64 protein-coding genes and 2 tRNA genes (2 of these 66 cut by a window edge) are annotated in these 54,279 nt (G+C 61.5%); 38 read left to right on the top strand and 28 right to left on the bottom strand.

The genetic code is table 11. From position 1 onward, the window contains the following. The 4 genes in view from CWB41_RS04760 to CWB41_RS04745 are tightly spaced (at most 9 nt apart) and all read left to right on the top strand, a layout consistent with a single transcriptional unit that may run on beyond the window. Positions 1-249, top strand: partial view of a hydrogenase-4 component E gene (locus CWB41_RS04760; protein ID WP_115835339.1) — the end only. The gene continues 417 nt to the left of window position 1, outside the view; only the last 249 of its 666 coding nucleotides appear in the window; its start codon lies beyond the left edge, outside the window; its stop codon occupies positions 247-249. Beyond that, positions 246-1,694: a hydrogenase 4 subunit F gene (locus CWB41_RS04755; protein ID WP_115835340.1), complete on the top strand. Its 1,449-nt coding sequence runs from the start codon at positions 246-248 to the stop codon at positions 1,692-1,694. The genes CWB41_RS04760 and CWB41_RS04755 overlap by 4 nt, the downstream gene beginning before the upstream one ends. Beyond that, the gene (locus CWB41_RS04750; protein WP_115835341.1) at positions 1,691-3,223 is read left to right on the top strand and encodes a hydrogenase large subunit; all 1,533 of its coding nucleotides are present in this window, start codon (positions 1,691-1,693) and stop codon (positions 3,221-3,223) included. Before CWB41_RS04755 ends, CWB41_RS04750 begins: the two co-directional genes overlap by 4 nt. A 9-nt stretch (positions 3,224-3,232) precedes the next feature. Further along, complete coding sequence (locus CWB41_RS04745) at positions 3,233-3,742, top strand: NADH-quinone oxidoreductase subunit B family protein (RefSeq protein WP_115835342.1); 510 nt, start codon at positions 3,233-3,235, stop codon at positions 3,740-3,742. Positions 3,743-4,177: 435 nt separating this feature from the next. Here CWB41_RS04745 and CWB41_RS04740 read toward each other — a convergent pair whose 3' ends face one another. Further along, complete coding sequence (locus CWB41_RS04740; RefSeq protein WP_115835343.1) at positions 4,178-4,438, bottom strand: GlsB/YeaQ/YmgE family stress response membrane protein; 261 nt, start codon at positions 4,436-4,438, stop codon at positions 4,178-4,180. 106 nt (positions 4,439-4,544) lie between these two features. Beyond that, entirely contained in the window at positions 4,545-4,778 is a 234-nt protein-coding gene (locus tag CWB41_RS04735) for a hypothetical protein (protein ID WP_115835522.1), read from the bottom strand. Between the two features lie 708 nt (positions 4,779-5,486). Here CWB41_RS04735 and CWB41_RS04730 point away from each other — a divergent pair. Continuing rightward, on the top strand, positions 5,487-5,891 hold the full coding sequence (locus CWB41_RS04730) for a DUF930 domain-containing protein (RefSeq protein WP_245411147.1): 405 nt from the start codon (positions 5,487-5,489) through the stop codon (positions 5,889-5,891). 145 nt (positions 5,892-6,036) lie between these two features. On the opposite strand, the gene CWB41_RS04725 is transcribed toward CWB41_RS04730, so the two are convergent. The 9 genes from CWB41_RS04725 to CWB41_RS04685 form a co-directional block, all read right to left on the bottom strand. Further along, a complete protein-coding gene (locus CWB41_RS04725) occupies positions 6,037-6,723 on the bottom strand; it encodes an outer membrane protein (protein WP_245411148.1) in 687 nt (228 codons plus the stop codon). Between the two features lie 264 nt (positions 6,724-6,987). Next, positions 6,988-7,063 (bottom strand) — tRNA-Thr (locus CWB41_RS04720). Positions 7,064-7,254: 191 nt separating this feature from the next. Next, complete coding sequence (locus CWB41_RS04715; protein WP_115835345.1) at positions 7,255-8,868, bottom strand: heme biosynthesis protein HemY; 1,614 nt, start codon at positions 8,866-8,868, stop codon at positions 7,255-7,257. A gap of 101 nt (positions 8,869-8,969) precedes the next feature. Then, positions 8,970-10,292 carry a COG4223 family protein gene (locus CWB41_RS04710; RefSeq protein ID WP_129396402.1) on the bottom strand — a complete coding sequence of 441 codons (1,323 nt, stop codon included), beginning with the start codon at positions 10,290-10,292 and terminating at the stop codon, positions 8,970-8,972. A 139-nt stretch (positions 10,293-10,431) separates the two neighbouring features. Continuing rightward, complete coding sequence (locus CWB41_RS04705) at positions 10,432-10,899, bottom strand: YeeE/YedE family protein (RefSeq protein WP_115835347.1); 468 nt, start codon at positions 10,897-10,899, stop codon at positions 10,432-10,434. 3 nt (positions 10,900-10,902) lie between these two features. Then, positions 10,903-11,325 (bottom strand): YeeE/YedE family protein, encoded by a 423-nt coding sequence (locus tag CWB41_RS04700; protein WP_115835348.1) that lies wholly within the window; start codon positions 11,323-11,325, stop codon positions 10,903-10,905. A gap of 122 nt (positions 11,326-11,447) precedes the next feature. Next, complete coding sequence (locus tag CWB41_RS04695; protein WP_115835349.1) at positions 11,448-12,419, bottom strand: HpcH/HpaI aldolase/citrate lyase family protein; 972 nt, start codon at positions 12,417-12,419, stop codon at positions 11,448-11,450. Positions 12,420-12,496: 77 nt separating this feature from the next. After that, a complete protein-coding gene (sucD, locus tag CWB41_RS04690) occupies positions 12,497-13,408 on the bottom strand; it encodes a succinate--CoA ligase subunit alpha (RefSeq protein ID WP_115835524.1) in 912 nt (303 codons plus the stop codon). A 10-nt stretch (positions 13,409-13,418) separates the two neighbouring features. After that, the gene (locus CWB41_RS04685) at positions 13,419-14,609 is read right to left on the bottom strand and encodes a malate--CoA ligase subunit beta (protein WP_115835350.1); all 1,191 of its coding nucleotides are present in this window, start codon (positions 14,607-14,609) and stop codon (positions 13,419-13,421) included. 344 nt (positions 14,610-14,953) lie between these two features. On the opposite strand from CWB41_RS04685, the gene CWB41_RS04680 reads away from it, so the two are divergent. The 3 genes from CWB41_RS04680 (at position 14,954) to CWB41_RS04670 (ending at position 16,939) form a co-directional block, all read left to right on the top strand. Further along, entirely contained in the window at positions 14,954-15,664 is a 711-nt protein-coding gene (locus CWB41_RS04680; protein WP_115835351.1) for a carbonic anhydrase, read from the top strand. A 7-nt stretch (positions 15,665-15,671) separates the two neighbouring features. Beyond that, a complete protein-coding gene (locus CWB41_RS04675; protein ID WP_115835352.1) occupies positions 15,672-16,103 on the top strand; it encodes a DUF1810 domain-containing protein in 432 nt (143 codons plus the stop codon). Positions 16,104-16,264: 161 nt separating this feature from the next. Beyond that, positions 16,265-16,939: a hypothetical protein gene (locus tag CWB41_RS04670; RefSeq protein WP_115835353.1), complete on the top strand. Its 675-nt coding sequence runs from the start codon at positions 16,265-16,267 to the stop codon at positions 16,937-16,939. A gap of 163 nt (positions 16,940-17,102) precedes the next feature. Here the strand turns inward: CWB41_RS04670 and CWB41_RS04665 are convergent, their stop codons facing one another. After that, positions 17,103-18,356, bottom strand: coding sequence for a tyrosine-type recombinase/integrase (locus CWB41_RS04665; protein WP_115835354.1), 1,254 nt, complete (start codon positions 18,354-18,356; stop codon positions 17,103-17,105). Between the two features lie 185 nt (positions 18,357-18,541). Here CWB41_RS04665 and CWB41_RS04660 point away from each other — a divergent pair, with 185 nt between their 5' ends. The 14 genes from CWB41_RS04660 to CWB41_RS04600 all read left to right on the top strand — a co-directional run bounded on the left by CWB41_RS04660 (position 18,542) and on the right by CWB41_RS04600 (position 30,155). Continuing rightward, positions 18,542-18,760: a MerR family transcriptional regulator gene (locus CWB41_RS04660; protein WP_115835355.1), complete on the top strand. Its 219-nt coding sequence runs from the start codon at positions 18,542-18,544 to the stop codon at positions 18,758-18,760. Beyond that, complete coding sequence (locus CWB41_RS04655; protein ID WP_115835356.1) at positions 18,757-19,650, top strand: hypothetical protein; 894 nt, start codon at positions 18,757-18,759, stop codon at positions 19,648-19,650. The genes CWB41_RS04660 and CWB41_RS04655 overlap by 4 nt, the downstream gene beginning before the upstream one ends. A gap of 173 nt (positions 19,651-19,823) precedes the next feature. Continuing rightward, positions 19,824-20,012, top strand: a complete 189-nt coding sequence (locus CWB41_RS04650; protein WP_129396401.1) for a hypothetical protein — start codon at positions 19,824-19,826, stop codon at positions 20,010-20,012. Between the two features lie 11 nt (positions 20,013-20,023). Beyond that, positions 20,024-20,299: a hypothetical protein gene (locus tag CWB41_RS04645; RefSeq protein ID WP_129396400.1), complete on the top strand. Its 276-nt coding sequence runs from the start codon at positions 20,024-20,026 to the stop codon at positions 20,297-20,299. After that, positions 20,277-21,566, top strand: a complete 1,290-nt coding sequence (locus CWB41_RS04640; protein WP_115835357.1) for an AAA family ATPase — start codon at positions 20,277-20,279, stop codon at positions 21,564-21,566. The genes CWB41_RS04645 and CWB41_RS04640 overlap by 23 nt, the downstream gene beginning before the upstream one ends. A gap of 290 nt (positions 21,567-21,856) precedes the next feature. After that, the gene (locus CWB41_RS04635) at positions 21,857-22,810 is read left to right on the top strand and encodes a hypothetical protein (protein WP_115835358.1); all 954 of its coding nucleotides are present in this window, start codon (positions 21,857-21,859) and stop codon (positions 22,808-22,810) included. Between the two features lie 270 nt (positions 22,811-23,080). Beyond that, entirely contained in the window at positions 23,081-23,578 is a 498-nt protein-coding gene (locus CWB41_RS04630; RefSeq protein ID WP_115835359.1) for a MerR family transcriptional regulator, read from the top strand. A 295-nt stretch (positions 23,579-23,873) separates the two neighbouring features. Next, complete coding sequence (locus tag CWB41_RS04625; RefSeq protein WP_115835360.1) at positions 23,874-24,323, top strand: Terminase small subunit (DNA packaging protein Nu1); 450 nt, start codon at positions 23,874-23,876, stop codon at positions 24,321-24,323. Next, the gene (locus CWB41_RS16130; protein WP_165204000.1) at positions 24,316-24,462 is read left to right on the top strand and encodes a hypothetical protein; all 147 of its coding nucleotides are present in this window, start codon (positions 24,316-24,318) and stop codon (positions 24,460-24,462) included. The genes CWB41_RS04625 and CWB41_RS16130 overlap by 8 nt, the downstream gene beginning before the upstream one ends. A 138-nt stretch (positions 24,463-24,600) precedes the next feature. Next, entirely contained in the window at positions 24,601-25,329 is a 729-nt protein-coding gene (locus CWB41_RS04620) for a hypothetical protein (RefSeq protein WP_115835361.1), read from the top strand. Between the two features lie 11 nt (positions 25,330-25,340). After that, positions 25,341-26,078: an HK97 family phage prohead protease gene (locus tag CWB41_RS04615; protein WP_115835362.1), complete on the top strand. Its 738-nt coding sequence runs from the start codon at positions 25,341-25,343 to the stop codon at positions 26,076-26,078. 203 nt (positions 26,079-26,281) lie between these two features. After that, positions 26,282-28,213 carry a hypothetical protein gene (locus CWB41_RS04610; protein ID WP_115835363.1) on the top strand — a complete coding sequence of 644 codons (1,932 nt, stop codon included), beginning with the start codon at positions 26,282-26,284 and terminating at the stop codon, positions 28,211-28,213. Positions 28,214-28,351: 138 nt separating this feature from the next. Then, positions 28,352-28,888 (top strand): hypothetical protein, encoded by a 537-nt coding sequence (locus CWB41_RS04605; protein ID WP_115835364.1) that lies wholly within the window; start codon positions 28,352-28,354, stop codon positions 28,886-28,888. Beyond that, a complete protein-coding gene (locus CWB41_RS04600) occupies positions 28,848-30,155 on the top strand; it encodes an HD domain-containing protein (protein ID WP_115835365.1) in 1,308 nt (435 codons plus the stop codon). Before CWB41_RS04605 ends, CWB41_RS04600 begins: the two co-directional genes overlap by 41 nt. Positions 30,156-30,261: 106 nt before the next feature. Here CWB41_RS04600 and CWB41_RS04590 read toward each other — a convergent pair whose 3' ends face one another. Further along, positions 30,262-31,212: a hypothetical protein gene (locus CWB41_RS04590; protein ID WP_115835366.1), complete on the bottom strand. Its 951-nt coding sequence runs from the start codon at positions 31,210-31,212 to the stop codon at positions 30,262-30,264. Between the two features lie 130 nt (positions 31,213-31,342). Here CWB41_RS04590 and CWB41_RS04585 point away from each other — a divergent pair, with 130 nt between their 5' ends. Further along, positions 31,343-31,549 (top strand): hypothetical protein, encoded by a 207-nt coding sequence (locus CWB41_RS04585; protein ID WP_115835367.1) that lies wholly within the window; start codon positions 31,343-31,345, stop codon positions 31,547-31,549. A gap of 457 nt (positions 31,550-32,006) precedes the next feature. Here CWB41_RS04585 and CWB41_RS04580 read toward each other — a convergent pair whose 3' ends face one another. Further along, the gene (locus tag CWB41_RS04580; protein WP_115835369.1) at positions 32,007-32,252 is read right to left on the bottom strand and encodes a DUF3761 domain-containing protein; all 246 of its coding nucleotides are present in this window, start codon (positions 32,250-32,252) and stop codon (positions 32,007-32,009) included. Positions 32,253-32,333: 81 nt separating this feature from the next. Between CWB41_RS04580 and CWB41_RS04575 the strand changes: the two genes are divergently transcribed. The 3 genes from CWB41_RS04575 to CWB41_RS04570 all read left to right on the top strand — a co-directional run bounded on the left by CWB41_RS04575 (position 32,334) and on the right by CWB41_RS04570 (position 33,690). Then, positions 32,334-32,915 carry a methyltransferase domain-containing protein gene (locus CWB41_RS04575; RefSeq protein ID WP_115835370.1) on the top strand — a complete coding sequence of 194 codons (582 nt, stop codon included), beginning with the start codon at positions 32,334-32,336 and terminating at the stop codon, positions 32,913-32,915. Then, on the top strand, positions 32,912-33,073 hold the full coding sequence (locus CWB41_RS16125) for a hypothetical protein (RefSeq protein WP_165203997.1): 162 nt from the start codon (positions 32,912-32,914) through the stop codon (positions 33,071-33,073). Before CWB41_RS04575 ends, CWB41_RS16125 begins: the two co-directional genes overlap by 4 nt. Before the next feature lie 167 nt (positions 33,074-33,240). Further along, on the top strand, positions 33,241-33,690 hold the full coding sequence (locus tag CWB41_RS04570; RefSeq protein ID WP_165203994.1) for a tetratricopeptide repeat protein: 450 nt from the start codon (positions 33,241-33,243) through the stop codon (positions 33,688-33,690). Between the two features lie 523 nt (positions 33,691-34,213). On the opposite strand, the gene CWB41_RS16460 is transcribed toward CWB41_RS04570, so the two are convergent. The 4 genes from CWB41_RS16460 to CWB41_RS04550 all read right to left on the bottom strand — a co-directional run bounded on the left by CWB41_RS16460 (position 34,214) and on the right by CWB41_RS04550 (position 35,427). Beyond that, complete coding sequence (locus CWB41_RS16460; RefSeq protein ID WP_281024137.1) at positions 34,214-34,342, bottom strand: hypothetical protein; 129 nt, start codon at positions 34,340-34,342, stop codon at positions 34,214-34,216. A 55-nt stretch (positions 34,343-34,397) separates the two neighbouring features. Beyond that, on the bottom strand, positions 34,398-34,634 hold the full coding sequence (locus tag CWB41_RS04560) for a hypothetical protein (RefSeq protein ID WP_129396399.1): 237 nt from the start codon (positions 34,632-34,634) through the stop codon (positions 34,398-34,400). Positions 34,635-34,645: 11 nt separating this feature from the next. Next, entirely contained in the window at positions 34,646-34,909 is a 264-nt protein-coding gene (locus CWB41_RS04555) for a type II toxin-antitoxin system HicB family antitoxin (RefSeq protein ID WP_115835373.1), read from the bottom strand. A 278-nt stretch (positions 34,910-35,187) separates the two neighbouring features. Then, positions 35,188-35,427 (bottom strand): helix-turn-helix transcriptional regulator, encoded by a 240-nt coding sequence (locus CWB41_RS04550; protein WP_115835375.1) that lies wholly within the window; start codon positions 35,425-35,427, stop codon positions 35,188-35,190. 299 nt (positions 35,428-35,726) lie between these two features. Here CWB41_RS04550 and CWB41_RS04545 point away from each other — a divergent pair, with 299 nt between their 5' ends. Then, entirely contained in the window at positions 35,727-36,227 is a 501-nt protein-coding gene (locus CWB41_RS04545; protein ID WP_129396398.1) for a hypothetical protein, read from the top strand. A gap of 222 nt (positions 36,228-36,449) precedes the next feature. On the opposite strand, the gene CWB41_RS04540 is transcribed toward CWB41_RS04545, so the two are convergent. Continuing rightward, positions 36,450-36,526, bottom strand: a tRNA-Arg gene (locus CWB41_RS04540). Between the two features lie 44 nt (positions 36,527-36,570). Between CWB41_RS04540 and CWB41_RS04535 the strand changes: the two genes are divergently transcribed. The 3 genes from CWB41_RS04535 (at position 36,571) to CWB41_RS04525 (ending at position 40,034) form a co-directional block, all read left to right on the top strand. After that, positions 36,571-37,521: a hypothetical protein gene (locus tag CWB41_RS04535; RefSeq protein WP_115835377.1), complete on the top strand. Its 951-nt coding sequence runs from the start codon at positions 36,571-36,573 to the stop codon at positions 37,519-37,521. A 13-nt stretch (positions 37,522-37,534) separates the two neighbouring features. After that, positions 37,535-39,028 carry a M48 family metalloprotease gene (locus CWB41_RS04530; protein ID WP_115835378.1) on the top strand — a complete coding sequence of 498 codons (1,494 nt, stop codon included), beginning with the start codon at positions 37,535-37,537 and terminating at the stop codon, positions 39,026-39,028. A 106-nt stretch (positions 39,029-39,134) separates the two neighbouring features. Next, positions 39,135-40,034: an RNA polymerase factor sigma-32 gene (locus tag CWB41_RS04525; protein ID WP_115835379.1), complete on the top strand. Its 900-nt coding sequence runs from the start codon at positions 39,135-39,137 to the stop codon at positions 40,032-40,034. Positions 40,035-40,136: 102 nt separating this feature from the next. Here CWB41_RS04525 and CWB41_RS16325 read toward each other — a convergent pair whose 3' ends face one another. Further along, positions 40,137-40,889 (bottom strand): CarD family transcriptional regulator, encoded by a 753-nt coding sequence (locus CWB41_RS16325; protein ID WP_245411149.1) that lies wholly within the window; start codon positions 40,887-40,889, stop codon positions 40,137-40,139. A 292-nt stretch (positions 40,890-41,181) separates the two neighbouring features. On the opposite strand from CWB41_RS16325, the gene CWB41_RS16320 reads away from it, so the two are divergent. Beyond that, complete coding sequence (locus tag CWB41_RS16320) at positions 41,182-41,694, top strand: hypothetical protein (RefSeq protein ID WP_245441067.1); 513 nt, start codon at positions 41,182-41,184, stop codon at positions 41,692-41,694. 199 nt (positions 41,695-41,893) lie between these two features. Here the strand turns inward: CWB41_RS16320 and fdxA are convergent, their stop codons facing one another. From fdxA to CWB41_RS04505, 3 genes are all read right to left on the bottom strand, one after another. After that, the gene (gene fdxA / locus CWB41_RS04515; protein ID WP_115835380.1) at positions 41,894-42,232 is read right to left on the bottom strand and encodes a ferredoxin FdxA; all 339 of its coding nucleotides are present in this window, start codon (positions 42,230-42,232) and stop codon (positions 41,894-41,896) included. A gap of 123 nt (positions 42,233-42,355) precedes the next feature. Beyond that, positions 42,356-42,682: an RNA-binding S4 domain-containing protein gene (locus CWB41_RS04510; protein ID WP_115835381.1), complete on the bottom strand. Its 327-nt coding sequence runs from the start codon at positions 42,680-42,682 to the stop codon at positions 42,356-42,358. 51 nt (positions 42,683-42,733) lie between these two features. After that, positions 42,734-43,951 carry a GNAT family N-acetyltransferase gene (locus tag CWB41_RS04505; RefSeq protein WP_115835382.1) on the bottom strand — a complete coding sequence of 406 codons (1,218 nt, stop codon included), beginning with the start codon at positions 43,949-43,951 and terminating at the stop codon, positions 42,734-42,736. Positions 43,952-44,069: 118 nt separating this feature from the next. Here CWB41_RS04505 and CWB41_RS04500 point away from each other — a divergent pair, with 118 nt between their 5' ends. After that, on the top strand, positions 44,070-45,680 hold the full coding sequence (locus tag CWB41_RS04500) for a phytoene desaturase family protein (protein WP_115835383.1): 1,611 nt from the start codon (positions 44,070-44,072) through the stop codon (positions 45,678-45,680). Between the two features lie 102 nt (positions 45,681-45,782). Beyond that, positions 45,783-46,703: a DUF4339 domain-containing protein gene (locus CWB41_RS04495; protein ID WP_115835384.1), complete on the top strand. Its 921-nt coding sequence runs from the start codon at positions 45,783-45,785 to the stop codon at positions 46,701-46,703. Between the two features lie 6 nt (positions 46,704-46,709). Here the strand turns inward: CWB41_RS04495 and CWB41_RS04490 are convergent, their stop codons facing one another. The 5 genes from CWB41_RS04490 to petA form a co-directional block, all read right to left on the bottom strand. Beyond that, a complete protein-coding gene (locus CWB41_RS04490) occupies positions 46,710-47,237 on the bottom strand; it encodes an adenine phosphoribosyltransferase (protein WP_115835385.1) in 528 nt (175 codons plus the stop codon). Continuing rightward, positions 47,234-48,109, bottom strand: a complete 876-nt coding sequence (locus CWB41_RS04485; RefSeq protein ID WP_115835386.1) for an S-methyl-5'-thioadenosine phosphorylase — start codon at positions 48,107-48,109, stop codon at positions 47,234-47,236. The genes CWB41_RS04490 and CWB41_RS04485 overlap by 4 nt, the downstream gene beginning before the upstream one ends. A gap of 97 nt (positions 48,110-48,206) precedes the next feature. Next, the gene (locus tag CWB41_RS04480) at positions 48,207-49,052 is read right to left on the bottom strand and encodes a cytochrome c1 (protein ID WP_245411151.1); all 846 of its coding nucleotides are present in this window, start codon (positions 49,050-49,052) and stop codon (positions 48,207-48,209) included. Between the two features lie 28 nt (positions 49,053-49,080). Then, positions 49,081-50,319, bottom strand: a complete 1,239-nt coding sequence (locus CWB41_RS04475; protein ID WP_115835388.1) for a cytochrome b — start codon at positions 50,317-50,319, stop codon at positions 49,081-49,083. 39 nt (positions 50,320-50,358) lie between these two features. Then, positions 50,359-50,880, bottom strand: a complete 522-nt coding sequence (gene petA, locus CWB41_RS04470; protein WP_115835389.1) for a ubiquinol-cytochrome c reductase iron-sulfur subunit — start codon at positions 50,878-50,880, stop codon at positions 50,359-50,361. 133 nt (positions 50,881-51,013) lie between these two features. Between petA and CWB41_RS04465 the strand changes: the two genes are divergently transcribed. The 5 genes from CWB41_RS04465 to CWB41_RS04445 form a co-directional block, all read left to right on the top strand. Then, positions 51,014-51,511 carry a tRNA (cytidine(34)-2'-O)-methyltransferase gene (locus tag CWB41_RS04465; protein WP_115835390.1) on the top strand — a complete coding sequence of 166 codons (498 nt, stop codon included), beginning with the start codon at positions 51,014-51,016 and terminating at the stop codon, positions 51,509-51,511. 3 nt (positions 51,512-51,514) lie between these two features. Beyond that, a complete protein-coding gene (gene hemF / locus CWB41_RS04460; protein WP_115835391.1) occupies positions 51,515-52,414 on the top strand; it encodes an oxygen-dependent coproporphyrinogen oxidase in 900 nt (299 codons plus the stop codon). A gap of 154 nt (positions 52,415-52,568) precedes the next feature. After that, complete coding sequence (locus tag CWB41_RS04455) at positions 52,569-53,054, top strand: DUF992 domain-containing protein (protein ID WP_115835392.1); 486 nt, start codon at positions 52,569-52,571, stop codon at positions 53,052-53,054. A gap of 208 nt (positions 53,055-53,262) precedes the next feature. Further along, positions 53,263-54,234, top strand: coding sequence for a thioredoxin-disulfide reductase (gene trxB / locus CWB41_RS04450; protein ID WP_115835393.1), 972 nt, complete (start codon positions 53,263-53,265; stop codon positions 54,232-54,234). Positions 54,235-54,257: 23 nt separating this feature from the next. Next, positions 54,258-54,279, top strand: the 5' portion of a protein-coding gene (locus tag CWB41_RS04445; protein WP_115835394.1) for a LysR family transcriptional regulator. 869 nt of this gene lie beyond the right edge of the window; 22 of the gene's 891 nt are visible here — the first part of the coding sequence; its start codon is at positions 54,258-54,260; its stop codon lies off the right edge, out of view.

Here is a 54,279-nt window from a genome sequence, read left to right as displayed (position 1 = left end):
CTCGGGCTGTTGATGATGGTGACGCGGCGCAATGCCATCAGTCAGGTGATCGGCTTCATGTCGCTGGAGAACGGCCTGATCCTCGCCGGAACCGGCGCGCGGGGTATGCCCCTCGTCGTCGAGATTTCCGTCGCCTTTTCGGTTCTCATCGCCTTCATCGTCATCGGCATCTTCCTGTTCCGCATCCGCGAACGTTTCGACACCGTGGATTTGCAGGCACTCGACAATATCCGCGAGGCGCGCCGATGATCTTTTCTGCGCTCAATCCCGTGCTGGCTTTGCTCGCCACTTCGCTGATCGGCGCGGCGGTGCTGGCTTTGATCCCGGATTATCGCCTCTCGGCACGGCTCAACATTCTCTTCAGCGGCGCGGTTCTCGCCTTCGCGGTGACGTTGTTCTACTATCGCCCGCCAACCAACAATTTTCTGCTGACCGACGATCTCAATGTCGTCTTCATCGTGCTCAACGCGCTCGTCGGCTTCACCACCAGCATTTTCAGCGCGAGCTATATCGGCCACGAGATCGAGACCGGGCGGCTGACGCCCGGCTATCTGCGCTTCTATCATGCCATCTATCAGCTCATGATGTTCGGCATGGACCTGGCGCTGACGGCCAACAACATCGGCCTCATGTGGGTCGCGGTCGAACTCGCCACGCTCTCGACCGTGGTAATGGTCGGCATCTATCGCACCAATGACGCGCTCGAAGCCGCGTGGAAATATTTCATCCTCGGCAGCGTCGGCATTGCTCTCGCGCTCTTCGGCACGATCCTCGTCTATCTTGCCGCCGTCTCGGCGCTGGGCGAGGGCATGGATTCGATGGCCTGGACCAATCTGCTGCATAGGGCGAGCCGGCTCGATCCCTCGCTCCTCAATGTCGCCTTCGTCTTTCTGCTGCTCGGCTACGGCACCAAGGTGGGCCTTGCGCCGATGCACGCCTGGCTGCCGGACGCACATGCGGAAGGCCCGACGCCGGTTTCGGCCGTGCTCTCCGGCCTTCTGCTCAATGTCGCGCTCTATGCTCTCCTGCGCTTCAAGATGATCATGTCTGCCAATGCGGCGACGATCCCCGTCGGACCGCTGATGATCACGCTCGGCATCGGCTCGCTGATCTTCGCCGCCTTCATGCTCTACCGGCGGCGCGACATCAAACGCCTGTTCGCCTATTCCTCGATCGAGCATATGGGCATCATCGTCTTCGCCTTCGGCATGGGCGGCCCGCTCGCCAATTTCGCCGGGCTTTTGCAGATGACCATGCACAGCCTGACCAAATCGGCGATCTTCTTCTCGGTCGGCCATATCGCGCAGGTGAAGGGCACGCAGCGCATCGCCGACATCCGCGGATTGACCGCCAGCCATCCGGTGCTCGGCTGGACGCTCGTCGCGGGCGTTGTCGCGATCGCCGGCCTGCCGCCCTTCGGCGTCTTCATGAGCGAATTTCTGGTGCTGACCTCCGCCTTCGCGCGCGCGCCGCTCCTTGCCGCGCTCGTCGTCTTCGGCCTGCTCGTCGCCTTCGGCGCGCTGCTCTGGCGGCTCGGCGGGCTTGCCTTCGGTGAACCGCGGGGGCCAACGACGCCGGTCACAGCCTCCTATCTACCGATCTTCGCACATCTGGCGCTGGTGTTCGTCGCCGGCTTCTACATGCCGGGGCCGATGGTCGCCTGGTTTCAGAACGTGGCGGGCCTCCTCAAATGATCGACCCGCGCCAGACCGATCCCTTCTATGGCCTTACCGGCGAGCCCGTCGCGCGGCATCAGCCCTGGCCGCGCCTTGTTGTGCGGGGCGAAGTCTGGGTCGAGGCCAGCGAGCGCTTGCGGAGCGGCGCCCTGACGCTGATCGATCTGTGGGGCGAGCCGCAGATCGTGCATATGGCGCTTGCGCCTAGCGCCGAACCGGGCCGCATGCTGGTGCTCAGCATGCCATGCCCGGACGGGCGCTATCCCTCCGTCGGACAGGCGCATCCTCCGGCGATCCGGCTGGAGCGTGCCGCAGCGGATCTCTTCGGCCTCATCCCCGCCGGCCTGCCGGACCGGCGCCCCTGGCTCGACCACGGCGCCTGGGGCATCACCGCGCCGCTTGGCGCGCGTCATCCCGCGCTGGAACCGGCGACGGGCTATCCCTTCCTGCCGGTGGAAGGACAGAACATTCACGAGATCGCCGTCGGCCCGGTCCATGCCGGCATCATCGAGCCCGGGCATTTCCGCTTCAGCGCCGACGGCGAGACCGTCGTGCGGCTCGAGGAGCGGCTCGGCTATGTCCACAAAGGCACCGAGGGTCTCATCCAGGGCGCCGACCTCGAAGCGGCGGCGCGGCTCGCGGGCCGCTGCTCGGGTGATGCAACCGTGGCCTATGCCTGCGCTTTTTCCCGCGCCGTCGAGGCGGCGCTTGGCTGGGCAGTGCCGCCCCGCGCCATATGGCTGCGCGCGCTGATGGCAGAACTCGAACGGCTCGCCAATCATCTCGGCGATGTCGGCGCCGTCTGCAACGATGCGGCTTTTGCGATCGTGCTCGCGCATTGCTCGGCACTGCGCGAAGATGTGCTGCGGCAAAACGATAAAAGCTTCGGCCACCGGCTGATCATGGACCGCGTCGTGCCCGGCGGCGTGAAAAACGATCTCGATGCGCCGGGCATCGCCCAGCTCAGCCGCTTGGTTCTCGAAATCGATCGACGTTTCCAGCCCCTCGCCGAACTCTATGACAAGACCGCATCGTTGCAGGACCGCACGGTCGGCACCGGCGTATTGCGGCCGCAGCTCGCCGCGCAATTTGGCGCCGGGGGATTCATCGGCCGCGCCTCGGGCCGCACTTGCGATGCGCGGCGCTGGCCGGGCTACGCGCCCTACGACAGGCTCGATTTCGAGATCCCGGTGCTGAACGATGGCGACGTGAACGCGCGCATCTGGATTCGCATCCGCGAGATCACCCAATCGCTCCGGCTGATCGAGCAGATTCTGGCGGACCTGCCCGCCGGCGCCATCTACGCGCCGCCGCCATTGCGCGCCGCCGAAGCCGCGGAGGGCGCCGCCTTCGCGGAATCATTCCGCGGTGATGTTTTCGTCTGGACGCGGATCGAGGCGGATGGCCGCGTTGGGCGCTGCCGTTTGCGCGATCCTTCCTGGTTCCAATGGCCGCTGCTCGAAGCCGTCATCGAGAACAACATCGTCGCCGATTTCCCGCTCTGCAACAAATCCTTCAACTGCTCCTATTCGGGGCATGACCTGTGAGCCGGGCCGATGCGTAAGACTCTCTTCGACGCGCTGTTGCGGCCGCCCTTTACCGAACCGCCGGGCACGCCCGGCGATGCCGGAATCGCCCGCGCCGCGGCGGCGCTCGACAAGGCGGCGCAGAAACATCTCGGCCGCAGTCTCGCGATCCGTGTGGTCGATGCAGGCTCGTGCAACGCCTGCGAACTTGAACTCAATGCCTTGAGCAATCCCTATTATGATCTCGAACGGTTTGGCCTGCGGTTTGTCGCCTCGCCACGTCATGCCGATGTCCTCGTCGTCACCGGCCCTGTCACCAAGAACATGCACGAAGCTCTGCTGCGAACCTATGCGGCGATGCCTTCGCCGAAATGGGTGGTGGCGGTTGGCGATTGCGCCGCCTGCGGCGGCGACTTCGCCAGGAGCTATGCGTGCCTTGATGGCGTCGCATCCGTGCTGTCGGTCGATCTACACATCGGCGGCTGCCCGCCGACGCCGACGCATCTCATCGAAGGTCTGCGCGCGCTGCTTGCCGTTTGAACGCGATGGGGTTGGACAGATTGTCCAATACAAAATTTCACGCGCTGCGGCAGACATCTCGAGTTGACCGGTATCAATTCAACTTCACCGTCATTCCCAGTAATTTCCGCGACGATGTTTTTAAGGCTGCCTCGGTCGTTGGCGGATCAGCTCGACGTTGTTTCGACCGGGGAAAGTGCGCTGGATCGGCGCTATCCGTTGAAGGCTCACGCCTTGCCTCATTCGCCGCCAATTCTAAAAGATAAACGAGCATTGCGAGCCGATCTGCCTTAAGGATCGTTCGAAATAGCCCGTGCGCTCGTTCGGCTGCGCGGCATGCGCGGCTTTAGGCTTTGCGGCCGGTGGTGCCGAGCGGGGGAAGGTAGCGGTGCTACCCGCGAGCAGCGACGATTAAACGATGCGTCGAGGCCGCGGGCAGCTTAGTCAGATCATCCTTTAGACACCGCGCCCACGAACGAGACGCCAAAGGGCGATGAGGATGCAGGCGCCGATGAATCCTGCGATCAGATAACCGAGCCACCCGCCCAGGCCGACGCCAAACAGCCCAAGCAACCAACTGGCCACCACGGCGCCGATGATGCCAAGAATAATGTTCACGATAATGCCGGTGCCGGATCCCATAAACATTTCGGCAAACCAACCCGCCAGGCCGCCGACGATAATCGCTCCGATCCAGCCAATCTGCGCATCATGCATTGCACGCTCCTTTAGTTAGGACGATTTGTGACGCACCATCGCATATGCCACCAAGGCGAGATGTGCGTGAAATGACTTTATTGTAAGCGGTGCGTCATAGTCGGCTCTATGCCGATTGCCAGAACGCTGAGCGCCAATGCCCAGGTACTTTCTTATCATTTTGGTGTCGGACGCGGGCGACAAGCGGGTGATGGCCACCCGCCTTCGCCCATTCAATGGCTTCCTTTTGCGTTTTAAAACTCGCTAGCACGCCGTGTTCAGTATCCTCGATAACATAATCGTCGATATGCGTCCCCTCGGGGCGTCCTTTCGGACGCGCCTCGACATAAACATTGTTCATGACGTTTCTCTCCCGTTGCGCTCTATCGGCGCTGACGAGACAGTACAGCATCGGTTAACTTAGAGAGCAAGCCCGGGGCGTCCCTGCGGGCTGCCGCTTCCAAAACAACCGCTGCGCTGCTGCGGTGCGAACATGGCCGGCGTGGCGACGCGAGAAGCTATGAAATCCGTGCAGTGTGTCGGCGAACGCGATCGATGGCGTCAGCAGAACAGCAGATAGGAGCGCAGCCCATAAAAGGCGCATGGCGTTTCCTCATTGTTGACGAGAAATAACACCCGGCCTAGGCTTTCTAGCAATGGGCTACCGAAGCCAAAACCGCTACGACGCCGCGGAGCGCGAGGCGTGGAAGCGGCCGCCATTGCGCCGCCGATATGATTGGCGTTTGATTGCGGTCGGCCTTGTCGTTGTCTTCGCTGCTGGGCTGGTGGCACGACTTTACGTGGCAAGAACTCCCGTCCCTGTCCCAACATGTGGCGCAGCGAGTACGCCGATCCTGCCGGCGGGGACTCCGTTCAACAAGCCGCCGCGCCCAAGCTGCTAAAGGGCGGGCTACCGCGCCTCGATGCGGCAGTTCTAGCCAGAGCCGCGGCGTTTGCTGCGGGGCTCGTGGTGCGGCTTGACACCCAATAGCGAACGCATTTGAAACTACCGTTCCGATTCATCGTGCTTTAATGCTCTGAACTGTGCGGATAGTAGCGGAGGCTATTCTTGATTTGGACGACAATCAGGTTTGTTGCGCTTATTGCGGTCAGCGCTTGGATGAATTCGTCCGCTATGGCGTTGAACGACGAGAGGCTCAATCGCGAGCTACTGCGCTTGGATCCTGAGACTCGGCTAGAGCAGACCTGCGATACCGAAGTTATGTTTCAGATCAATCGCAATCAGCCGCGCTTTGAAGCTGATAAAGTCATTGCTTATACGTTTGGAGATCCGACCTTCGGCGAAAACTCCATAGCGGCGCCCGGCGGAGTGTTTCGTAGCAGAGGAAATTGGTACCATATCTCATATAATTGCATGACCGGCCCAAAGCACCTCGATGCTCACTCGCTCCATTATGAAATTGGGCCTGAGATTCCAAAGTCGCTCTGGACGAAGTATTCTTTATATAACTGAACGCGTCCGAGACATTCGGCGAAAGGGAACCGTTCCCGATTTGAGTCCCAAGGCCCTCTATCTTCTTCTCGCAGCGCCCAGCATGCTGGAAGCGGCAGAAAAAACGGCGCTCCGAAGCCGCCGTTTAAATCGCTATACCGAGTGATCAGTATTTGGCGACGACCGGCGTCGGCGGCGCGAACAGACTGAAGTGATAATCGACGCCGGCCTTCACGCTATCGAACCGGACGGCTGTCGTGGGTATCGGCTCGTCGGTGCCGAAACCGAAACGGCCAAAATCGGCGTGGAGATATTCCAGCTTCGCCGACCAGGAAGGCGCAAAGAGCCATTCAACGCCAGCACCTGCGGTCCATCCGGAACGCGTCGAAGTCCCCGTAAAATCGGGAGCCGTCTCAATCGCGGTGTGAATATTGGCATATGCATAGCCGCCGGTGCCGTAGATCAGTACATTGTTAAAGGCATAGCCGACGCGGCCGCGCGCCGTTCCGAACCAGTTTATTCTGGTTTCGCAAGGCCCCGACCCGCAACCATAACCGTTATACCGACCGATCGGCAAAGAACCGACGATGTCTCCGCCAGAGAAATCCGTTTCAAGCCCAAGCACGAATTGCGAGAACTGCCAATTGTAGCCGACCGTGCCGCCACCAAAACCGCCGCGCGGATGGTAGGTGTCCGTTGTGGCGCCATCTTGGGATTGATAGCTTTCGCCCCATGCATAGCCGCCTTCGGCGCCGACATAGAACCCCGTCCAGCTAAGGACCGGCGGTGGCGGGACATAGGCCGGCGCTTCTTTAATGCTGGGCAGGTCGGCAGCCGACGCAGAAGCGATCATTGAGGCGAGCGTGGCTGAGGAAATCATTAGTTTGCGAAGCATGTCGCCCCCAGTGAATGAAATTAAATATTTCCAACCCTATGCGCGCAGAGGTTGAGCGCCTAGTCGGCAGGGGATCGGAAAAGTAGATTTTGTCGGCCCGTGACGTAGCGGCAACAGAGGGTTATTTGCTCGGCTTCCCCGCCTTCGGCCGCCGGGTTTCGTCATCGCATTAGCTTTTCGAGCAGATGCTGCTTGCGGGCGTTCGCGCGGATTAGATATTTCTGGTGCCGCAAGAGGGATTCGAACCCCCGACCCCCTCATTACGAATGAGGTGCTCTACCAGCTGAGCTATTGCGGCGTTCCAGAACGTCCGCAGAAAAGCTGAACGGCTTTTCCGATAAGGCGGCGCTCCAAATATCTTACCTGGCGGCCGGAAACCCGCCGCGCGCTTCTCTTATGCCGGTTGCCGGCGATTTGGCAACCGCGCGGGCGTCAGCCGGTGCCGATTCCTCTTCCCCGATGCAAGCGAGACGGCCGGCGGCGTGGCGGTCAGGGCAGCCCGATCCTGTCGCCGGCCGCGGGCGCTTCGGGTTCCTCGGCAAGGCCGGGATCGTCCGGCGCGCCGGGCATGGGGAAAATCACCTTCTGGCTCGCCGGTGCGCCATTGGCCCGGAAGCTTGGCCTCTCCGCTTTGGGCGGGGCGATGATCTCGGGCGGCGCGGACGTCTGGGCCTCAGAAGTCTCGGCCGGAGGCGGGAGGACTTCGGGCGCCGCGACGACAAGACGGGGAGGCTCAGGGGGCTCGGCCGCTGGCGGTTCGAGGGCGGCCGTCCCGGCCTGGGCGATCCAGGAATCGGCCTCGATCGCGGTGCCCAGCCGGTCGGCCGGGGTCTGCCAGACGAAAGCGTCGAGCCGGCCGGTTGCGGGCGAGATCGGCGCCCATTTGGAGGCGGCGATGCCATCCGCCATCCACACCGGGTCGCGCGGCGCGCGGGCGCTGCGGGCCAGCCATTCGCGCACCTTGCCTTCGTCGCCTGTCTCGCGGTCTTCGAGTTCGGCCATGATGAGGCACATGCGCTGCGTTGGCCGCTTGTCTTCGTCGATCAGCGGCGCCATCGCGGCGCGCGCGGCCGGGAAATCGCGCGCGGCCAGCGCGGCGCGGGCGACGATGATATGGCTTTCGGGATCGCCCGGCCGGATTCTGGCAAGCGTGCGCGCCTTGGCCAGCCGGTCGGCATTGGAATCGCCCGGCCGCAGATCGAGATAGACCTCGGCGAGTTCGGGATGCGGCTGGCGGTCCCAGGCGGTCTCGACGATTTTCGCGGCTTTGCGCAATTCTCCCCGGCGGGTGAGGATCTGCGCCAACGCGACGCTGGCGGGAATGAGGTCCGGCGCCCGGCTCAGGGCTTTGCGCGCCAACACGAGCGCCTGTTCCCATTCGCCCTGCGATTCTTTCTCCTGCGCCAGCGCCGTTTCGAGCACGGCGCGCTGGCGCTCGCCCGTTTCCTTGTCGATGAGCTTGGCGGAAATCTGCCGGTCGAGCACATCGAGCGCGGTCTCCCAGCGGCCTTGTGCGGCGCGATGGTCGAGGACTGCCTTGCTCGACCAGGCGAGCGGGGCGATCTTGTGTGCCTCCTCGGCGAAATGCAGCGCCGCGTCCTGGTCGCCACGCCGCTGCGCCTCGACATGCAGGCCGCGCAGGCCGAGCAGCCGGGTCGTCGAATCCTGCGTCAGCTTCTGGAAGGCGGCTTCGGCGCCGGCGCGGTCGCCGGAGAGCTGCGCCGCCTGCGCCCCGAGCAGGAGGGTCAGCGGCTCCTGTTCGAGATGTTTGCGGGCCTCGGCGGCGGAGCGGCGGGCAAGCTGTGCATCGCCGGCGCCGATCGCGATCATGCCGCGCGAAAGGGCGGCATAGCCCTTCTCCTTGCGGCGGCGCTTCGCCCGCTGCGATAGATGCACCGGCAGGTTCCAGAGATAGCCGAAAAGGCCGAAGACGAGCGCCAGGATCAGCGCGATCGCGGCGATGATGCCGGACGCGACCGCGACCGTCGTCTGGATATTATAGCCCTGCCAGGTCAGCGAGATCTCGCCGGGATGGTTGGCGAGCCAGGAAATGCCAAGCGCCCCGGCGGCGAGCAGCAAAAGGAAAATCAGAACGCGGATCATCGGCAAACTCGTCCTACTGGCCGGCGCCCCGGCGGGAGCCTAGCACAGGTTCATGCGTACGAAAGCGCCACGATGGCTGGCGCTTGCTGGTGGGTGGTGTCTCAAGATTTCGCCTTACCGAGGTTGGCGAGCGCCGAAGCCTCGATCGCGCGCGCCGCGGCGATCGTATCGAGCCGGTGTTTCGCCGCCGTGCCGAAATCCCGCGATGCCTGCTGCGCGGGCGCGGGCAGTGCGGTCCATTGCTGATAGGCGGTTTCGACCGCGCCGGCGTCGAGCGCCTTCTGGATGCGCGCCACATGCGCGGCAAGGCTGTCGCCGCTTGTGTCACCGATCTTGCGGATACGCACCAGGCCTTCGGCATCCTTCAGCAGGCGATCGAGAAAGCCTTTGGCATGCGGCGCGGGCGCGGTGGCGAGGATGGCGGGGCTCTCGGCCGCGAATTGCGCGGCGAGTGTGGCGCTGGCCGGAACGCCGCTGCGTGCCGCTGGCTCGAGGCTGGCGAGCGCAGCCTTGTCGGCGCCATGCGCCGCCAGTGCCGAAAGGTCATCCGCAAAGGGCAGACCGGCTTCCGCCTTGCGCAGCAGGCTGCCGGCGATGAGCGCGACGGCGGTATCGTCGGCATGGGCCGCCGCGCTTTGCGCGACGAGATTCTGCGTGGCGGTGACCTGGCTTTTTTGCGCCGCGAGGCTGCCGGAGAGGCCGCCGACCTGCGTCGTCAGTGCGGTCAATTTGTCTTGCAGGTCCGTGACCTGTTGCGTCAGCGGGCCGAGGTCCGGCGCCGCTCCGGCCACCGCCGCGACGGGCTTGCGCGCGGCCAGTTTTGCGACCTCGCCGCGCAAGGCGGTCAGGGCGTCAGCATTGGCGTTGACCGCGGCCTCGGTCGTCGCCAGACGCTTACCGAAATCGCTCTGCGCGTTGGCGAGCGCCTCGGTCTGCGCGTTCTGCCGGGCGACGTCAGGCTGCTGCATTTCCAGATGCGCGAGTTGCACGCGCAGCGCATTGATTTCGGCATCCGAATTGTCGAGATAGCGCAGCCCGTAGGCGCCGCCGAAACCCGCCGCGCCGCCGATGATGAGCGATAGGAGCGCCGGGGCCAGAACGCCGCCGCGGCGGGGCCTGGTTTCGCCCGCGCGAGGCGGCGTTTCAGGGGAAGACGGTTCCGAGGGGGCCTCCTCTGGAGCCGGCTCCGGCGATTCGCTTGCGTCTTCGACGGGGGTCGTTTCGCTTTCGCTGAGGGGGAGCGCGGTGTGGGCGACGGGTTCCGATACGTCCGCCGTCTCTTGCGATTCCTGATGCGAGTCTTGCGGCGTCAGATCTTCGGCCGTGCCGTCGATGACAGCCGTGTCGCGCCGCAAGGCATTGGCAGAAAAATCGGGCTTGGGCGGGACTGTCCCCGTGTCTTCGCCCGGTTCGGGATCGGCCATGAAGCCTCCTCGCTTGCTGCCCCGCTTCCAGCGCGGGATGCGAAGACGTGTATAGCGCTTTTTTTCGCAAATCGCGCCCAACTCATGCAAATGGGCGGCGCCATCTGGATTTAGGTTGATCGAAGCTAAACGCGCGCGGTCAGCGGGGACGCGAGACTGCGGCGATACCTCCGGGATCAGGGCTGTCCGATGGCAGGATCGGGCGCAGGACGCGGTCGTAGAGCACCATTCCGATAGCCATGGCGGCGATGAAGAGCACGGCCTCCCATCCATCGACGCCGAGCGCGACGATGGCCGGGCCGGGGCAGAGGCCGACGAGGCCCCAGCCGATTCCGAAGAGCGCCGCGCCACTGACGAGCCGGGCATCGATCGGCAAGGTCCGCGGCGCTTCGAAAGGCCGGCCGGTGAGCGAAACGGGCGCACGCCCCACGAGCCGGTAGCCGAGGAAAGTGACGATCACCGCGCCGCCCATCACGAAGGCGAGGCTTGGGTCCCAATGTCCGGCGATGTCGAGGAAGTTGAGCACTTTCGACGGGTTGGACATCTGAGCGACGACGAGGCCAAAGCCGAAGATGAGTCCGCAGAGGAAGGCCGCGAATTTCGTCATCGCTCAGCCTCCGAGCAAATGGCGGACGACGAAGACGGTGCCGATTCCGGTCGCCATGAAAGTGAGCGTCGCGGCGAGCGAGCGCGGCGAAAGGCGGGCGAGGCCGCAGACGCCATGCCCGCTGGTGCAGCCGTTGCCCATGCGCGTGCCGATGCCGACCAAGAGGCCGCCGGCGATCAGCAAGGGCGCGGCAGGGGTGATCGCGAAGGGGATTTGGCCGCCGAAGCCGCGATAGAGCAGCGGTGCCGCGATCAGCCCGGCGATGAAGGCGAGGCGCCAGAGAGTCTCGCCGGGGCGCAGGGCGAGAAAGCCGCCGAAGATGCCGCTGATGCCGGCGATCCGCCCGTTGAAGAGCATCAGCAGAACGGCGGACAGGCCGATCAACGTGCCGCCAAGAAAGGCGGAATAGGGCGTGAAACTTGTCATGCCGCCATTATGGCGTGCCAGAGCATCGCGCGCAAAAGTGCTTCGCGGTTTGCGTGTTGAGCGATGCTTACTTTATTGAATCAGGACCGGCGGGGCGGGCAACTCGCCCGCCCGTCCTATATTTAGCCGGTGACGGTCTTCGCCTTGGCGAGCAGCGCCTCGGCCATGCGGATCGAGGCGATGTCGATCAGCCGTCCGTCGAGCGAGACGGCGCCTTTGCCTTCCTTCGCCGCCTGCTGCATGGCTTCGACCACGCGACGGGCCTTGGTGACTTCCGCCTCGGAGGGCGTGAAGACCTCGTTGGCGAGATCAATCTGCGAAGGATGGATCGCCCACTTGCCCTCATAGCCGAGGACGGCGGCGCGCTTGGCCGCGGCGCGATAGCCGTCAGGGTCGGAGAAGTCGCCGAACGGGCCGTCGATCGGGCGCAGCCCATAGGCGCGGCAGGCGACCAGCATGCGCGTCTGCGCCGCGTGCCATTGGTCGGCCCAGAAATATTGACGGTTGCCCTCGGCATCCTTGTCGGAGAGCACGCCGTAATCGGGATTGACGCCTCCGATGACGGTGGTGCGGGCGCGGGTCGAGGCAGCATAATCGGCGACGCCGAAGCTCATCGCCTCGAGCCGTTTGCTCGATTGCGCGATCGCCTCGACATTGGCCATGCCGAGCGCCGTCTCGATCAGCACTTCGAAGCCGATGCGCTTCTCGCGCTTCTTGGCCGCCTCGATCTGGGTGACGAGCATGTCGACGGCGTAGACGTCGGCCGGGACGCCGACCTTGGGGATCAGGATCATGTCCAGCCGCGGACAGGCTTCGACGATATCGACCACGTCGCGATACATGTAATGCGTGTCGAGGCCGTTGATGCGCAGCATCAGCGTCTTGGTGCCCCAGTCGATCTCATTGAGGCCGGCGATGATGTTCTTGCGCGCCTGTTCCTTGTCGTCGGGCGCGACGGCGTCTTCGCAATCGAGGAAGATGATGTCGGCTTTCGATTTCGCCGCCTTCTCGAACATGCCGGGGTTGGAGCCGGGCACCGCCAATTCCGAACGCTGCAGGCGCGCGCGCGCCTGCTCCACCAACGTGAAGCTCATGACTCGTCCCCTTTAAATTGACTAAAGCAGAGAGCCGGACGGTCTATTCCATCCGGCTCTCTGCGAATGAAATGCGTTCAGGCCGATACGCGGTGCGAAGCCTGGGTCTTGGCCAGAACCTGCGCCATCGTGGCGCCGAATTCGCTCGGGCTCGGCGCAACCGTCAGGCCGAAGGCGCGCATGATCTCGGCCTTCTCGGCGGCGCTGTCGCCCGCGGCGGAGATGATGGCGCCGGCATGGCCCATGCGGCGCCCCTTCGGCGCCGTGAGACCGGCAACGAAGCCGACGACGGGCTTCGACATATTGTCCTTCACCCAGGCCGCGGCTTCGGCTTCTTGCGGACCGCCGATTTCGCCGATGATCAGCACGGCTTCCGTCTCGTCGTCGTTGTTGAAGAGCGTGAGGTGGTCGAGGAAGGAGCTGCCGTTGATCGGATCGCCGCCGATGCCGACGCTGGTGGTGATGCCGATGCCGAGCGCCTTCATCTGCGCGGCTGCTTCATAACCGAGCGTGCCGGAGCGGGAGATGACGCCGACCGAGCCGCGCATGTAGATATGTGGTGGCATGATGCCGAGCATGGCCTTGCCGGGGCTGATGATGCCGGCGCAGTTCGGGCCGACCAGCATCGTGCGCTTGTCCTTCGGATAGCGCATCAGGTAGCGCTTGATGCGCATCATATCCTGCGCCGGGATGCCATCGGTGATCGAGCAGACGAGCTTCAGGCCCGCATCGGCACATTCCATGATCGCGTCGGCGGCGAAGGACGGCGCGACGAAGGTGATCGAGGCTTCGGCGCCGACTTCGCGCACCGCGTCCTTCACCGTGTTGAAGACGGGAAGGCCGATATGGGTGCGGCCGCCCTTGCCGGGCACCACGCCGCCGACGATGTTGCTGCCGGCGGAGATCATATCCTTGGCGTGGAAGGTCGCCTTTTCGCTGGTCAGACCTTGCACGATGATGCGGGTTTTCTCGTCGATCAGAATGCTCATGGTGCGTTCCTTATTGTGCAGCGGCGAGAGAGGCTTTGTGGTCGCGGCAGGCGGCGACGGCCTTGGCCGCCGCTTCACCCAGGGTTTCCGCGCTGATGATCGGAATTCCGCTCTCCCGGATGATCTTGCGGCCGGCCTCGACATTGGTGCCGGCGAGGCGGACGACGAGCGGCACCTTGATCTCGGTTTCCTTCACGGCCTGGACGACGCCTTCGGCGACCCAGTCGCAGCGATTGATGCCGGCGAAAATATTGACCAGCACGCTTTTCACGTTCTCGTCGGAGAGGACGAGGCGGAAGGCGGTCGCGACACGCTCGGGCGAGGCGCCGCCGCCGACATCGAGGAAGTTCGCCGGGCTGCCGCCGGCGTGCTTGATCATGTCCATCGTCGCCATGGCGAGGCCGGCACCGTTGACGATGCAGCCAATCTCGCCGTCGAGGCCGATATAGTTGAGGTTATGCTCGGCGGCCTGGGCCTCGCGCGGGTCCTGCTGCGAGGCATCGTGCATGGCCGCGATATTGGGACGGCGGAACAGGGCGTTGTCGTCGAACGACATTTTCGCGTCGAGGGCGAGGATATTGTCATCCGCTGTCAGCACCAGCGGGTTGATTTCGAGCATCAGCGCATCGCAATCGCGGAAGGCGCGATAGGCGCCGAGGATCGTCGTCGTCGCGCGCGCGACCTGCTTGATATTGAGACCGAGCTGGAAGGCGATTTCGCGCGCCTGGAAGGCCTGGAGGCCGACCGCGGGCTCGACGACGGTCTGGATCACCGCGTTGGGATCGGTTTTGACGATCTCCTCGATCTCCATGCCGCCGTGCTTGGAGGCGATGACGCGGACACGCTCGGCTTTGCGGTCGAGCACGAAGCCGAGGTAGAATTCCTTCTCGTAGGGCGTGGCGACTTCGATATAGACGCGCTGTATCGGCTGGCCGTCGGGCGCGTTCTGCGTGGTAACGAGCCGCTTGCCGATGAGATCCTGCGCTGCCTGGCGTACCTCTTTATAATGCGAGCACAGCTTGATGCCGCCGGCCTTGCCGCGCGCGCCGGAATGAATCTGCGCCTTCACCGCCCAGCGCGAACCGCCAAGTTCGGTTGCGACATAGACGGCCTGCTCGGGCGTGAACGCAACCGCGCCGGGCGCAACGGCGACGCCAAACTGCGCCAACAATTGCTTGGCCTGATACTCATGGATATCCATTGCCGACAAACTCCTTCGCGGGCGCCATCTGAAAAGCTGGTTAGCCGAGTTTGTCGAGCTTCGCCAGATAGCAAAGCGCCGCCATGGCGCGAAGCTATTGTCGCAGGGCGCTTTTTTCGCGTTGCGGTATCGTTTTGCGAGCTTGCGGTTCCGCCCGTTTTCTGCACGGATCACATGACAAATCAGCGCCGCTGCGGTTTCGCGTCACGCTGCAAACCCGACGGAAACTGCGCTAACGTGCCGCAACTTTTTTGCAGTGCCGTATAAAGCTCAGCTTGCCGCGCGGCGCGACAATTTCGCAGAAGCTGCAATAAAACCGTCAAACCACGGGCCGGGAGAACGCAATGGATGAGATAAGCGCCAGAAACGAGGGCGACCTTCTGCCGGCTCGGTTGATCGACGGCTACGAGGTCTTCCTGCGTGGCCGCTTTCGCCGCGAGCAGGATCGCTATCGCGAACTCGCCGACCACGGCCAGAACCCGAAGGTTCTGCTCATCGGCTGCTGCGATTCGCGGGTTTCGCCGGAGGTGATCTTCGACGCCGACCCAGGCGAAATCTTCGTCGTGCGCAATATTGCCAATCTGATTCCGCCCTACGCGCCGGACGGCGAGCGCCATGGCACGTCGGCGGCGCTCGAATATGCGGTGAAGATCTTGAAGGTCGCCCATATCGTCGTGATGGGTCACGCGATGTGCGGCGGCGTGCGCGCCTATGTCGAGACCCACACTGGCGAGGACGTCAAACTCGCGCCGGGCGATTTCATCGGCCAATGGATTTCGCTGCTTGGCGCGGCCGCTGACAAGATCGGCCCGCGCCAAGGGCCGATCGCCCCCTATGCCGAAGAACTCGGGCGTGCCGCGATCATCGAATCTCTCGCCAATCTGCGCACCTTTCCGGATGTGCGCGGGGCCGAGGCGGCGGGGGAACTTGCCTTGCACGGCGCCTATTTCGGCGTCTCCGACGGGCGGCTGTTTGGGCTCGACGCGGCTTCGGGGACGTTTCTGCCGCTGGCGGAAAGGGCGCATGCGGCGGCCTTTACGACGCCGCGGTTCTGAAGGCCGAATGTCCGATCCCTTCAACCTCCAGCGTTTTGTCGATGCACAGGCGTCTCTCTATGGGGAGATCTGCGCGGAACTGCGCGCCGGACGCAAGGCGACACATTGGATGTGGTTCGTCTTCCCGCAGATCGCCGGGCTTGGTCATAGTGCGGCTGCGCAGTTTTATGCGATCGGTTCCACCGCGGAGGCACGCGCCTATCTCGCGCACCCGCTACTCGGCCCGCGGCTTCGCGAATGCACCGATCTGGTGCTCCGGACCGACGGCCATTCGGCGCACGAGATTTTCGGTAGCCCGGATGATCTCAAATTCCGCTCGTCCGTGACTCTCTTTGGCGCGGTGGCGGACGATCCGGCGCTTTTCGAAGCGGCGCTGCAAAAATATTTTTCCGGGCGCGGCGACCCTCGCACCCGCGACAGCCTTCTCCGCGGCGCCTGATCGGGGCGAAGACAACCGCCCCGGATTTATGAAAATGTCATGCGCGAATGCGATCGCGCCATGCTGCTGGTGCTGTCGCAAAAGCTCTACTAAGCTTTGGTCCGGACATTGTCTGGCTGCATCGGCAGTCTCGAAAGTGCCTTGGCGTGTAGGAGATATTCATGTTGAAATTCGTTTCCAACGGAATGCGGATGGCGCGTGTCTTTCAAGCTGTCGCGGCGTTTCTGGTTTTGTCGACGGCGGCCTATGCCGATTGCGCGAGCTTGCAAAAAGGCAAGGAGATTTTCGCCGACACCTTCACCGATAATACCGGCGGCTGGCCGACCGATCCGGATGCCTCGCTCGGCAAGACCGGCCTGACCCTGAAGCTCTATACGCCCAACAGCTCGTGGGTCTATCTGAACAACACGTTCAACGCGACGGATGGCGACTATTGCCTCGAGGGCACGCTCCCCGCTTCGCCGGCCCCAAAAAACCTCGCCTATATCGGCCTCGTCTTCCTCGCCAAGGACGCAAAGACCTTTATCGTCCTTCAGGTCGACAGTTCGGGGGGTGTCCAGCTTTATCGGAAGGTCTCCGGCAACTGGACGCAGATCAACGGCACCCTCAACAGCGCCGCCCTCGGCCTCAAGCTGGGCTCACCCGTGGTCTTGCGGGCGGTCGTCAAGGGCTCGCTGCTCTCGGTCTCGGTCAATGGGACCGATCTGCAGAAGATCCGCGTGCAAGTGCCCGACGGCCCGCTGCAATTCGGCGCCTATGTGCAGACGGATAGCAATGTCGCCAAGCCCGGCGTCAGCTTCGAGTTCTCGAAGTATCGCGTCACGGCCGGCGAATAAAAGCTTCGGCCTGCCGAAGCATTGGCGTCCCGGAAGGGAGTCGAACCCCTGACCTGCGGTTTAGGAAACCGTAGATTCTCGCTTATTTTCGTTGATTCTAAAGGAGTTTCTATCGTTTTATGTCGCGTTTTGTCGCGTTCGTAACCGGAGGTAACACGCGGAATCAATTGAAAAGCGCCGCCGAAGCCGCCGCGAATTCTGCGTGGTCGTCGACGCGCGGGAACAAGTGCGAGTACGTGTCGAGCGTCATCGCAATGGTCGAGTGGCCGAGGCGCTCTTGAACGATCTTGGCCGGCAATTCGAGGCCGCCGTCAACCTTGCGATTGATGCACCAGGACGCAAAAAAGTGTCGCAGGCTATGCAAGCCGGAATATTTCGCAGTGACGATTGGCTTGCCGTTTTCGTCCTTCGCCGACTTCCCTTTTTCATCCAGCACGGGCACCGTAACGCCGGCCGCGATCCAAGCTGGGATCAGGCCGCGCTTTACAATGTTGCCATGATATTCTGCGGCGCCCGTTCCGGTTGCGAAGACGATGGCGTGGTCGGCGCGCCTGGCGGGCGGAAGGGTTGCCTTATGCTCACGCAGCGCATTGGCAAGTTCTGGCGGAATAGGCACCGTGCGCTCGCCCGCAGCGGATTTTGGCGGCCCGGCGGAATTCTTGAAGTCCACCCGCTGCCGGACGTGGATCTCGCCGCGTTTCAAATCGACGTCACACCAGCGTAAGCCGCGCAGTTCCGAGGCCCGCAGGCCCGTGAAAACGGCTGTCATAAGGATCGGCCTATAGGTGCCCGTGAGGGCCGCTAGAAACGCCCTAATCTCGTTGAGCGATGGAATGTCGGTGCCAATCTTCAACTTGCCCCTGTGGCGCTCGGTGTGGCGTTTCTCTGCGCCGCGCCGCCGCAGTTTCCGAACGTCGCGCACGACATTACGCGCGACCAAACCACGTTCCTGGGCATCTGAGATAAGCGCGCCGAGATTGGTTATTGTCCGCCTGACCATCACGGCCGAGCGAGGGTGGCCTTTTTCTTCGCCGGGTGCTGGATCACCGCGGCGAAGGCGGTCCTCAAGTTCGCGAATTGCCGGTGCGGTTAAGCCCGAGAGTTTCGCGCGCCCAATGTAAGGCTTTATGTGAAGGCGGCAATGCTGCTCATACGCGGCGATCGTCGCGGCCTCAAGGCCAGCTTGGCGGCAGGACTCCAGCCAAAGGTCGGCGGCCTCTGAGATCGATACGCTGCTGCTGGCCGCGGTATGGGTACCTTCGGCTATTTCGACGCTTGCCCTTGCGAGGAAGGCTTCCGCATCTTTTTTGCGTTCAAAGGTTTTGATATGTCGACGGCCGCTTTGGTCGACGTAATCGGAAATCCAGGCTTCTTTCGCGCCTTTCGCCGTTGCCCACGTCCGCTTTCTGATGGCCATAAAAATCCCGCCTGATTAGAGCGGGATTATGTTGCAACAAAAACCGTAGGTCCGCAACAGACGAAATAAATGTGAATTAATTTGCTTTTGGGGAATAAATATAGTATAAAATGCAAATCAGCCCATTGAACCGAGATTCGCACGAATCTCAAAACCTGTCAAGCGCTATTTTCTGAGGGGGACCGATGCAACCCGCCAACGATGACGTGCCACTTGCCGAGGACATTTTGAGAGGCGCTGCGGCTATCGCCGAGCACATGGGATTTGAGCGGCGCGTCATCTACCACCTGGCTTCGAAGGGCGCCCTGCCCGTCTTCCGCATGGGCGACATCGTATGCGCGCGCAAGAGCACGCTGCTTGCATGGGTCAAGCAGCAAGAAGCTGCCGGCAAGGTGGCGGCGTGACCGTCCTCGGCCGCGCGACTCTATCGCAATCACGCGCGCTTAAGATCCGCGACCAGCACGACGAGACTGGCGCCCTGCTCGCAACGTTGGAGCCGCTCGGGACGGAGATACGGTCGCGCCTCGACCTCGCCGAGAAGGCATTAGGTAAGGCGGAAGACCATTATAAAGCAGCGGGTCTTCAACTGATTGAAGTCAAGAAGCGCATTGCGGCCGGCGGACCAGACGGTGACGGCGCTTCGACATTCGAGGCATTCCTGAAACAGCACGCCATAGGCCGTTCGCGCGCCTATGACATGATTGCGATTGCGGATGGCCGAAAGACGCTTGAGGGCATCCGGGCGAAGACCGCGCAACGTGTCGCCGCTCACGCGGACCGAAGCAGAACCGCACTGGCGTCCGTTAGTAACGGACAGAGTGCGAAGCTCAGAAAGAAAGCCGAGCGGGGGGCGGAGCTAGCTTCTCGTGAGGAACGCGACAGTGTGGAACGACAGCGTGATATGCAAGCGGATGAACTCGCTGCCAGACTTGCGATGCTTCTGTTGTCTTCAACGACACCAGAAGCTCTGCGACAGATTCGAGACGTACTCCAAAGCGAGAGCATAGCCGAGATTCATGAATTGCGATATCACTGTGGCATTAAGTACAGTCCGATCCTCAAGGCCATAGATCGCGCTTTAGCCGACGTTGATACGGGGCCGGGCGACCTGCTAGCCGCTTTTGATCGCTCACGTCACGGTGAGATTTTTAATCTGTTATTCAGCGCCCCTGCTGGCGTCACCGACAAGCCGCTCGAAGCCGCCCTTGGCGCTTATGATGCGCTAGGGCTTGAGGACCGGCTTTGCTTTCACGACCTGCGTCCTGAGCCGCTTTTGCGGCTTGCAGCCGCCTAACCCAGAGTTTCCGCTGCCGCGCCATTTCGCATCTGTCACCCTTAGAGCGGGTGCGCGGCGGCGGGATTCCTCCCAGAGAAAACCGCGCGTTTTTTGAAGTTTTTTATGAGTTTTCGCGTATGCGGAACCAACGGCGCGCATTGCGGCGCGCAATCCCTAAATTGGAGTCGAACATGGGCAATCGCAGTCGACGTCGCGCATGGGAAATCAGTGTGCTTGCCGATCCGCGTTTGAACGAAACTGACAAGCGCGTTGCGCTAGCGGTCGCCGAAATGGATCGGCGTGGCTTTGTCCTGTGCGAGCGAGACGACGACTTTTATTTCGAACGAAAAGATCAATGGCAAGCCAAGTTGGCCGCCTGACAGGAACTAAAATGAAGCTTTTATCTATCGAGCGCGCGCGAGGCGGAAGCGCCGGAGTGCGCGATATTGCTAAATTTAGCGTTCAAATAACCGACGATTTGCGACTCGTCGGCGTGCGACTTGTCGAAACCGATTCGGGCCGACGCCTTGTCTATGCGCCATCGGCTGGCGGTAGCCGGTGTGCCACTTTCAGTACCGAGCTTGCCAAGGCGCTCACTGCCTTAGCTTCTGAATCCCTCAACAATCTTATGGACCGCCAAGTCAATGCATACAGCAACGCATCCTGAGACCAAAGAACCCTCGCCGATTCGAGCAACCCCATTTGAATGGATCGATCCGTCCGATATCCCCTTGCGCGGTGAAGATCTGGACTTCGAAAGCGAGTTCCCGGAATACGAGAAAACAGACGAGGATCGCGGGCCGGCGAACGACAATAATCCGCAACCTGAATCTTCTGCCGGCCCTCAGCCCGAACCGCTGTTGGTCATCAATCCAACCGACTGGCAGGGCCAGCCCGTTCCCGAGCGCCAGTGGCTTCTTCCGGGCCTGATACCAAGCCGTACTGTGACGCTGCTGTCTGGCGACGGCGGCACAGGCAAGACGCTTCTCGCCCTGCAGATAGGCATGGCCACCGCGCTTGATTGCGCCGCGTGGGGTGACACGAAGCCCAGCGCCGGCCGGTGTCTCTACATCGGCGCCGAGGACGAGCCCGATGAATTTCACCGCCGCATGGTGGCGATCCTGGAAGGCTTTGGTCGTTCTTTTTCCGAACTATCAGAGTTTCGTTTGATGTCTCTGGCGGATCGCGACGCCTTGCTCATGGCCGAGCACCGGGGCAAATTAACAGAGACACCGTTGCTGCAGCCGGTGATCGACGAGATTTGCGCATTCATGCCCGCGCTTGTCGTTCTTGATACCAGCGTGGACTTCTTCGGCGGCGACGAGGTGAAGCGAGTCCAGGTCAAGCAATTCGTCGGTGCCTTGCATCGCCTCGCGATGACGCTTGATTGCGCGGTACTTCTCTTGAGTCATCCCTCGGTGCAAGGCATGACGACCGGCACCGGCCTTTCCGGCTCTACGGCGTGGAACGGGGCGGTGCGCAGCCGCCTGTACCTGACGGCCGCAGCCGAGAAGGACGCCGACCCTGACGCCCGCGTGCTCACGACCATGAAGGCCAACTTCGGCCCGAAAGGCGGAAAGATAGCGCTGCGCTGGGATCGTGGCCGCTTCGTCGCGGACGATGGCACCCAGACCAATCCAGCCCGCGCGATACTCGACAAGCGCACTGACGGGATTTTCCTAGAGTTGCTGTCAAAGCTCACTCGGCAAGGACGGTGCCTCAGTCCAAGCCCAAGTCAATTATATGCGCCCACCGTTATGGCGAAGCATCCCGACGCGAAGGGCGTGTCGAAGAGTGATCTAACGGGCGCATTGCAGCGGCTTCTCGACGCCGAGAAGATCCAGATCGTGAAGGAAGGACCACCTTCGAAGCTTCGGAGCAGACTGATCGTTGCATCGGAGAATTTTGGGCCGGATCGCGTGCCTTCCAACTAACGCTTCCAACGCCCTTCCAACGCCCTTCCAACGCTTCCAACGGGGGGTGTGCTCCAACCCCCTTATACCCCCGGTTGGGTTGGAACACCCCAACGCCGTTGGAGGCGCTGGAAGTTCCAGCCCAGAAAGCAAGAACGAAACCTTGCCGAGTGCGAAGGCCGGCACGCTTCAGCAACCGGGCTTCAACCTGGCCGGCCACCACATGGGCGACTCGCCCAGAGGCGCCGCTCACCGGGCCAAAGGCCCTGCCGCATTAGCCGCTAATTTGTCTAGACGAGGAGATTTAAACGATGGCGCAATTGCGCACGCCGCGCGACCACGCGGATGACACAGCAAAAATTATGAAGGCGCTGCCCAAAAACGACTCCGATATCACGCCGGCACCGAGGCACGTTGAGCGACCGCGCCACCGCGACCTCGCTGACGAACTGCGGCCACTGCTCGATTGGCGGCGGCTGTCAAATCCCGACTCGTCGGCATGGTGCGCGCCCGATAACGACAATGAACGTCATGTCGACGAAGACGGCGTCGCGCTCAACGTTCGCGACGTTGAGGCAGAATGGGAAATCCGGCCCACCGTCAATGAGATCATGAATGCGGTTGAGGAAGGCGGTACCAAAGCCGCCCTGAAGCTCTGGAAAAAAGACGATTACGGCACGCCGTATGGCGCCGAGCAGGAACGCGACGAGGATCGGAAGGTCGCAATCGCGGCGCTGAAGTATCTGCTCGCGTATGTGCAAGGAACACCTGTCGCGCCCGCTGAGCGGCATGATCCGCGCTTTACGCCACCGGGCATTGGCGCCCCGGAAAGCCCTAGGCGGCGTGCTCTGCGCGATTTGGCGGCGAGTCTCGGCGTTACCCGCGACGTGCCTCTTGATGAGGCCCGCAAACGCTGGAACTTGCCGCCTGTCGCCAACGATAACGAACCAGCATTTCCTTGGCGGCCTGCGGATCCCCGCGAGATCTTTTATACCGGGCGCGTGCGCAGCAACCCAGATGCAAGGCAAGCTGGCCCTGAGAATGACGGAATTTCTCGTCGACAGGGGGCGTTGCAAGAAGCGGCGCATCTTCGAGGGAAGCTCAGCAGGCACACGGTTAAAGCTCTCGACATAGCGATCGAGGCCCAGAACTTCGCCGAGGTTGGCGCGGCGTTCGGCTTTCTAGGCAAGAACGCCGAGCGCCGGGGGAAGCAGCTAGTCCTTGAGTCTTGTGCTGAATTGAAGGCGGCGCTCGCTAAAGGGTAGCGCGTCCCTTCTTGCAGTCTCGCAACGTATATATATGAGGCCGTTTTCTTCTTCCTCGTCGACGGCCTCGATGGTTGCAGTTGCGGCGGCGAAATCACGAGCGTCGCCGCGACTCCCTGACATTGCGCCGTCTAACGCGGCGCTGGCCGACTCCGGATGAACGAGCGGCCACCTTTCCTCGCGCGGCTTTTTTAACCTTTTCTGTCGCGCGCAACTGCCGATCCTTCGGGATCGGCGCTTTTATTCGCCTAAATAAAACTGGAAACGCCAATGTCCTATAAGCTTGCACAAACCGCCGATGCTGTCGGAATGAACGCGCGAACGCTCAGCGATTGGCTCGATCGCGGAATTATTCCTGCTCCGCGTAGCGGTAAGGGCAATCACCGAGCCTTCGGCATTCGGGATGTGGACCGCATCGCTATCGTTCACGAGTTGACGCGCATCGGCTTGCCCGTCGCCGAAGCCGCGAAGGCCGCGTCCGTATTTTCAGATGAGCGCTCCAAGTACCGGCCGCGTGCGCAGCTTCACCAAGAGGGCAAAACATTCCTTGTGATCGACAGCGATTGCGCGCGAGTCGTCAACGCTCACACGCGCGAAGAATTCGAGTCGTTGATGGCCGGAATGTTTTCCAGAGATCACGGGGTGGTGGCGTTGAACGTCAATACCGTCGTTGCTCAGGTTGATGCTGCGCTTGCGTCTGGTGGGTCGGCGCCAAAGCTGCCAGCGGGCGCGCTCTATCGCAATGGCAAGAAACTGCACGTTGGCTAGTGGCTACCCCCCCCCCCGGCCTTCCTGGTTCCCCCTCAGGGCCGGTACCACCCCGGGCGACGCACCACCTCGATTGGCATCTGTTGCACAGAAATTTTTTGTGAATACAGCATCAACATATCCAACTCATTGATCAGGAATATTTTTCTTCGAAAGGAGATGCCGCATTCCTACGCATAGTCTGATTCAGACCGCCGCTCTTCTCGGCGTAAATCGAAGCACCGTTTCAAACTGGATTTCGCGCGGTTGCCCGGTTGTCTCTCGTGCCGACCGCAGCACCAAAAAAGAGTGGCAGTTGTCGCTTCCGGACGTTGTCGCGTGGCGGATTGCGCGCGCCGTCGACGATGCGGTTTCTGGCCTTTTGTCGCCGGATGGCAAGATTTCCAAAGACGAGGCCGACCGCCGCAAATCCGTCGCCCAGGCGAGAATGGCCGAAGTCGATCTTGATGAGCGCTTGCGGGCGGTCGTCCTCGTCGCCGACGCGAACGAAAATATGTCCGATTTCGCTCAGGCCCTGCGAGCAGGACTCAACAATGTCGCTGTCAAATGCGCCGGCCGCGCTTCGCTGATGAACAGCCCACACGACATTCGCCAACTCATCGAGGACGAAATCAATCGCGCCATGCGGGTCGCGCAGCAGCTTCTGAATGAGAAATGGGCAATGACTTGCCGCGGCGAGCCGCCCGATGACGACGCGGGTGCCGAGGCCGACATTGGAGAGGAACAGCTTGAAACAGATGAATAATCAAAAGCGCTACACCGAGGCCGAGCAGGCCGCCATCCGCGAAGAGGCTCGCGCCGCCATTGAGGCTGCGAAGCGAAAGAACCTTGAAAAGCTTCGCCGCGCCGTAATCGCCCGGCTGGTCGAGGCCGGCACGAAGTAGCGCCCACTAATTAGGGGCAACCTTTCGGACGGCGCCGCAGGTCCGCCGAACAACGGGAATCTGGCCTCCGTGCCCCTGACATACGTTTTGCGGACAAGGCCCGAACGACCTGCACCCTTTCCCATTCACGAGGAACGAATGACAAAACTCAAACCCGCGCCAGCCGCTGAGCCGAGCGTCGCCGACGCCGAGCGCGCCGTTAGCGAAGCCGCTTTAGAGTTTGCGGACATTAAAGCCAGGATCGCCAGCGCCGAAGCGGCGCTACCCAGGCTGGCGCTCGATCCGGACGACTCCAAGTTCGAGGAAGCCTCCCTTCAAATAGATCGATTGAAGCGCTCGAAGCTGCGCGCCCAGGCTCGTCTTGAGCAGGCGAAAGCCGCCCTTATCGCCGCCAATGCAAGGGCGAAGGAAAGCCGTCGCAAAGCCCTTTATGATGCCGGCCTCGCCGCTGAGGCGGAAATCAAGAAGCTCGTTGATGAATACGGCCGCCGAGCCGCAGCCGTTGTCGAGGTGTTGCGCGAAATTGCGACGCACGCCGATGCCATCAATGTGGCAAGCGAAAACCGGCCACTGTATTCGCCCTTATTTGACGTTCGCGGCCTCTATATAGGCGGCTGCGTCGTTCTGCCCAGCGCGCATGATGAACATGGTTATATCTGGTCGCGCGGCGAGCCCGAGCCGGAAGATGCCGAGACGACGCCCACACCAGCCACGCCGTTCATGCCTCGCGCGCGACCCCTTGCTGGCGAAAAGCTTAGCGGACGCACGCTGCCGGATGGAACGCGGCGGATCACGTTGCCACCGAGTGATTGGGGCACGCCGCGCGAGTATACGGAAGTGCACTCGCACAACCTCGAAGCGAATTGAGAAAGTACAAAATGAAAAATACGAAATTTAGCCCCGCAAAGATAAGGTCGGCGAGTTACGACGCCGATGCCAACACGATCGATATCACGTGGAGCGTCGGCGCGGACGTTTTACGCGAAGACTATGAGGGGCCTTTCATTGAAAGGCTTTTGATGGGCGAAGGCAACGTCCGCCTAGACCGACTCAACAGCGGCGCGCCGTTTCTAGGCGTTCACAAATCAGACAGTCTTGACGACGTTATTGGCGTTGTTGTCGCAGGCTCGGCTCGGATTGAAGATGGCAAAGGGTTGGCGACCATCAAGCTGTCCTCTGCTGCGGGCGACAGCGACACGATTTCTAAAATTCGAGAAGGCGTGATCAAGAATATCAGTGTCGGCTATCTCATTCACAGCAGCACGCGCATCGAAGGTGAGAACGGCGAGCCGGACGTGGTCGAAATCAGCGATTGGGAACCGCTTGAGGTTAGCGCGGTGCCAATTCCTGCGGATGCCGGCGCACAGATCAGGTCGGCTGGCCGCAAGCGACCCTCGCAACGTTTGTCGCCAATGCAGCGTGGTGCGGCCGAGGCGACGCGCCTTCTTCAAGCGACGCGCACTAGCGCCGAAGCGAAGGGCGCATCCGAAGCACGCGCGGTGCTCGGGTCGATAGGCCGCATGACGCCGGTTCCCAAAGTCGGAAAAATCGACAAGCGCGAGGTCGAGGCCGGCGCGCGCGAGGCGCGGGCGTTGCTCAAAGGCAGACGGGCATGAGCGCGCCTATTGGCTACTCGACGCCGACAATAAGCCGGCGCTTCACCAGACCGTTGTATGCGAGGCGCGACGATGTACGCGCGGCGGCAAACGCCGTCTTCAAAGACAGTGTTCACGATGAGAAACAGCCGACTACTGACAACGAACATTATATCCGATTGAGCGACGATCCGCACGACATACTTGAATCGAGACGCAAATAAATGGCCGACGAAAAACTGAGGTTGCAGGCCGAGGTTCAGGACAACATGAGTCCTGCACTTCGAAAAATTCGCGACCAGCTTAATTCAATTCGCGTCAGCCCAGGCATGGAAGCGGCGACCGACCAAATGAAGAAGCTCGGCGACGGGGCCAAGGACTTCGCGACAAAAGGCGCGTCAGTCGCTGGCATGATGGATGCCCTTGGGGTTGGTGGTCTAGCTACGGCGGGCGGCCTAGCTGCAGTCGTCGCGCAAATGCGCGAGCTTGGGCAGCGTTCGCTCGACATGAAGGAATTCGCGCGCGAGACGGGCGTAAGCGTCGATTGGCTGAACGCCTGGAGTCATGCCGGCCAGCATTTTGGCGTTTCCGCCGATGCGATGAATACGGCTCTTAATAGCCTATCGGCACAAATGCCTGGCCTTGAGAGTCGGACTAGTGAGCTTTACGCATTGCTCGCGCAACGTTGGCCGACGCTGGCTGACAAGCTGCTTGGCGATAATCCAGAGCAGCGCATGAAGGACGTTGTTAACTTCCTCAACAACGACGCGAAGTTGAGGGCTGATCCGCAATTGCAGAAGAAGCTTGCGGGTGAGTTTTTCAGCAACCCGGATGATGTTGAGAAGCTGTTTCGCGATGGTGCGACGGGATTCTGGGACGAGTTTAACAAGCAGGCCAAAGCGCTCGACCCGATAAACAAGGATTTGCTTAAGCAGGCTCAAGTTTTCAGGGACGCGCAGATCGGGTTTAATGATGCTCTCGACAACTTTGAGAATAGCACCGGGCCTGCTTTTCTGAAGCAGATGACTTCCATCGTCGATGAAGCCCGTACTTTGATGGACGACCTCGGTGGCAAGAAGGCTAATCCGGGTGAGCCCAACAAGCTCTGGGGATCGCTGAGTTCGGGCGACGTTACCGGATTTGGAAGTGAGCTTGCAAAGGTGTTCGCCAACTCGGTGATGACCGAACTCGGCCTTTCAGAGAAACAGAAAGCCGATCTTCTCAGCAGCGCCCCAGCCCAGGCACCCCATCCCGCGCCTTCTGGACGTTATGGCTACCACCCGTCGAGCTTTGAGGGCAATTCAAACGGATTGTTCCAAAGAACGTCCTACGGCGACCCGGTTATGCGTGCCTCGGACGCCGGCCTCGCCGGCCTAATTTCTGACGGCACGAAGTCTGGCGTGCTCGCGGCGTTTCGTGAGTTGATGGCCGGCAACGAAGCCGACCAGTCTTCGGCCGGCGGCGGTTTTGCCAAAGCCTCTTATGAGACTAGCGGCGGCGATCCTGTCGCTGTCGGCCGTGCGATTGGAAGGCTAGACGGCTCTGCTTCCGGCGGCGCCTATCATGATCCGAACGCCTTCTATGACGCAATCATTTCGGCGGAAGGAACGGGCAAGCACGGGAGCGCATACGACACTTCTCTTGGCTACACCAAGTCGCCCGTTCCGCTCACGAGCATGACGTTGGCGCAATCGCTTGAGTGGGGCGATTGGATTCGAAAGCATACGAGGATCGGCGAGCTTACGAATTCGTCCGCGAAAGGTGCGTTTCAGATTGTGAACGCCACGCAGCGGCTGGCTATGAAGGCCCTCGGGCTTCACATGGACGATCTCTTTTCAGAGACGAACCAGCAGCGTATGGCGTCTTGGATTGCGCACAGGCAAGGGCTGGGTGCCTGGGCATCTATGTCGACGCACCCGAGGCAGTATGCGCAAGCGCTACGCGCTCTAAAGAGCGGTGAGGACGGCCAATATCGCCGGGCCACTGGCTTGGCGGCGTCTAGCGCAACGGGATCCGGCGGGGCTGGCAAGGCCGCTGAGGGGCATATCCGCGCCGACATACACGTGCATGGCGACGCTCGGAAAGCGACCGTCAAGACGCGGGGCGCGATCGAGGCCAGCCTGCACAGATGGCCCAGTGTGCAGGACTGGGCGTGATTAGGGCGGCGGAGCGGCTCAGGTGCAGCTCGGATTTCCGCGATTGTAAGATAGTAAGAATATGTTAGTGTGTTCTTGTTATGTTCTAATGCGTTCCAACTGATTCGCTCATATTGCTTCCCCAGGGGAGAGAGAAATATGGATGCCGAGGGCCTAGTCTTAGGGGTGCTTCAGGCCGTGCCAGGGAATGTGGTGCGCGGTAGGAAGCGCCTGCAAAAGCTCGCCTATTTTGCAATAAAAACGGGGGCGGCCGCCGAAGGCGTCAAATACTCGATTCGCGATTTTGGCCCATTCAGTCTGCAAGTTGCCAATGCGGCAAGCTTTCTGTCCTTTGTAGGAGAGCTTGAGGAGCGCGACGAGCCCATCGGGCGCAGCCAGAAGTTCGTCAAGGTCTATTCACTTGCGAATCTGGGTAGTACCGCTCCGAACTTGCCGGACAGCACCCAAGTTGCTCTCAAGAAGCTATCCGAATATTCGAGCATTGAGCTAGAGATCGCTTCAACCATTTCATTTTTTATTTCGCAAGGGATGACAAATGATCAGGCGATCAAAGCTACGCGTGAACTAAAGCCCGCAAAGTCCGCAGAGCAGATCGTGCAACGCGCCGAGGAGGCCCTCGCTGAGGTCGAACTCAATGATGAAGGAAGAAGAGCGCGTCCGCTGCCCTATCCATGATCTGATTAATTTCAAACGCTCTCGCGACGAAGACATACTTCTCTGGAAGCTTGTTCAGACCAGCGCAATCCAGCGACTTCGTCGCATCAAGCAGCTAGGGTTCTCCGAGTTCGTCTATCCTGGCGCCAGCCACACCCGATTCTCTCACGTCTTGGGCGCGATGCATATGGCCAGGAGAATGTTAGATGTCTTTGCGAAGAACGAAGCCATGGAGATTTCCGCTGACCTTCCGATCAACCGAAAGGCCACGTTAGCCGCTGCACTTTTGCATGATGTGGGCCACGGGCCTTTTTCACACGTATTCGAAGAAATTTCGGATCACTTTGGGGTGGGCCGCGATCATGAGTCCTATACTCTCGACATAATTGACTCGCCCGAGATTAAAGAGATTTTGACTGAATACGGGGTTTACGAAAAGACAAGACAGTTTTTTGCTAAGGAACCTGGCTATAGCGTATTCAACGCTGTCATATCGAGCCAAATGGATTGTGACCGCTTGGATTTTTTGTGTAGGGATCGCTATCATACCGGAATTCGATCTGCGGCGATCGACCTGGAATGGCTATTTGACAGCTTGCGGATCGAGCAAGTCCCAGTAGACGACGAAGGGCACGTACATCAGTATTCGTTTGTGCTCGCCGAAAAAGGACTCGCGGTCGCTGAGGAGTTCGTGATCGCTTACATGCAGATGTATCACACAGTCTATTTTCATAAAGCGACTAGAGGCATCCAATTTCTCGTTCACGATATGCTTGTGGCGCTTTTAGGTGAGAGCGAGACAATTCCCCAGATGAGGGCCACGACGCTTTCAAATTTCATTCACAATGGAGGAGAACTCGCAACCTATATGCAGCTTGACGATAGTTCGATCCTCGCGTTGGCTCACATGGCTGCCGAGAATAATTGGGGCCACGGGACTACGCTTGCTCGGCGCTTCTTGAACCGTGACTCTTACAAATGCTTTGAAATTCCGAGTACAGTAAGCGGCAATGTGCCCAGGTCGAAATTGGAGCGGTTTCGGACAGCCCTCCAAACCGAAAATATATACTTCATTGAGGACATAATCTCGCATCGTAGTTACAAGCAGCATGCCGTGACAGACCCCAACTTTCTTAAAAACATACTTATAAAAAAGGATGGAGAAATCGAGTCTTTGGGCAATGTGAGTGGCTTCTTGAGAGCGCCTGCGCCGCGTGTTGCCCGAATATATTTTGCCAATTCTGGCGCTCGTGATCGGGCGCGAGTTGTCTATCAGGGGCTGGGATAGCGAGCCGGTTGCCACACGGCAAATTCTGCGGCGCGCCGATCACGCTGAGGAGGGCGTGGACCTCGGACCAGGTGTATTTGGCAGTGAACCGACCGCACATGGCGTTCTAATCCGTCGCAGACTTCACGACTTTCGACGTGTGAGCTTGCTTAATTAATTCAGCCACGAAGCGAGCACAAATGTCGCGCGCTTTGTACGCTAGTTCCCGGTGTTTGACTTGATTGCCGCGCTTGAGCTTCCCATGAAAAATCTTGCTCCGCAAATCGTAGATATCATCAAAAGCCTTCCAGTCTGCGTCAGACATCCCCATCTCAGCAAATGTTCTTTTGATAGACTGGCGGATGCTCTTGAATACGCTATCGGAACCAATCGCCTTCGCGACTTCTTCAGCTTGCTCTATAGGCAAGCCGGTTGAGGAGGTTGCCTGTTGTTTTAAGTTTTCAAGCAAGGCAAGCTGGTCGTTGGTCCAGGGCGACTCGTGTGAGAGCAACTCTACGGCAGATATGCACAACACCGCCTCTGCGAGCGGCTCACGAGCGCTCTTCGAGAGTCCGATTAGATTGAGGGCCGCCGCTTGGTCCTCGTCCAAACCGTCTACCTCGTCAAATGCAGAGACGGCTGCATTGAGGAAAGTCGTCGGATCGGCAGTGACCGTTACGCGCCCCTCTAGGTGATAGAAATCGCAGTTCCCGTCGTCCTCATAGACGGCCAGGCCGTGAACATCCGAAAGCAGACGTCGCCCCTTCTGCTCAGCGATCGCGTCGATCACGCCTTTCGCAAGCCCACTAGTTGCACGATTGTCTCCAAGGTCGATTCCCATTCCTTGCTTTGTGCCAGCCAGCAGAAATGCATGCCCAAGTGCTTCTCCAAAGTTGTGCGCATTCTCCTCGGTTTCAAAATCGCTTGCACTTAACACTAGCCAGTTTGACTCCTTAAATGGCACTCGGTTTACAGTTGCGACTTTCGCTTCTCTGCCGCCGAAATTAACGCGCATTTCCACTGCGTCTGAGTTAAGCGGCTTGGAAACCCTGAAGCGGTAGCGAATTGACCAAGCCATGTCACAACCCTCAACCAGATAATGTCCGAGCTAGTGGCGCGCGGACTTACGATGAAGTATCCACCGTAAAAATCGACTCGACTCGCCGACCGAAGGCATGACATTCTCGCTGAGAACATAGCACGAACACGTGAGCGAGGCAATGCAAGCTAAGAGGCCGGCCTTTGACGAAGAAGCCGCCGCAGCGGCGGCCATAGACGAAGCGCTTGCCGAGCACAACGGCGATGCGCGCGCGGCTATTCGCTCGCTGTTGGAAGCAGTGTCGTACCTGGAGAAGGCGCGCGACCGGGCGCTTGATCTCGTGTCGGTCGGCTATGCGAGAGGGAGGGTCGATTGACTGGAATAACGAGCAAAAGCGCCGACGAGCCCGGAATTATTGCGCAGTGTGGCTTTGTTTCTTAGACAAAGAATTCAAGCGGGCGCCGATATTTATGCCGGCGCATTCCAACTCGCTCGGGGAGTTCGGTGCCGACGTAAATCTCAAGCTTCCGTCATTATTGCACTTTTCCATGTCGACATCTCCTACATCGTCGTCAGCTATCTTCACCGTGACACAGGTGTCGAAATCGCCCGCAACTGCGCAATCTTGCCTGGCTTGCGCATATTCGCGGCACAGTGCCACCTGACGGCAAAACCGTAGGTTTTCAGGAGTTGAATCGGACGCCACAGACCCGATCATCCAGATCGCGCCGACGATTGCTCCGATTATCATTACGGCGGTTATTAGTGGTGGCCACCAAGGAGGAACGTTGTCTGCCAAAGGAAATCCCCGCCATGAATCAATCTAACCGAGGTCACTCCCACTCCGCGACGCCGCCGTGATGCGAACAAGTGCCGGTGTGGTGACGCGAGAAGCTGTGCGAGCCATCGTTGCAGATCGCGGTCTCGCCTTCTTGGTGCGTTGTCGCGCAAACGGGGCGGTGTACGGTGTCGCCATCGACGTCAGTGTACGAGCCGGGAGTCGCGTGGCAGCTAGTGGCGGCGGACGCGATTACGGGCGATAGCAGGCAAGTAGCGACTAATGCGGCTCGTAAGAGCATGGCGTTCCCTTATCGTTGACGGGTAGTAACGCACAGCCTAGGCTTGGAAGGCAAGCTTGTGACAGTAAGCCTTGAGGCGAGATGATGAAGTTTCAGGAGCTTCCGGAGAGCGAGCGCGCGGCGCTCAAAGAGCGGGCACGGAATGAAACGCTCATCGAGCTTTGGAAAGAAATCCCAGCTTCCAGCAGCCAAGGCTGGAACGATAGAGCCGCCCTGGCGGCGGAAATGCTGGGAGATGTTCGGTCAGTAACGGATATCGGCTGCGGCGCGATGGCGCTTGAGCGATACCTACCGCATGCGACCTACGTTCCGGTCGATTGCGTGCAGCGCGACGCGCGAACCATCGTGGTCGATCTGAATCGCGAGCCCGCGCCAGAGACGGGGACCGACGCCGCGACATTGCTGGGCGTCCTCGAATACATCCACGACGTACCGAAATTGCTTGCCGATCTTGCGCGCGCGTACCGCGTCATTTTGGTGACTTATAACCAAGCCGAGGACAGACAATCGGCTGAGGGCGTGACGCGGGATACTTGGGTTAACAGCTTCACGCGAGATCAACTTGGGGACGTTTTTGAGCAATCTGGTTTGCACATAGTTCGGCGGGAGTCGTTGGGGACTCAAACCCTGTGGCTTCTCAGGTCTCAAACGGCGGCGTTATGAACATGGGCTACCGCTCTCAAAATAACCGCGACGCCGCCGAGCGCGCAGCTTGGCGCAAGCTGCCGCTGCACGCGCGATACGACTGGCCGGTAATACTTGCTGTTATTGTTGTGATCGCTGCGTTCGCTGCGGGGTTGGCGGTGAGGTCGATTGGCTGAGTTAGGCTTGCTACTCCGTGAACGAGGGCCGAGTCCGTGAGTATGCAAAGTCGGAAGTGAATATGCGCCGGTTACGATATTTCGCCATATACCTTGCGGTGTTTTTCGCTGTGACGGCCGTAGTGCTAATTCTGCCTCGGGGCGTCGACCCAATACTTCGAAATGGGTTGAGCATAGTCACCGTCATATTTTTCGCCGGCGCCGCAGTGGTCACGGTGAAGGCGATCATCGAAGGCAAGGCGGGTAAAATCAGCCGTGCGGAACGACCCGTGACTTATTATGCTTTATTGGCCCTCATGCTTATCGGCATGCCGATAATGTTCGCCGACTTCAGCGGGATCATAAACGTGCAACGACTGCTCAATTGGTGGTCGCCTAACCAAAGCACAGCTTTAATTTACGAAAATTGGGGTCGCTCTTTCCAAGCGAGCGGAAAACTTGATACCGCAATAGCGAACTACAATACGGCGATTGAACTCGATCCCCGACTTGCTGATGCCTATGCCGAACGAGCTTCGGCTTATCAAGCAAAGGGCGATCTCATGCGCGCTAGGAAAGACTTGGAAATTGCCGCGCGAGTTCGGGCAAATCTCAACTCAGCCTTTCCGCCTAACTAATTGGATTACGCTTTTACGACCGGCCTTCTCGTCGTCGCGGCGTTTGCTGCGGGGCTGGCGGTGCGGATGAGGGCCTGATTTAACCACGTGCGATACGATGTTGGATTTTGTTTCTCGCAGCGATACGCGAGGCTCAGTAGTCGGCGGTCTTCGGGCCTCACAAAGCCGACTTCGGCGTGGAGACGCTAGGAACCGTGTAAGAGCCGTACAAAGAAGATAGCAACCCACGCAGTTCCGACGATAAGCAACACGCCAATGGGGAAGCCATAGATCGCATGATTTGGATGGCGCTCGAACCAAAGGCCCGCGAAGACGAAGCCGAGGCCCAAAATCACTGGGGAGAAGGCGACAACAATTCCCCAAAGGGCAGCCCAAGGCACTGGCGCGCCCGCCCCATCAAGTCCGGCAAACGCTATGAGTGGCCAAACCAGGTAGCATAAGGCCGCGGCTCCGAAGAGCCCGATACGCACAGTCCATCTGATAGCGATTGAACTCATAGTCTCAGGAGCTTCGCCGCGATTTGTCACTTCAGGTGCGATTCTTCCAGGTGACCAGCGTTTTCGAGGCCAGAATAGGCGGGATCAACTTCGTGCAGCAGGCACGCTGGCGATGCGTATTCGATATTTTCGTCGTTGTTCTCTTTCTGCGACATTAGCCAATCGTCCTACAACTATCTTCTCGCCGCGCCGTCGACGCCGGAAGCGGGTTCAAAGCAGCCTGACAACGGGGTCACCGAATAGATATGCGTCGGTAAGCTCAAATCCATTGATAAAGAAATCGATCTTATCGTCGGGTATGTCAGCTAGGAGCGTCCCACTTTCGCCGTTTGCGGAACGACGAATTTGCCCTTCGATGACTTGGCCGCCATGCTCGGTCAACATTTCCTCAAGCCTACGAACCACATCAGGCCCGTGATTTTTGTATTCGATTGATATTCTTCTCATCTAACTCTTTCCTAATAAACCTCGCGCATCACCGCGCCTGTCTCGGCGATATCTTCAAGCACCTCGGGATCCTTTAGCAATTCCTCGGCGGTTCGCGGCTCAGGAATGGGAAAGCCTTGCTCGCGCGCGTCTTCAAGCCATTCAGCTAGCGCCTCGCGCGCATGTGACAGTGCTTCCTCAATCGTATCGCCCATCGCGTGGCAACCGGGCGCATCTGGAAACACGACGCCATAAGCGCCGGGTTCGCCGTCAATGAGTGCAGTGTAACGAGCCATCTATATGTGTCTCCATCCCACGAGGTGTTGGGCTTAGCAGTCATTTTCTCTGAGCCACTTTTGAAGGGCAGTTTCGGCTTTCACCGGAGGGCTATTCGATATGCCGCTCATCTTGTCGATCGCCGCATCGATTGCGTGCCGATCCCATTTCCGCATCGGAAGCGCCTTGGGTATGAACCCCTTTTCGACCCATTTTCCGAATGTCGGAAGGGTCACGCCGCAGTAGGCTGCAGCCTGCGTCTTCGTCATTAGGCGCGGCAAAGCAACGTCATCTTCCTTCACTTGACGGACCTCAATCTCACGCCCGGCTGGCCGTGGTTGAGAAATTCGATGCCGGCTGCCTCAAGGGCAGTCATCACAGATTTTATGGTGTCGAGCCCGCTGGTGAGAATTTCGGCGCCTCGTTTTTCCATCGCGCTTACGGTGTTGATGTTCACCCCGGCGCGCTTCGCAAGTTCGCCTTGGTCGATGCCAGCAAGAGCGCGCGCGGCCCTAAGCTGATTCCCGGTCGTGAGCATTTTCCATCCTGATTCCTGTTACGCTGTGTTTTTTTCATAGTTTGCTGTTGACAGCAACGCCCCTGCTGAAACACAGTTAACTAGTAATGATTCATAGTCACGAGGGGACTACCAAATGCCTAACCGACCTGTTCGGGCGAGCGCTATCGCTTTGCCCCATCACCAACCTGCCGAACCAACCTTCGTCCCGACCGACGCTGGCCGCGCCTACCTCTTGCTGCAGGATATCGCAGCCGCCGGCCTCGACTTGCCGCCCGAACTTGCCGCCGAGTTGGCCGCGCTCACAGGGGGCCCAGCCAATGTGTGAGGCTTGTGACGCCAGAGAATTGCATGCGGACGAAGCTGACGAAGCCTATGCATTGCTTCTGATGATTACCGAAAAAATCCACGCGGCGCCCATCGTTACTGAAAGCGGCCGCGTGCAAGTCGTTATCGATTTAGAGGACCGCGAGTTTGACTGGCTATGCGAATGGGGAACCGGAACCGAAGACGACGAACAGCATGATCCCAGCGAGGACGACGATCCCAGGGAAGAGGACATGCCGCCCGAGCACAGCGAGAATTTGGAAACCGACAGCCGCTTTAGATTCGGGCCGGGCGAGACAACTGGCGTCGCCAATCTGTTCGAGCGAGGTAGGCGCGTTATTGTCGGGCTCGGCGAAACCGAGGTCGTCGGGACCGTTAAGTCCTGCAAGCTTGGTGCGGATTGGCCTCGCTACACTATTGAGATTGCCGAGCCGCCCGGCGTGTTGATCGAGGCCGATTCTTGCCATGTCTACCCCTCCTTAGAGGGCGTGTAGGCACAATCCCCGCAGCTACCACAAACGCCGAGCGCGTCACCACCGCGCCCGGCAGCAGCAAAAAGGCCCGCTTCGACGGGCCTTTTTCATGCGAACCATGTCGCGTTCATGTCGCGTGGAATAAAACGCAACGCTTGTAAACCATTGATATTGCTTAGTCGTGTCGCGTAACAATTGCAACACAAATATCTGGGCAATTAGCGCCTAAGCCATTGAAAGCATTGGCGTCCCGGAAGGGAGTCGAACCCCTGACCTGCGGTTTAGGAAACCGCTGCTCTATCCTGCTGAGCTACCGGGACCGACTTCGGCTGCGCCGTCGCGCGATTTGCCTTACCATGAGAAAATGACAGGTTCCAGCGACAGCCTGCGGCCGCTGCGCGTCTCTCCGGCGCGCCGCCTCCTGGCTTGCACCGCCGGTGCGATGCTCCTCGCCGGGCCGGCGAGTTTGGTGCCCTTGGACGCAGCGGCCCAAAGCCCGGCGGCTTCGGCCTGTCCGGCAGCCGGGATCGAGGCGGCCGCCGTCGCCTCGGTCGACCAGCGGCTCGAGATACATTTGAAGGATGGGCGCGTGCTGCGGCTCGCGGGGTTCGAACCGGTGCGTCCGACGCCGGACAATCCGGATTTCGACACGATTGCACGCGATGTCTTGACCAGTGTCCTGGCTAGGGCGATTCCCGGCGCCATCGGCTTCATTCCACTGTCGCCGGTGCCGGACCGCTGGGGGCGCATTCCGGTTTTCGCCTTCCTGTCGGGACAGGAAAAAGGCGCGGGGCAGCCATCGCTCGCCGAGTTGCTGCTGACATTGGGATATGGACGTTTCATGCCGGAGCCCGAAGCGCGTCCCTGTCAGGCCGATTTTCTTGCCGCCGAGGCGGGCGCCCGCGCGCGCCGCAACGGTCTTTGGCAGGATCCCTATTATGCCGTCATCGCAGCGAGCGATACGCGCGCCTTCGCGGAAAAAGCCGCGACCAATATCATTGTCGAAGGCCGGGTGCGCGACATCGATATACGGCCGAGGCGCAGCTATCTGCTTTTCGGGCCACGCGGCAGCGGCGGATTTGCGGTCACGATCCTGCAACGCGACGTCAAGATATTTGAGCAGGCCGGATTTGCGGTTCATGCTCTTATCGGCAAGCGAATCCGCGTACGTGGTCTTTTGGATCTGCGATTTGGACCACAGATTGCAGTGTCAGACCTCGCGTCGATAGAAGTCGTTTCCCCGTCCGAAGGCGCTTCGAGCACGGGCCAACCTGTTGAGGCGAAAGCTGCTGATCCGGACGAAAAGCCTCAATGAAGGTTCGCATTTGATGTCACGCCTGCCACGCAACTCCGCCGTATCCGGCTGGCGCCTGTTCGGGCTGGGCGCGGCGCTCGGCCTGGCGCTGGCGCTCGGCGCGTGCGCCGAAGTCGAGGAGCAGGGCGACAAGCCGATCCAGGTCGAGATTCCGGCCGCCGCGCCGCGCACGCTCGGCGTCGAGACACCCGCCTCGGCTGAAAACCAGAAGATGATCGCGCTGTTCGGCGGCGAATATCATGACCCCGCGGCCCAGCAATTCGTGAATGGAATTCTGCTCAAATTGGCCAAGGCGGGCGACAATCCCGAGCAACCCTATCAGGTGACGATCCTCAATTCGCCGGTCGTCAACGCCTTCGCCATGGCGCCGGACCATATCTATGTGACGCGCGGCCTTCTGGCCCTGGCCAACGATGCTTCCGAGGTCGCCGCCGTTATGGCGCATGAGATCGGCCATATCACAGCGCGCCATGCTGTGCTCCGGGAGGAAGAGGAAAAGCGCGCGGCGCTCATCAGCCAGGCGGCGGCGGTGATCGAGAGCCGGCAGAAGGGTCAGGAGGTCGAGGCAGTCGAGCGGCGCACGCTCGCCAGCTTCTCGCGTCAGCAGGAGTTGGAAGCGGATGAGATCGGCATCCGCGTGATGGCCAAGGCGGGGTATGATCCTTATGCCGCGGCGCGCTTCCTGACGACGCTCGGCCGCGACAGCGCCCTGCGCTCGAGTCTCTTCGGCCAGGGCTCGGACGTCTCCAAGCCCGATCTTCTCGCCACGCATCCCTCGACACCGGAACGTGTCGAGCGGGCCCGGCAAGTGGCGCAGGAGTATGGTCCACCCGGCACCGGCATCACCGACCGTATCGCCTATCTCGCCGCCATCGACGGGATCATGTATGGCGACGATCCCTCGGATGGCTCGATCCGCGGAACGACCTTCATCCATCCGCGGCTCGGTTTCTTGTTCACCGCGCCGGACGGCTTTGTACTGGAGAACTCGGCGCAGGCCGTGCTCGGTGTCAAGGCCGGAGGCCGCGAGGCCCTGCGGCTCGACTCGGTGCGGCTCGAACCCTCGGTCACGCTAGAGAGCTACATTTCCTCAGGCTGGATCGACGGTTTGCTGCCGAGCACAGTCGAAACGCTCACCGTCAACGGCATGCCGGCGGTGATGGCGAACGCCCGTGCCGGCGAATGGAATTTCCAGGTCGCGGTCATCCGCTTCCAGGGTGATCAGGTCTATCGGCTCATCTTCGCGATCCGCAGTCTCGACGCGGACGCGGAGAAGCGTTTCCGGGCCTCGATCGAATCGTTCCGCCGCACGACGCCGGACGAAGTCCAGGATGTGAAGCCGCTGCGCATCGTCATCGTCACCGCCCAGTCAGGCGATACGGTCGAAAGCTTGAGCAACAAGATGGCGGTCGCCGATCATCCGCTCGAACATTTCGAGCTGATCAACGGTTTGACGAGCGCCGGACCTTTGCCCGCCGGGGAACATTACAAAATCGTCACGGATTAAGCCCTTAGCCTATTGCGCCGCGGCATGGCGGCGGGAACCCCTCCACTCTTGATACGTTATTCGCCGTGAGATCTTGCGGGGTTGGCCTGCCAATCGAGGATCGTTCATGGCGCAACAATATGTGGGCTTGGACCGCCATCTCGCCGCCGCGGCGCGGGCCGCGCCGTTTCTCGACCGCGAGGAAGAGCGGACTCTGGCCGCGCGATGGCGCGACTATCATGACGAGCGGGCGCTACATCGCCTGACGCAGGCGCATATGCGTCTTGTCATCGCGGTTTCGATGCGCTTTCGCCATTATGGGCTGCCGGTCAGCGATCTTATCCAGGAGGGGCATGTCGGCCTGCTGCAAGCGGCGGCGCGCTTCGATCCGGCGCGTGACGTCCGGTTTTCGACTTATGCGACGTGGTGGATTCGCGCCGCGATTCAGGATTTCGTCCTGCGCAATTGGTCGATCGTGCGCGGCGGCACGAGTTCGACGCAAAAGTCCCTGTTCTTCAATCTGCGCCGCCTGCGGGCGAAATTGTCGGTCGAATATTCCGGCGCGGCGGTCTTCGATCAGATCGCCAAAACGCTCGGCGTGCGGCGTGCGGACGTCGAACTCATGGACGCGCGTTTCGCAGGTCCCGATCTTTCGCTGAATGCTTCCATATCGGAGGCTGATCCGGCCGCAACGGCGCAGCGGCTCGATCTCCTCGCCGACGAGGGGCCGCTGCCGGACGCGCTCGCCGAGGCTGCGATCGACACCGATTGGCGCATCGCCCGGCTCGCCGAAGCCTTGCGCGGTCTCAACCCGCGCGAGCTCGACATCGTGCGGCATCGCCAGCTCGCGGAAGAGGCCGCGACGCTCGAATCGCTTGGCGCCCGATTGGGAATTTCCAAAGAGCGGGTCCGCCAGATCGAATGCCGCGCGCTTCAAAAGCTGCGCCAGGCATTGACCGGCCCCGCTGCGGGCGAGCCTGGCGCGCGGCGTGAGTCGCTGGAAATGAACCCGCCGCCGCATATGTGATCGCCTTCGAACCGAAGCGATCGGTACAAGAAATAGAGGTAAGAAAAAGGCCCGGCGCTCGGGAGCATCGGGCCTTCGATCTCATTAAGACGCGTGTGGCGCTTATGCGGCTTCGTCGATGCCGCTGTCGTCGCTCGCTTCAGTTTCGACCTCTGCATCGGCCTCGGCCTCGTCGGCCTTACCGCGGCGCGGGCTTTTCTGCAATTGCGACTCGATCACCTTCAGCGCTTCCGTCTCGGTCAGCTTCTGCACAGCGGCGATCTCGCGGGCGACGCGGTCGAGCGCTGCCTCGTACAATTGCCGTTCGGAATAAGACTGCTCCGGCTGCGCATCGGAGCGATAGAGATCGCGCACAACTTCGGCGATGGCGACGAGATCGCCGGAATTGATCTTCGCCTCGTATTCCTGCGCCCGGCGCGACCACATCGTCCGCTTGATGCGCGCGCGGCCGGTCAGTGTGTTGAGCGCGTGCTTGACCACCTCGGGGCCGGCGAGCTTGCGCATGCCGACGGCGATCGACTTCGGCGTCGGCACCTTCAGGATCATCTTGTCCTTAGAGAAGCTGATCACGAAGAGCTCGAGCTTGAAGCCGGCGACCTCCTGCTCCTCGACGGCGAGAATCTGGCCGACGCCATGCGCCGGATAGACGACGAATTCGAGCGGCTTGAAGCCGTGCTTGACCGGCGCCGCCGGCTTGGCGGGCTTTGGCTTCTCGACAAGCGGTGCGGCGGGCTTGACGTCCGCCACGGGCTCGGGCGCGCTGGGCGCGACGGCCTTCGGCGCGACAGGCGCGGCGACAACACGAGTCGGGGCAGGCGCGGCTTCCGCCGCTTTCTTCGGGGCTTTCTGGGTCACGCTGACTTTGCTTGCCTCTGGGCGAGCGACAGGCTCAGCGGCCGGTGCGGGTTTGCGCAGAGAGCGCAAAGCCAATACCGCGGCAACTTGTGCACGGCGCTCGGAATCGACCTTCTTGACGACGGCCTCAGGTTTGGTTTGGGGGGCGGCCGGCTGCTGAACCGTAGTCACCGCCTTGTGCAATTTAGCCTCAACCGGTGCGTTGCGTCCAGCCCGCGATTTGCCGCGGCTCACATTTGTTGACCGCTTCAATTTTGCTGCTGCCGCATTTTGATTCGTTTTCGCCTTGCGTGTGGCCGCAGCCGATTTGGCCACGGCTGATTTCGCTGCTGGCCGCGCAGCTTTCGCCGCCGTGGCCTGTTTCTTCGCCCGTGCCTGCGCGGCGCGCAGTTTTGCCGCGGCGCTCTTGCTGGCGGCGCTCACAGGCTTGCGCGCAGTCTTGGTCTTCGTCACGGCACGCGCGGCGGGGGCGGCGGTGCGCGTCTTCGCCCGAACCGGCCGGGTCTTCGCGGCGCTCGATTTAGCGGCGCTTGATTTACTTGTCTTCGCGGCGGTGGTACGGGACTTCAGGGCCGCGCGCGCGATCGTGGCTTTTGCCTTGCGGGACTTGTCTGTCTTTTTGACGGATGACATACGCGCGCACTCCTTTTTTGCTTCGCCTGGCAGCGAAGCGCAGTCATGCAGCAAAGCAACTTTGCCGCCCGGGGAACGACCACGGCATTCGATGCGCCGCGGGACGGCCGAGCAAAGGATCATCCATCTACCGCAGCGCGAACCTTGGCCCCCAGGCGATTGCCGCGTGTAGAAATGAAACGCCCGACGCTCCGCTAAGCATCGGGTACGCGATCCGGATGATCATAGCCGGGCCGATTGTGACTATTAAATATCACATTCAAGGGCAAAAATCAAAGATTTGCGGCCCGAAAAAGCTGAAATGGCGCCACTTTCGGGCACCATTCCGCTTCGGCCGACCCTGGATCTCGAATTATACTTGACGCGGGTGGTTAATCGCCTTCGCCGGGTTCGGGCGAGAAATAGGCCTCGAACTTGCCGGGTTTGCCGTCAAATTCCTTCGCATCCGCGGGGTGCGGCTTCTTCTGCGAGATATTCGGCCAGGTCTTGGCCATGTCGGCGTTCAGCTTGAGCCATTTCTCCAGCCCCTTTTCGGTATCGGGGCTGATGGCGTTGGCCGGGCACTCCGGTTCGCAGACGCCGCAGTCGATGCACTCATCCGGGTGGATGACGAGCATATTCTCGCCTTCATAGAAGCAATCGACCGGGCAAACCTCGACGCAGTCCGTGTACTTGCATTTGATGCAGTTCTCGGTGACGACGTAAGGCATAAATCTCCTCCGCGCGGCATTTCCACACGCGCCGTGATGAATTCTGGCGGTTTGCTAGCGTCTTTGCGGTGCTTAAGCAAGCCGTTGCTGCGAGGCACAAAGCCCATGTCGCCGTGGCTGCCGTTAGACGGCCTCGGGCTCTACGGCAAGCCCCTTAACATTGAGGTCCACGAACAAATTCTGTGCCTCGACCGCGCTGCCGCGCCGTCCGGCGAGGCCGATGATCCGCAAAACCCGCACCTGCCGTTCGAGCGCGATGGTCAGGACTTCGCCCGGGCCGACCAGCTTGGCCGGCGTCTCGATACGCCGGGAATCGACCCGCACATGTCCGCCCGCGATAAGATCAACGGCCTGGCGGCGGGTTTTGACGACCCGGGCAAACCAGAGCCATTTGTCGAGCCGCTGTCTCTCGGCGGCTTCAGGGGCGAAAAGACGCGGTGTTGCAGCCATACGAGATCCGGACGAGCTACGCCTTCGACCTATGTCCGCCGGCAGCGAGTATCAAGAGCGATTGCGCCAGGTTTGGACGATTGGCGCCTTGCCGCTGGAATTACGCAACAGCAGGCCCTTTGCGGTCTGGCGGCAGAACCGGTGCAGCGCTTCCGCCGCGAAGGCGAGGCGCGCGCGCGGGCCCGGCGCCACGGCAATGCCGATGTCGAGCAGGGCGATCCGCTCCGGCCAAAGACGATCGATCATGGGGTGGTCGGGCATCGCGCAGGAATCGATCTTCACGGAGGCCTTGCCGGCGACGAGCCGGTTGGTCAGCTCGCGGACGAAAAGCACGCCTGGCGAAAGCGCAGCCCGGGCCTCGTCATAGGTCGTCTTCCAGAAATAGGTCGCGCCGGCGTCCTCGATCAGCAACCCCATAGCGACGGCCTTGCCGTCGAGATCGAGGCTTTCGACGCGCAGTTTGCCGCTGCGGGCAAGCGCCTCGGCCATGGCTCGCGCGAAGGCGGCACGCCCGGGCGTCGAGGCGAGGGCGGTGCGGCTCGCGCCCTTCCAGCCCTCGGCCTCCAGCGCCAGAAACTCGGCCATCGCACCGACCGCATCCGCGCCGCGCGAAATCCGGTAGGAGAGCGCACCGTGTTCACCGAGGCGGCGGAGCAGGCGCGAATCGTTCTTGCTGGCCTTGGTCTTGCGATTGACCTGTGCTGCGGCGGCCGGGAACAGGGCCGAGCGCTGATATTCGCCGAACGTCCGCAGCGCGCCGCGCTGGGCGAAGCGATCTGCGAAAAGCCGGAAGGTGGCGCCGTCACGTGGAATGTCGCTGAAAACGAGCGCGCTGGGCGCCACCGGAAGCCGCCGGATCGCCTCGAGCGAAGCCTCCAGCGCGGCCGCCGCCTGAGTGCGGTCGAGCAGCGGCACGCCGAGCGCCGCCTGCTTGTGGACCGGCACGCGCGCCAGGCCAAAGCGCATCGCCGGCAAAGCCAGCGGCATCAGCGCGAGCAAGCGCGCTTCCGCGCCGGGCTCGAAGACAACAAGAATCCTGAAATTGCGCGGCCGCAGATAGGTAAAGGCGGGCAGAGCGAAATCGGGGTCGAGGAAAATATTGGATTCGAGGCTGCGCCGCAGGAGATCGCGCCAGGCTTCGACCAGCGGCGCCATTTCATCGAGCTGGCGCAGTTCGACGATCGGCGCAGGCCGAGAAGCAGCCTCGTGCGCCGTGTCCGCACCAAAGGCAAAGGTTTTGCCGCCGAAGGCCGCAGCAGATTGTTGCATTAAGTGTCCTGACCGGTTGAACTCCCTCGATGATCGGAACCCTTCTTCTCATTATAGAACAAGCGCCCTCCTGCGGGGTTTATGAATTTTTAACCTTAACGCAGAGGCGGCGCGCGCGTTGAGCCAAGCATCGGCCTACGACGCCATCATCATCGGCGGCGGCCATAATGGCCTCGTCTGCGCTGCCTATCTCGGCGCCGCGGGTCTCAAGACTCTGGTGCTCGAAGCGCGCGATACAATCGGCGGCTGCGCGGTGACGCAGGAATTTCACCCCGGTTTCCGCAATTCGGTCGCCGCTTATACGGTCTCGCTGCTCAATCCGAAAATCATCCGCGATCTCGATCTTGCCAGCCACGGGCTGCGCATCGTTCCGCGAAAACTCTCGAATTTTCTGCCGCTCGATGATGACAATTATCTGAAGGTCGGTGCGGGCCGCACACAGGCGGAAGTCGCAAGGTTTTCGGCGCGGGATGCGGACAGGCTCGAGGCCTATTCGGCGCGGCTCGATGCGCTCGCCGATTTTCTGCGCGCCGTCGCGCAGGAGACGCCGCCGAACGTTTCGTCCGGTGGCGCGGGCGATTGGCTGCGGCAATTGTTTCGCGCGGGAAAATTCGCCGACAGGCTGCGCCGGCTGGGCCTTGAGGCCGAGCGCGATGTACTGGAAATCTTTACCGCCTCCGCTGGCGATTATCTCGATCATTGGTTTGAGAGCGCGCCGATCAAGGCGGCCTACGGCTTTGATTCCGTCGTCGGCAATTATGCGAGCCCCTACGCGCCGGGCTCGGCCTATGTGCTGCTGCATCATTGCTTCGGCGAGGTGAACGGCCTGAAGGGCCAATGGGGACATGCGATCGGCGGCATGGGCGCGATTACGCAGGCGATGGCGAAGGCGGCGGCCGTGCGCGGCGTTGAGATTCGCACCGCGAGTCCCGTGCGCGAAGTGCTCATCGAAAAAGGCCGCGCCGCCGGTGTCGTCACGCAGAAGGGTGAGGCGTTTCGCGGAAAAATCATCGTCGCCAATGTCAATCCGAAGCTGCTTTATCGCGATCTCGTTCCGCAAGACGCGCTGCCCGCCGATTTCAGGGATCGCATCGGGCGCTGGCGCTGTGGCTCCGGCACGTTCCGCATGAATGTCGCTTTGTCGGAGCTGCCTGATTTCTCCGCGCTGCCGGGGCGCGATGTGGCCGAGCATCATACCGCCGGCATCATCATCGCCCCGTCGCTGCGCTACATGGAAGACGCCTATTTCGACGCGCGGCGCTTCGGCTGGTCGCAAAACCCGATTGTCGAAATGCTCATTCCCTCGACGCTCGACGACACGCTGGCGCCGAAGGGCGCGCATGTCGCAAGTCTCTTCTGCCAGCATGTCGCCCCGGTCCTGCCCGATGGCAGATCATGGGACGATCACCGCGACGAGGTCGCAGACCTCATGATCGCGACGGTCGATCGCTACGCGCCGAATTTCAGGGCGTCGGTCATCGCCCGGCAGATTTTTTCGCCGCTCGATCTCGAACGTACCTTCGGGCTCGTCGGCGGCGACATCTTCCACGGCGCGCTCGATCTCGGCCAGTTGTTCTCCGCGCGGCCAATGCTCGGCCATGCCGATTATCGCGGGCCGGTTGGCGGGCTCTACATGTGCGGTGCCGGCACCCATCCCGGCGGCGGCGTCACCGGCCTGCCGGGCCGCAACGCCGCGCGGGAGATTTTGCGGGATGCGGGGCGCGGCTGAACATTCCCCGGCGGATTGTCCAGTTTGCGTTATTCTGGCCTTGGTTCAAATTTCCGAAATCAATAACGGCTAGGCGAGAGGCCGAGGCTTCGGGAGGCGTCGATGGTCGAGCGGGCTTGGTACATCGTCGAAGCGGGCGGGCGTCTGGGGCCTTTCCCCGAAGCGGGATTTCTCGCGCTGATCGCGTCGGGCCGCGTGACCGCCGAGACGCTTGTCTGGAGCGAGGGCATGGCGGATTGGCGGCGGGCCGGGGATGTGCCCGGCCTCATCGCCTCGGCTGCCTCGCCGCCGCCCGGGCCGCCCCCGCCCCCGCTGCCCGGCAGCGCGCAATGGGCGGCGGCCAATGCGGATTCCCTCCGCGTGCAGGGCAATGCGGTCTCGGCGGACTTCGGCGTCTGGGGTCTGTTGGGTCGCTTGCTGCTTGTCGCTGTCGGTATGCTGTTCGTCATCCCCGCGCCCTGGGTGATGCCGGGCTTCTACAAATGGTTCATCGAACATCTGCGCGTGCCGCAGATTTCAGCGCTCGGATTTTCCGGCAAGCCCGCGGATATCTGGTGGGTCTTCATTCTCATCGCGCTGCTCACCTATGCCGGCCTGCCCGAGGCCCATGCCCATCCCAAAGAGCATGTCCACGCGCTGCCGTTCCTGCTCGTCCCCGTCGAGGCGGCACTCGGCTGGCTCGTGCTGCGGTGGCTGATCCCGAACATCACCTCGGGCGGGCAGCCGCTGGGGCTGCGTTTCAGCGGCGACGTTCTCGGCTATGTCGGCTGGTCGCTGCTGCTCTACATCTCTTTCATCACGATCATCGGCTGGGCCTGGGTCACCAGCGCCTGGATGCGCTGGATCGCGGCCCATATCGAAGGCGCGCCGGGGCCGGTCAGCTTCAATGCGACAGGCCTCGAGATTCTCTGGCGCACGTTCGCCGTCGCGCTCGGATGCGCCTTCATCATCCCGATCCCGTGGGTCATTCACTGGTACGCGCGCTGGTACGTTTCCCAGTTTTCGGTGGCGGGGCGGGCTTGAGCGGCTTTAGTGCCCTTCGAAGGCGATGAGGCTGCGCACCGGCACGCCGAGCGCCTCGATCTTCTTGGCGCCGCCGAGCTCCGGCAGGTCGATAACGAAAACGGTGGCGACGACATCGGCGCCGATCTTCTTCAGGAGTTTCACCGCCGCTTCCGCCGTCCCGCCGGTGGCGATGAGATCGTCGACAAGGATCACCTTTTCGCCCGGCTGCACCGCATCGACATGAATCTCCATCTCGTCGTCGCCATATTCGAGCGAATAGGAAATCGAGACAGTCTTGTGCGGCAGCTTGCCCTTTTTGCGGATCGGTACGAAGCCGGCCGAGAGCTGATGCGCCACCGCGCCGCCGAGGATGAAGCCGCGCGCCTCGATTCCGGCGATCTTGTCGATCTTGTCCCCCGACCAGGGCTGCACCAGTTCGTCGATCGCCTTGCGGAAGGCCTTCGCGTCGGCCAGCAGAGTGGTGATGTCGCGGAAGATGATGCCGGGCTTGGGATAATCCGGAATGCTGCGGATGGCGTTCTTGAGGGTCATTGGCCGTTGACTCGTTTCAATAGGGCGTCGAGCTTCTTGAGAAGTTCCGGATCGCGCGCCTCAGGCGCGGTGATGAGCGCCGTATCGAGCGGCCGGTCGGAGCCGATCGGGCAGGGCTCGTGCTCGGCGGGGAAATCTTGCAGCAGCCGGGCCAGCAACCGCTCGGCCTTGCCGGCATTGGCCTGCAAAGTGGCGATGATCGAGGCGACATCCACGTCGTCGTGCTCGGGATGCCAGCAATCGAAGTCCGTCACCATGGCGACGGTGGCATAGGAGATTTCCGCCTCGCGGGCGAGTTTGGCTTCCGGCATCGCGGTCATGCCGATGACATCGAAACCGGCGGCCTGATAGGCGCGCGATTCGGCGAGTGAGGAGAATTGCGGCCCCTCCATCGCGACATAGGTGCCGCCGTTCACATAGCCGATGCCTTCGGCGGCGGCAGCAGCAGCGAGACGCTCTTGCAGCCGCGGCGCGACCGGATGCGCCATCGAGACATGCGCGACGCAGCCATTGCCGAAGAACGAGGATTGCCGCCCGAAGGTCCGGTCGACGAATTGATCGACGAGGACGAAGAGGCCGGGATTGAGTTCGGCCTTGAACGAGCCGCAGGCGGAAACGGAGACGAGATCGGTGACGCCGGCCTCTTTCAGCGCATAGATATTGGCGCGGTAGTTGATGCCGGACGGCGAAAGCCGGTGGCCGCGTCCGTGCCGGGGCAGGAAAACGACTTCGGTCGCCCCCACCTTGCCGAAGCGCAGCGCGTCGGAGGGTTCGCCCCAGGGCGTCGAGACGCTTTTTTCGTGCAAGTCCGCAAGGCCCGGCAGGTGGTAGACCCCCGAGCCGCCGATGATACCGACAATGGATTTGGTCATGCCGCCCCGACCGGATGGATTTCGCGGCGCAGAATTGGCCCCGGCGGCGGACCGTGTCAACGTTGCGGGCTGGCTAAAAGACGGGCAGCGGTGGGCCTCAATGGCCGCCGACGCCGGACCAGATGCGCTTCTTGGTGAAATAGAGCAGCGTCGCGAAGACGATCAGGAAGATGAGGACGCGGAAGCCGGTCGCCTTGCGCTCCTCGAGCTTGGGTTCGGCCGCCCAATAGAGGAAAGCCGCGACATCGCGCGAGTAATTGGCCAGCGTCGGCGCCGTCCCGTCGGTATAGCGCACGGCGCCGTCGGCGAGCGGCTTCGGCATGGCGATCTTGTGGCCGGGGAAATAGAGATTCCAGTTCGGATCGTCGGAATGGGTGAAGCCGTTGAGGATCGCGACGATATAATCCGGCCCCTGCTCCTGATATTCGGTGAAGGCGTCGAAGACGAAAAGCGGGAAGGGCCGCGGGAAGCCGCGGGCCTTGGCGAGGTCCGACATATCCGGCGGCGCGGCGCCGAACACCGCCTTCGCCGCCTCGGGGTTGGGGAAGGGCGGCGGAAAATTGTCGGAAGGCCGGCCCGGGCGCTTGAACATCTGGCCCTGCTCGTTCGGCCCGTCCTCGACTTGATAGCCGGCGGCGAGCGCCTTTACTTGCGCTTCGGAAAAGCCCGGACCGCCCGCTTCCGCGAGATCGCGGAAGGCGACGAGGTTCAGCGAATGGCAGGCGCTGCAGACATCATGATAGACCTTGAAGCCGCGCTGCAATTGCGCCTGGTCGAACTTGCCGAAAGGCCCGTGGAAGCTCCACGTCTGGCGCGGCGGCGTCAAACCTTCCGCCTGAAGTGGAACCTCGTTGCCGGTGTTCGTGGTGCCGGCGGCGAGCGCCGCGCCCGTCGCTATGCAGAGGCCGGCGATGCCTGCCAAGCCTGCCAAAATAAGCCGCACGCGATGCGCCATCTTGAGATGTCCCGATTCAGACTTTGCCCGGTGTCGATTTGGCGAGCACAGCCTCGGCGATGGACGCAGGCGGCTTTCTCGGCTTCTCGAACACGTTGAGCAGCGGCAGCACGATGAAGAAGAAGGAAAAATACGAGATCGTCAGGATACGCCCGGCGAGGATGAAGCCGCCCTCCGGCGGCTGCGAACCGATGTAGCCGAGGCCAATGATCGTCGCGACAAAGAGCCAGAAGAAGACGCGGAACAGCGGCCGGTAGGTCGCCGAGCGCACCGGCGAGCGGTCGAGCCAGGGCAGGAACGCGAATAGCAGGATCGCGCCGAACATGCAGGTGACGCCGCCGAGCTTCGACGGGATCGAGCGCAGGATCGCGTAGAATGGCAGATAATACCATTCCGGCACGATGTGCGGCGGCGTCTGCAGCGGATTGGCGGGGATGTAATTATCCGCGTCGCCGAGATAGTTCGGAATGTAAAAGATGAACCAGGCGTAGAGGATCAGGAAGCAGACGAGGGCGAAGCCGTCCTTGACCGTGAAATAGGGATGAAAGGGCAGCGTGTCCTTGCTCGATTGCTTCTCGATGCCGGTCGGATTGTTGGAGCCGGTCACATGCAGCGCCCAGATGTGCAGCACGACGACTGCGGCAATCATGAACGGCAGCAGGTAATGCAAAGCGTAGAAGCGGTTGAGCGTCGCGTCGTCGACCGCGTAGCCGCCCCAGAGCCAGGTCGTGATCGCATTGCCGACGAGCGGGATCGCCGAGAAGAGGCTGGTGATGACGGTCGCGCCCCAGAAACTCATCTGGCCCCAGGGCAGCGTATAGCCGAGAAAGCCGGTCGCCATCATGAGCAGATAGATAATGACGCCGAGGATCCAGAGGACTTCGCGCGGCGCTTTGTAGGAGCCGTAATAGACGCCGCGGATGATGTGGATGTAGACGGCGAAGAAGAACATCGAGGCGCCGTTCGAATGCGCATAGCGCAGCAGCCAGCCATAGTTCACGTCGCGCATGATGTGCTCGACAGAGAGAAAGGCGAGGCTCGAATTCGGCACGTAATGCATGGCGAGCGCGACACCGGTGACGATCTGCGCCACCAGCATGAAGCTCAATATGCCGCCGAAGGTCCACCAATAGTTGAGATTGCGCGGGTTCGGAAACGTGATGAACGACGAATGGACGAGGCCAACGATCGGCAGGCGGCTGTCGAGCCATCTGGCGAAGGCGCTCTTCGGGACATAGGGAGAAGAACCGCTCATCGCATCATCTCTGCTGCACCCGCTTGCCGGCCATCATGCTCAGCCGATCTGGAGCTTGTTGTCGGGGAGGAATTTGTAAGGAGGCAGGACAAGGTTGTACGGCGCCGGTCCCTGGCGGATGCGCGCGGCGGTGTCGTAGACCGAGCCGTGGCAGGGGCAGAACCAGCCGTCGTAAGGGCCTTGATGACCGAGCGGCACGCAGCCGAGATGGGTGCAGATGCCGATGACGACCAGCCATTCGGGATGTGGCGCGCGCTCTTCATCGGTCGCAGGATCGCGCAATTCACTCAGCGGCACGGCGCGGGCGGCGGCGATTTCTTTCGGCGTGCGGTGGCGGACGAAAACCGGCTTGCCGCGCCATTTGACGGTGAGGATCTGGCCTTCGCCGATATGGGAGAGATCGACCTCCGTAGAGGCGGCAGCGAGCGTCGAGGCATCGGGGTTCATCTGGTCGATCAACGGCCAGACAGCGGATGCGACACCGACGGCACCGACGGATCCGGTCGCGATGAACAGAAAATCGCGACGCGTCGGCTGCTCCAAGCTTACGCTCTCAGCCAAGACGTTTCCCCAATATTTTCAATGGGCTTTTTGCCCTTCTTTAGAGTGTCGCGCTTTTACGCTTGGGCAGCAATGCGTCGTTTCGCCACTTGACCGAAAGGACGAGCGCGAACAGGCGTGCGATGGAGGTTCAATGACGGACACTGCCGGGCCGCCGCTGACTTTGGCTCTGTATCAGCCGGACATTCCGCAGAATTGCGGGACGATGCTGCGCCTCTGTGCCTGTCTCGGGGTCGAGGCGGCGCTCATCGCGCCGGCCGGCTTTCCGATGAGCGATCGCGCCTTCCGCCGCGCCGGCATGGATTATCTCGATCATGTGACGCTCGCCCGGCATGAAAGTTTCGCTGCTTTCGCGGCCTGGCGCGAAGCCGCGGGGCGCCGGCTCGTGCTGCTTTCGACCAAGGCGGCGCAGGATTATCGCGATTTCCGTTATGCGCCCGGCGACATATTGCTTGTCGGGCGCGAATCCTCGGGTGTACCCGACGCCGTGCGGGCTGTGGCCGATGCCGGCGTGCGTATTCCGATCCGCCCGCCATTGCGCTCGCTGAATGTTGCGGTCGCCGCCGCGATGGTTCTCGGGGAGGCGCTGCGGCAAATCCGCGATGCGGCGGGCGAAGGCGGGGAAGGATAGGGTATGGTTGACGTAGCGGAATTGGCGCGCCAGCAGACCGAGGCGCGCGCCTGGTTCGAGGCTTTGCAGACGAAAATCTGCGCCGCCTTCGAGACGCTTGAAGTGGAATGCCCCGGCCCTTTCGCGCCAGAGAGTACGGCGCCCGGCCGCTTCGTTGTCACACCCTGGCAGCGCAAGGACGCGACCGGCGCCGACGGCGGCGGCGGCCGCATGGCGCTGCTCAAGGGCCGCGTCTTTGAAAAAGCCGGCGTGCATACGTCGGCTGTCTACGGAACGTTCGCGCCGGAATTTGCCAAACAGATTCCCGGCGCCGAAGCCGATCCGCATTTCTGGGCCGCGGGCATTTCACTCATTGCCCATCCCTGGAATCCGCATGTGCCGACCGTGCACATGAACACACGTTTCGTCGTGACGCAGAAAGCCTGGTTCGGCGGCGGGGCCGATTTGACTCCCGTGCTCGATCGCCGGCGCACGCAGAGCGATCCCGATTCAATCGCCTTTCACGCGGCTTTCGAAGCCGCCTGCCGGCGTCACGTGGCGGTTGCCGACTATCAGCGCTTCAAGGAATGGTGCGACGAATATTTTTATTTGAAGCATCGCCAGGAGCCGCGCGGCATCGGCGGTATTTTCTACGATTATCTCGCTTCGCCCGAGGGCTTTAAGGCGGATTTTGCCTTCACGCGCGATATCGGCGAGACATTTCTGGCGATTTATCCGGAAATCGTCCGCAGCAATTTTACCAAGCTTTGGAATGACGCGGAACGCGACGAGCAACTCGTGCGCCGCGGGCGCTATGTTGAGTTCAATCTGCTCTATGATCGTGGCACGATCTTCGGACTCAAGACGGGGGGCAATGTCGATTCGATCCTCTCGTCCATGCCGCCTTTGGTCAAATGGCCGTGACATCGACGAGTCGATAAGGGGCTTTCACATGTGCGGCGTGATGAGGGCGAACTTGCGACGCTGTCACGAATAAGTCCATGTTACGTGGAAGTGAGCTGCGGCTCAACAATTCGCTTCAGGTAGGGTTCGCTTCAGGCAGGGAAGGAGATCGTTCATGCGTTTTCAGCCACGGGTTTTCGCCGCAGCTCTTTTTGCTTTTTGTTCGCCCTGGTTCGCCAGCACCGGCACGGTGCAGGCGGCGCAGGTCGGCCTGTTGGAATGCAATGTGGCGCCGGGCGTCGGTCTCATCATTACGTCGCGTAGGGCGCTGTCCTGCCGCTTCACCCGTTCTTACGCGCCGACGGATTATTATGTCGGCACCATCCGCCGCATCGGCATCGCGATCGGCGTGAGCGGACCGGGCCGGATCGTCTGGGGCGTGTTCGCGGCGACGCGCGAACTCGGCCACACTGCCCTCGCCGGCGAATACGGCGGCGCCAGCGCCAGCGTTTCGCTCGGCATCGGTGTCGGCGCCAACGCCCTCGTCGGCGGCAATGGCGGTTCGATTGGTCTGCAGCCGCTCTCTGTCAGCGCGCAGACCGGCGTCGATATCACGGCGGGCATCACGGGCCTCCGGCTCGAGCCGGCCCCGCACCCCTAACACATCGCCCTCATTCCGAATGGGATAGCGGCCAGCCGGTCAGACGCCGGCTGGCCGTTGCCTTTCGGAAGAGGCTTGCGGCGACGCCGCCGATCCCGGCGCACCCGGTTAAAAGAATGGCTTATCCCCTGCCTGCGGCGGGGTCTTCGGGTTGCGGCCAGGGCGTAGCGCCCATAGATTGCTATGACGTTTTGTCATAGAGGCGCGCATGTCCAAGGCCCCGACCCGCCACGCCAGGCTCACCATCGTCGGCTCCGGTCCGGCCGGCTATACGGCGGCGATCTATGCCGCCCGCGCGATGCTGGAGCCGGTGCTGATCGCCGGCTTCGAGCCCGGCGGCCAGTTGATGATCACGACGGATGTCGAGAATTATCCGGGCTTCGCGGCGCCGATCCAGGGTCCCTGGCTGATGGAGCAGATGCGGCTCCAGGCCGAGCATGTCGGCACGCACTTCATCTCCGATCATATCGTCAAGGTCGAGCTTGGCAGCCGTCCCTTCCACCTCTACGGCGACAGCGGCACGACCCATACGACCGACGCCTTGATCATCGCGACCGGCGCCAAGGCGCGCTGGCTTGGTATCCCGACGGAGGAGATTTACCGCGGCTATGGTGTTTCGGCCTGCGCCACCTGCGACGGGTTTTTCTATCGCGGCAAGGATGTGCTGGTCGTCGGCGGCGGCAATACCGCGGTCGAGGAGGCGCTGTATCTCGCCCAGATCACCCGCAAGGTGACGATCGTCCACCGCCGCGACTCGTTCCGTGCCGAGAAGATTTTGCAGGAGCGGCTGTTCAGGCTGCCGAATGTCGAAGTCATCTGGGACAATGCCGTCGACGAGATCTGCGGCACCGACGCGCCGCGCAGCGTCACCCATGCACGGCTTAGGAACGTCAAGACGGGTGTCTATACGGAAGTGCCGGCCGAGGGCGTCTTCGTCGCCATCGGCCATCAGCCGGCCTCCGAGCTTTTCCTCGGCCAGATCGACGCCAAGCCAAATGGCTATCTCAAGACGGCGCCGTTCTCTACGGCGACCAACGTGCCTGGCGTCTTCGCGGCGGGCGATGTGACGGACGATATTTACCGGCAAGCGGTGACGGCGGCGGGGCAAGGCTGCATGGCGGCGCTCGAGGCGGAGCGCTGGCTGGCGGCCGAGGCGCATCACCGTGCGGCGGCGGAGTGACGCGCGGCTAGATCGAGGGGACCATGGACTGGGACAAGCTGCGCG

The sequence above is a fragment of the Methylovirgula ligni genome, from assembly GCF_004135935.1.
Classification (GTDB): domain Bacteria; phylum Pseudomonadota; class Alphaproteobacteria; order Rhizobiales; family Beijerinckiaceae; genus Methylovirgula; species Methylovirgula ligni.
Note: the sequence above shows the minus strand (reverse complement) of the source record. Positions and strands in the feature narration are given on the sequence as shown.

Bases quoted from the DNA above. Each gene is read 5' to 3' on its own strand.
- CWB41_RS04755 (WP_115835340.1), top strand. From the start codon at position 246: ATGATCTTTTCTGCGCTCAATCCCGTGCTGGCTTTGCTCGCCACTTCG.
- CWB41_RS04750 (WP_115835341.1), top strand. From the start codon at position 1,691: ATGATCGACCCGCGCCAGACCGATCCCTTCTATGGCCTTACCGGCGAG.
- CWB41_RS04745 (WP_115835342.1), top strand. From the start codon at position 3,233: ATGCGTAAGACTCTCTTCGACGCGCTGTTGCGGCCGCCCTTTACCGAA.
- CWB41_RS04740 (WP_115835343.1), bottom strand. From the start codon at position 4,438: ATGCATGATGCGCAGATTGGCTGGATCGGAGCGATTATCGTCGGCGGC.
- CWB41_RS04735 (WP_115835522.1), bottom strand. From the start codon at position 4,778: ATGAACAATGTTTATGTCGAGGCGCGTCCGAAAGGACGCCCCGAGGGG.
- CWB41_RS04725 (WP_245411148.1), bottom strand. From the start codon at position 6,723: ATGATCGCTTCTGCGTCGGCTGCCGACCTGCCCAGCATTAAAGAAGCG.
- CWB41_RS04715 (WP_115835345.1), bottom strand. From the start codon at position 8,868: ATGATCCGCGTTCTGATTTTCCTTTTGCTGCTCGCCGCCGGGGCGCTT.
- CWB41_RS04710 (WP_129396402.1), bottom strand. From the start codon at position 10,292: ATGGCCGATCCCGAACCGGGCGAAGACACGGGGACAGTCCCGCCCAAG.
- CWB41_RS04705 (WP_115835347.1), bottom strand. From the start codon at position 10,899: ATGACGAAATTCGCGGCCTTCCTCTGCGGACTCATCTTCGGCTTTGGC.
- CWB41_RS04700 (WP_115835348.1), bottom strand. From the start codon at position 11,325: ATGACAAGTTTCACGCCCTATTCCGCCTTTCTTGGCGGCACGTTGATC.
- CWB41_RS04695 (WP_115835349.1), bottom strand. From the start codon at position 12,419: ATGAGCTTCACGTTGGTGGAGCAGGCGCGCGCGCGCCTGCAGCGTTCG.
- sucD (WP_115835524.1), bottom strand. From the start codon at position 13,408: ATGAGCATTCTGATCGACGAGAAAACCCGCATCATCGTGCAAGGTCTG.
- CWB41_RS04685 (WP_115835350.1), bottom strand. From the start codon at position 14,609: ATGGATATCCATGAGTATCAGGCCAAGCAATTGTTGGCGCAGTTTGGC.
- CWB41_RS04680 (WP_115835351.1), top strand. From the start codon at position 14,954: ATGGATGAGATAAGCGCCAGAAACGAGGGCGACCTTCTGCCGGCTCGG.
- CWB41_RS04675 (WP_115835352.1), top strand. From the start codon at position 15,672: ATGTCCGATCCCTTCAACCTCCAGCGTTTTGTCGATGCACAGGCGTCT.
- CWB41_RS04670 (WP_115835353.1), top strand. From the start codon at position 16,265: ATGTTGAAATTCGTTTCCAACGGAATGCGGATGGCGCGTGTCTTTCAA.
- CWB41_RS04665 (WP_115835354.1), bottom strand. From the start codon at position 18,356: ATGGCCATCAGAAAGCGGACGTGGGCAACGGCGAAAGGCGCGAAAGAA.
- CWB41_RS04660 (WP_115835355.1), top strand. From the start codon at position 18,542: ATGCAACCCGCCAACGATGACGTGCCACTTGCCGAGGACATTTTGAGA.
- CWB41_RS04650 (WP_129396401.1), top strand. From the start codon at position 19,824: ATGGGCAATCGCAGTCGACGTCGCGCATGGGAAATCAGTGTGCTTGCC.
- CWB41_RS04645 (WP_129396400.1), top strand. From the start codon at position 20,024: ATGAAGCTTTTATCTATCGAGCGCGCGCGAGGCGGAAGCGCCGGAGTG.
- CWB41_RS04640 (WP_115835357.1), top strand. From the start codon at position 20,277: ATGCATACAGCAACGCATCCTGAGACCAAAGAACCCTCGCCGATTCGA.
- CWB41_RS04635 (WP_115835358.1), top strand. From the start codon at position 21,857: ATGGCGCAATTGCGCACGCCGCGCGACCACGCGGATGACACAGCAAAA.
- CWB41_RS04630 (WP_115835359.1), top strand. From the start codon at position 23,081: ATGTCCTATAAGCTTGCACAAACCGCCGATGCTGTCGGAATGAACGCG.
- CWB41_RS16130 (WP_165204000.1), top strand. From the start codon at position 24,316: ATGAATAATCAAAAGCGCTACACCGAGGCCGAGCAGGCCGCCATCCGC.
- CWB41_RS04620 (WP_115835361.1), top strand. From the start codon at position 24,601: ATGACAAAACTCAAACCCGCGCCAGCCGCTGAGCCGAGCGTCGCCGAC.
- CWB41_RS04615 (WP_115835362.1), top strand. From the start codon at position 25,341: ATGAAAAATACGAAATTTAGCCCCGCAAAGATAAGGTCGGCGAGTTAC.
- CWB41_RS04610 (WP_115835363.1), top strand. From the start codon at position 26,282: ATGGCCGACGAAAAACTGAGGTTGCAGGCCGAGGTTCAGGACAACATG.
- CWB41_RS04605 (WP_115835364.1), top strand. From the start codon at position 28,352: ATGGATGCCGAGGGCCTAGTCTTAGGGGTGCTTCAGGCCGTGCCAGGG.
- CWB41_RS04600 (WP_115835365.1), top strand. From the start codon at position 28,848: ATGATGAAGGAAGAAGAGCGCGTCCGCTGCCCTATCCATGATCTGATT.
- CWB41_RS04590 (WP_115835366.1), bottom strand. From the start codon at position 31,212: ATGGCTTGGTCAATTCGCTACCGCTTCAGGGTTTCCAAGCCGCTTAAC.
- CWB41_RS04580 (WP_115835369.1), bottom strand. From the start codon at position 32,252: ATGCTCTTACGAGCCGCATTAGTCGCTACTTGCCTGCTATCGCCCGTA.
- CWB41_RS04575 (WP_115835370.1), top strand. From the start codon at position 32,334: ATGATGAAGTTTCAGGAGCTTCCGGAGAGCGAGCGCGCGGCGCTCAAA.
- CWB41_RS16125 (WP_165203997.1), top strand. From the start codon at position 32,912: ATGAACATGGGCTACCGCTCTCAAAATAACCGCGACGCCGCCGAGCGC.
- CWB41_RS16460 (WP_281024137.1), bottom strand. From the start codon at position 34,342: ATGTCGCAGAAAGAGAACAACGACGAAAATATCGAATACGCATCGCCA.
- CWB41_RS04560 (WP_129396399.1), bottom strand. From the start codon at position 34,634: ATGAGAAGAATATCAATCGAATACAAAAATCACGGGCCTGATGTGGTT.
- CWB41_RS04555 (WP_115835373.1), bottom strand. From the start codon at position 34,909: ATGGCTCGTTACACTGCACTCATTGACGGCGAACCCGGCGCTTATGGC.
- CWB41_RS04550 (WP_115835375.1), bottom strand. From the start codon at position 35,427: ATGCTCACGACCGGGAATCAGCTTAGGGCCGCGCGCGCTCTTGCTGGC.
- CWB41_RS04545 (WP_129396398.1), top strand. From the start codon at position 35,727: ATGTGTGAGGCTTGTGACGCCAGAGAATTGCATGCGGACGAAGCTGAC.
- CWB41_RS04535 (WP_115835377.1), top strand. From the start codon at position 36,571: ATGACAGGTTCCAGCGACAGCCTGCGGCCGCTGCGCGTCTCTCCGGCG.
- CWB41_RS04530 (WP_115835378.1), top strand. From the start codon at position 37,535: ATGTCACGCCTGCCACGCAACTCCGCCGTATCCGGCTGGCGCCTGTTC.
- CWB41_RS04525 (WP_115835379.1), top strand. From the start codon at position 39,135: ATGGCGCAACAATATGTGGGCTTGGACCGCCATCTCGCCGCCGCGGCG.
- fdxA (WP_115835380.1), bottom strand. From the start codon at position 42,232: ATGCCTTACGTCGTCACCGAGAACTGCATCAAATGCAAGTACACGGAC.
- CWB41_RS04510 (WP_115835381.1), bottom strand. From the start codon at position 42,682: ATGGCTGCAACACCGCGTCTTTTCGCCCCTGAAGCCGCCGAGAGACAG.
- CWB41_RS04505 (WP_115835382.1), bottom strand. From the start codon at position 43,951: ATGCAACAATCTGCTGCGGCCTTCGGCGGCAAAACCTTTGCCTTTGGT.
- CWB41_RS04495 (WP_115835384.1), top strand. From the start codon at position 45,783: ATGGTCGAGCGGGCTTGGTACATCGTCGAAGCGGGCGGGCGTCTGGGG.
- CWB41_RS04490 (WP_115835385.1), bottom strand. From the start codon at position 47,237: ATGACCCTCAAGAACGCCATCCGCAGCATTCCGGATTATCCCAAGCCC.
- CWB41_RS04485 (WP_115835386.1), bottom strand. From the start codon at position 48,109: ATGACCAAATCCATTGTCGGTATCATCGGCGGCTCGGGGGTCTACCAC.
- CWB41_RS04475 (WP_115835388.1), bottom strand. From the start codon at position 50,319: ATGAGCGGTTCTTCTCCCTATGTCCCGAAGAGCGCCTTCGCCAGATGG.
- CWB41_RS04465 (WP_115835390.1), top strand. From the start codon at position 51,014: ATGACGGACACTGCCGGGCCGCCGCTGACTTTGGCTCTGTATCAGCCG.
- hemF (WP_115835391.1), top strand. From the start codon at position 51,515: ATGGTTGACGTAGCGGAATTGGCGCGCCAGCAGACCGAGGCGCGCGCC.
- CWB41_RS04455 (WP_115835392.1), top strand. From the start codon at position 52,569: ATGCGTTTTCAGCCACGGGTTTTCGCCGCAGCTCTTTTTGCTTTTTGT.
- trxB (WP_115835393.1), top strand. From the start codon at position 53,263: ATGTCCAAGGCCCCGACCCGCCACGCCAGGCTCACCATCGTCGGCTCC.